We start from the raw sequence: 57,671 nt of genomic DNA, 5'->3' as shown, positions 1-57,671 counted from the left end.
CCGGCCTTCTTCAGACAATGGGATTTTTCGACCGCGAAGAAAAGCTTGAAATTTACGGCCCCGCCGGTCTTTTTGAAGTGATGGAAGCGTTTGAAAAACTCGGAACGCACAGACTTCAGTACCCGATAATCCCGAAAATCCTGTCTCCGGGAGATGTTGTTCAGCGTGACGGCTACACAGTCAAAGCCGTCCGCGCCGACCACGACCGCCCCGCGCTCGGCTTCGTTTTGGAAGAAGAAATCCGGCCCGGCCGTTTCAACCGCGAAAAAGCAGTCGAACTCGGCGTCGAGCCCGGCCCGAATTTTGCCAAACTCCACCGCGGCGAAAACATCACGCTCCCGACCGGAACAATCGTTTATTCCAAAGACGTTGTCGGCCCCGACCGCCCCGGCCGCAAGATTTCGTACAGCGGCGACACCCGCGAAACCGACGTTTTCTTCTACGAATCCGAAGGCGCCGATCTCGTCATCCACGAAGCGACATTTACGTCCGACATGGCCGACCGCGCAAACGAATACGGTCATTCCACCGCCAAAGGCGCCGCCGGAATGGCCAAAAAATACAACATCCGAAAATTGGTGCTGACGCACATCAGCCCGCGGCTGACGGACGAAGAGGAAAGCATTTACGAAGACGCGGCAGCGGAGTTTGAAAACGTTGTTGTGGCCGAAGATTTAATGGAAATTGAGGTTCCGCTTCGGGACGAATAATTTTTCTTTTTTTGTTTTGTTTGTTTGTTTTGTTTGTTTTTATAAACGAAACACATCTTTCAGCGCTCAAAAAACAAGCCAAGATTTTTGAATACGATTTTAAAAACCGGACCGTTCGCGCGCGGCAGCGCCTGCCGAAGCAGGCCGGCAAGTCGGCAACTGTATTAACGGAATCGGTAAGGTAGCCGTGCAAACGGAATCGGTAAGGTAGCCGTACAAACGGAATCGGTAAGGTAATCTGTGCCCACGCTCGCGTAGCGAGCGGATGTGATAAAAATGAGATGATACATATGGAAACGCTGTCTGCCTTGCACTTGGTCTGCCTTGCACTTGGCCTGCCTTACGTTTGATCGGCATTGTTTTCAAATCAAAGGGTCGTATCTAAAAATAATTTAAAACCGTTTTTTGATTTAATTGAAGTCTATTGGATTTATCTTCAATCTTCCTAATGCTTGCTTCGCTCACAAAATTCAGATTGGAGGGGCGGTTCTTGGGTTTTTCAATTATTTGTATTCCAAACCGAAACATCGTTTTCTTCAAAAGTTAAAGAAAAACGAACCCCGTTTTCTATTTCTTTATTTCATGGAAGAGGGGGTTCGGGTTTGAAAAGTTATCAAAAATGATGTTTCATTTTTTGTTTTTTTCTCTGTTTTCTTTTGTTTTTTTGTTTTGTTTTTTTGTTTTTCCCCCTTTTGCCTTCATTTGTTTTTTATACTTCCTTTCCGTTTTAAAATACGATTTTTATGACAACACCCGCTGACCGACCCTATATTTTCATTAATTCCGCAATGTCTGCCGACGGCAAGCTTTCAACGTTTGAACGAAAACAAGTCAAAATTTCGGGAAAAGCGGATTTCGAGCGCGTGGACGAACTGCGCGCCGGAACGGACGCCATCATGGTCGGCATCGGAACGGTTTTGGCTGACGATCCGAGCCTGACCGTCAAATCCGAACAGCGCCGACAGGCGCGCATTGCCGCCGGAAAAGAAGAGAATCCGGTCAGAATTATTGTCGACAGCAATGCAAGAACACCGCTTGACGCGGATATTTTCAAAAAGGGAAAAGGAAAAAAAATAATTGTCGTTTCAAAATCGGCGCCTTCAGACAAAATTTCGGCGCTTTCGGAAATGCCGGAGACAAAAATTATTGTCGCCGACTCGGCCAATTCGGGACATGTAAATCTTGAAGAAATGGCCGTACAGCTCAAAAACGAAGGAATTTCCCGCCTGATGGTCGAAGGCGGCGCAACGCTCAATTACGGGCTGATTTCGGCAGGAATTGCAGATGAAATTAGAATCTTTGTCGGAAACCTGATTATCGGCGGAAAAACCGCCCCGACTTTTGCCGACGGCGACGGTTTTTCAGAAGAAAATCTCAAAAAGCTGACGCTTGAGTCCGCCGAACAGATTGAAGACGGCATTCTGCTGACATGGAAAGTCGGCAATGAGTGAAAAACAAAACAAGATAAAAAAAGTAATAAAAACGAAAAAAAAGAAAATAAAACGGCAAATAAAAAGCAAACAAACAAAAGCAAAATAAAAAAACAAAACAGAAGAAAGAAAATAAAAAACAAAACAGAAGAGAGAAAATAAAAAAGAGAAAAACCTGTTTAACGGCTTTCTTCGTAAATTTTCATTAATTCAACCAAGCATGCTGCTGCCGCTTCAACGCCGCCTTTTGTCTGAGACATTGTGATGAGCGGGAGTTCAACCGGAATGTCAGCCAAATATTCTTTGGATGACATCTGTGTGTTAATGCCTGCCGGGAATCCGAGAACGAGATAAGGCAGACTGCCGCGTTCGGCCATCCGGCAAACGCTGAGAAGCGCAGAATCATCTTTTCCGATAATCACAATTGATTTTTGAATATCCTCTTTCAAAATCATGAAACCGGCCATAGATTTGGAAACATTGTATTTTTTGGCGAATTCTTCCGCTTTCGGATGTTCGGCGGCGCAGATAATCTCAGGCACTCTTATAATGGTTTTTTTCACCGGTTTATCCGAATCAAACCCGCCGCGGGGTTTGTCAATCAAAGCCTTTTCATTTTCATCCAGAATCCTCGAAAGAATCGCGGCGCGCATCAGCGGCGTGTCCGTATAAATCACGGAATCATTTTTGAAAGCTTTCAATGCTGCGGCAACCGGATGTGTTTTAAAAATCAAAAACCGTTTGTAGTCAATATCGCCGGAAACTTCCGTGCAGCTTTTCCGGATTCGGTTTTCATTAAAATCATCATGAATTTCTTCAAATTCCTCCGGCTCTTTCTCCTTTTTCGAAGCCGATGCCGGAACATATTGAAGCTGATCATAAATTTCACTGATGCTGATTTCTATTGAATTCGGATCTTCGCCGGACATTGAATTGATACCTCTGATTCGTTTTATATGATGTTATGGTACGATGATTCTGTAATTGATTCTGTAATTGATTCTGTAATTGATTGTGTGGTGATACGATGATTGTATGATGACTTCTGAATTCATGTATGAAAACTATGAATTCATGTATGAGAGCTATGAATTCATGTATGAAAAATTATGAATTCATTCTATTTTTCATTTATTTCATAATTCGCGGTTTTATCTGACGCTTATTTTCAGCTTTGAGACAATCGAAAAGTTATGAATTTCACCTTATTAAAAGTATCTTAAGAACACTTTATTGAACAGAAAACAAATATAAATAACCGTATGATGAGGCATAATCTGAAAAAATAAAATTAAAAACGGAAAACTCAAAAATTTGAAAACCCGGATGCCGATTTTTGTTAACTTATTTTTTGAGTTTATTATTTTTTGAATTTATTGTTTTTTGATTTTGTTGTTTTTAGATTTTGTTGTTTTTGAATTATAATTGATGAAAACTGACTTTGAAAACGATAACGAATAATAGAGTTAAATGAGTCGGATTTTTTCCAAAAAAACAAAAAAACGCCGATTGTTTTTGTTTTAAGAGAGCAGAGAGGATATTTGAAAAACTTGGATTTTATATATAGAATATTGTCAGAATATAGAATATGGAGAGAAAATATAAATAGTGCCGACAGGTAGTCGAATTTGTACACAATCAAAAAAATAATCCGCAAAAAATAATTTCAAAATTCAAAATTATTCCGCCCAATGATCCGGGATAATATTTTTTGCAAAACTCTAACGGAGTTCAATATTAAATGAAAACATTCAAAATTAAAAATAAAAACCACGCAAAGATTTCAACAACTCAAATAACCGCATTATTGGCGATTCTGCTGCTTACATTTTTTGGAGCAGGATGTCTCGGGCAAAATACCGATGACGGAACTATCGCCGTCAGCGGATCCACATCTGTTTTACCGTTGGCACAAACCCTTTCTGAAAACTATATGAGAGAAAACACAGACGTCATTATCAGTGTCAAAGGCGGCGGTTCCGGAACGGGAATTGCCGAATTAATCGACGGCAGCAACAATATCGCAATGTCTTCCAGAGAAATCAAAGACAGCGAAATTTCAAACGCCGGCGCAAAAGGAATCAATCCCGTTGAACATGAAATCGCAAAAGACGGAATCGCCGTCATAATTCACCCGTCAAACCCTGTTCCGGCTCTTACTTTAGACCAGCTCCAAAAAATTTACAGCGGAGAAATCAAAAACTGGAAAGAGGTCGGCGGCGAAGACGCTGAAATTGCAGCGATTGCCAGAGATTCTTCCTCGGGAACACAGGAATTCTTTAAAGAAGCAGTCATGGGCGAAATATCTTTCAGAAACGATTTAATCACACAATCCGCAACCGGCGCTGTGACGCAGGAAGTTTCCCAAAACCCGAAAGCCGTCGGATTTATCGGCGCCGCTTATCAAAACAATGCCGTCAAAACCGTCGGAATAGAATCCGGCGGAACAACCGTAACGCCGACGGAAGAAAACATCCTGAACGGAAAATATCCCCTGTCCCGCTCACTTTATCTTTACACCGACAAAAATACAAAAACTGCCGCATCCGAATTCATAGAATACATTCTGAGCGCGGACGGTCAAAAAGTTGTCAGTGAAATGGGATACGCGCCCCTTAAAAAAGCATGAATCATCTCGATATGAATTTCAAAATGTGAACTTCATCGAATTCAATTGGATTCTAATATGAATTTCAGCAGAGTCAATATGAACATCGGCAGATCCAATATGAACTTTGGCAGATGAATTTCAACAGAATTTCAAAAAAATTAACGGGAAAAATATGATTCAGCACAGCTTTCGAGATTTCAGAGAGAAATCTATGAAATCTCTTTTTTTAATCGGCGGAATCGGAACACTTCTGGTTCTGCTTTTGATTTGTTTATTTTTGTTTTCGGAAAGCTTTGTTTTTTTCAAAACATACGGCTTTTTTGACTTCATCACCGGAACCGAATGGAAGCCGGGCGCAAACCCGGAAATTTTCGGACTTTTGCCTCTTTTGGCCGGAACGCTCATTGTCACGGCCGGAGCAATTATTCTGGCCGTTCCGATCGGCATCCTCAGCGCGATTTACATTGCCGAGCTGGCCGGGCCGAAAACGGCTGACATTTTAAAATCCGCCGTTGAACTGCTGGCCGGAATTCCGTCTGTCGTTTTGGGTTTTTGCGGCATGGTTCTGCTGGTTCCCCGCATCCAAGAATTTTTTGATTTGACAACCGGTCAAACCGCTTTGGCGGGATCAGTCATTTTAGCAGTCATGGCCCTTCCGACAATTATTTCCGTCTCTGAAGATGCAATTTCTGCGGTTCCCGCCGCCTTGAAACAGGGGTCGCTGGCACTCGGTTCAAACCATTGGCAGACCATCCGCAAAGTAACCGTTCCCGCCGCATTTTCCGGGATTACGGCGGCGGTCATCCTCGGAATTGGAAGAGCTGTCGGCGAAACAATGGCCGTGATGATGGTCACCGGAAATATGGCAATTATCCCCGGCTCAGATCTTTTCTTGTCTTCGGTTCGAACAATTACCGCAACAATCGCACTCGAAATGGGCGAAGTGGCCAAAGGAACGGAACATTATTATGCGCTGTTTACAATCGGCGCCGTTCTTTTTCTCATAACAGTCGGAATCAATCGAATTGCAGAAGCCGTTAAAAAGAAACATAATCAGGGGATTTGAAATGAAAAATAGTAACGCAAAAATAGATGCCGGGATGAAAAACAAAGAAAAAACAGCTTTCAGAAAAAGACAGGATTTTCTTCAAAAAATTGCATTCCTTCTGATGAGATTATCAGTTGCTGCCGTTCTTTTGATTTTGTTTGTCGTTGCCGGAGACATTTTCATAAACGGATATTCGGCAATTTCTGCGGATTTTCTGACGCAGATGCCGACCAATCAGATGACGGAAGGCGGAATTCTGCCCTGCATTGTCGGAACAATCGAACTGGTTGTTTTATCGCTTCTTGTTGCGGTTCCTTTCGGCGTCATTGCGGCAATTTATTTAACAGAATACGCATCCGACGGAAAAATAAAACAAGCTGTCGAACAGGCGGTTAATAACTTGGCCGGAACGCCGTCCATCATTTTCGGTTTGTTCGGAATGGCTTTGTTCGTCAAATACATCGGCCTCCCGATGTCTCTCTTAACGGCATCTCTGACGATGGGACTGCTGATTATGCCGGTCATTATCCGGACAACTCAGGAAGCATTAACGGCGGTCCCGAAAGAATACAGGGAAGCATCATACGCTTTGGGCGCTGCAAAATGGGAAACCATTCGTTCCGTTGTTCTTCCGTCGGCATATTCGGGAATGATGACCGGAATTATTATCAGTATCGGAAGAGCAGCAGGAGAGACGGCGCCGATTCTTTTTACAGGTGCCGTTTACTACTATCCGAGACCGCCTGATTCTGTTTTCTCCCCGTTCATGGCACTTTCCTACCACTTGTATGTTATGGCAACGGAAAGCATGAATATTGAACTGACACGGTCGCTTCAATACGGAACAGCATTGATTTTGCTGATAATTGTTTTTTCAATGAATTTAATTGCCGTCGGCATTCGGAAACATTACAAAAAGAAATCTGCCAAACCGAATTAAAATCAAAATAAAAATCAAACAAAATCAAACAAAATCAAACAAAATCAACTAAAAATCAAAATAAAAACCAACTTAAAACCAATTTAAAAACCAATCTAAAAACCAATCTAAAAACCAATTTAAAAACCAATCTAAAAACCAATCTAAAAACCAATTTAAAAATCAAATTAAAAAAAGTTAATAACCGCAGGAAAAAAGAAAATGAATGCAGCAGAATCAAAAAACAGGTTTTCTTTTGAAGACACACTGAAATTTGAAAACGCAGTCGGATTCGAAAACAAATATTCATACGAACAGGATGTTGTTTTTGAGGCAAATTCTTCCGGAAAAAAAGCAATTGAAGTCGAAAATTTGAATTTATGGTACGGCAGCAATCAGGCTTTAAAAAAGATATCGTTGGACATTCCGAAAAATAAAATATTCTCATTTATCGGTCCGTCGGGGTGCGGAAAATCAACATTTTTGAGGACATTGAACCGAATGAATGATATGATCCCGACCTGCAGAATTGAAGGAAAAGTGCACATTGACAGCGAAAATATTTACGGCAAAGAAATTGACGTTACAGATTTGAGAAAACGTGTCGGCATGGTTTTTCAAAAAGCAAATCCGTTCCCGATGTCAATTTACGAAAATGTTGCTTACGGCCCGAAAATTCACGGTGTTTCAAAAAAAGAAATTCCGAAAATCGTGGAAGAATCGCTTCAAAGCGCCGCCTTATGGGATGAAGTCAAAGACCGTCTGAAAGATCCGGCATTTTCTTTAAGCGGCGGCCAGCAGCAGCGTCTCTGTATCGCAAGAACACTGGCGGTGAAGCCTGAGATCATTCTCTTTGACGAACCCTGCAGCGCACTGGATCCGATTTCAACCGGAAAAATTGAAGAACTGATGACGGAATTGAAAAAAGAATATACAATTATTATTGTCACGCACAATATGCAGCAGGCAGCCCGCATTTCAGATTGTACGGCCTTTTTCCTTTCCGGAGAGTTAATTGAATCCGGAGAAACGGTTCAGATATTTGAAAATCCGAGAGATAAAAAAACAGAAGGATACATTACAGGGCGGTTCGGCTGATGCTTCAATTAAGATTCAGAGCTTAAAGAAATAAAAAAGAAATAAATAAAGAAATAAAAATGAAATAAATAAAGAAATAAAAATGAAATAAATAAAGAAATAAAAACGAAATAAATAAAAAACAAAATAAAAAAGAAAATACAGAAAACGAAATTATTCGTTTTCGACATTTTCGCTTCTGACCACCAAAACGGGCTGCTTGGCGTTGCGGATGACTTTTTCGGAAACACTTCCGAGAATCAGTCTTTCAAATGCTTTTTTGCCGGTGGCGCCGACGACAATCAAATCGGCATTGACCTGATTGGCGTATTGAACGAGTTCCTGGGCGGCCGCGCCCGAGAGGCTGGCGGTTTCAAAATTGACATTTTCGGCGGCAGCTCTTTCACGAACGAATTCAAATGCCGCTTCCGATTCCAATTTGATGTTTTCGGCAACCATTTCCCATTCGACGCTGGTCGGCGTAATATTGGAAACATCGGATACATAAACTGCGTGCAATTTGGCGTCGGTCAGTTTGGCCAAGCCGACGGCCATGTTAATGGCTTTTTTCGCATATTCCGTTCCGTCTGTTCCGACAATAATTGTATTGTAAAGATTTCCTGTCATACATCGGCACCTCATTTTAAATTTTTATGTATCCAATTTTAAAAGAATTGTCATATCCGTCATCAGAACAAAGGATCGCGGACAATAATAAAACGAACGCATTTAATATAAAACTGATTCTAAAAAATAGATTAAACCGGAACTCAAACAATTCCCAAAATATCGGCTGTGTCAGCACGTCTGATAAATCCGGCCAGCGGGTCTTTCACATGTTTCAGATTCAGAGATTTTGAATTCAAAACCATCATGTCCGCCTTTTTGCCGACCTCAATTGACCCCGTGAACCGGCATCCCAAAGCATTTGCGCCGTTAACCGTTGCCATTTTAAAAAGCGCCGAATCCGTAATGCCGTAGATTTTAGACAAAAAATGAAGTTCTTCAAACACGTCCGGGGAATTGAGCATGATATTATCCGTTCCGATGCTGACGGAAATGCCGGCATCCAGCATATCTAAAACCGGCGGCAGCCCGACGCCCGTGACCAAATTCGACCGGAGACAAACCGTAATCGGAATGTTTGCATCCGCTGCCTTTTTCAAATCATTTTTTTCGGCGTGCGTCATGTGAATCAGCAGATCCGGATCCAAAGAAAGCGCCGAGTCGATGTCGCTTCGGTCCTTTTCGCCGGCGTGAATCGCCAGCTTCTTTCGTTTGGACTGCGTCTTGGAAGCGATTTTTGCCAAAACATATTCGTCCATATCATTTGCGCCGCTGACGCCGATGCCGTCGGCAAGCTCCAAAAGATCTCTCAGCTCATCCAAAAACATATGAGACGACATGATATCGGAAGAATTCGGAATTCTCGGCGCCGACAATAAAGGACGCCCGAAAATAATCGGATGAATATCCCGAGCAGCGTTTTTGGACGCTTCAATCAAAGCCGAAACACCCGCAACGCCGCCTTCGCGGAAGTCGGCAAAAACAGAAATGCCATTCTGATACATGTTCCAAATGGCCGATTCCATGGAATCGACAGACTCTTCTGTGCTGAGGTCGGACAAAAACCGGTGTTTCAGCCCGTTCGGCGGGCGGACCAAAGAATCCAAATCCCGCCGATACGCGTAGGGCGAAATTTCCGACCCGAGCGGCGGATCTTTGAGCAGCGTGTCTCCGATATGCGTGTGCGCATTGACGAAGCGCGGCACAATCCAATTGTGAGATTTCATTTGAGAGCCGCGAAGCTCTTCGATTTCACAGATAATTCCGTTTTGGATGTAAACATTGCCGTAAATTAAATCAGGCCCGTCGCATGCGAAAATAAGTCCCGAAACAACGCGGTCGTAGTCGCCGGCGTAATCGCCGTAGCCGTCAGCATCAGTTGATTTCGGAAAAGCTGTTCCGCTCCGCCTTTCCTTTTCGGTCTGCTCGACAATTTCAAGAAGCCTGATAAAATCGGAATCATCAAAACCGGACATGTGTCACCTGCGAGTCGTATAAAATTTTAAAATGTCAATGCATCCCGTTAAAAAACAGATTTGTTCAAAAAATCAAATGAATTCATCATTCAGCCAAATAATCGTAATAATCATAGAAATTAATCGTAATAATTGTAATAATCATAGAAATTAATCGTAATAATCATAGTAATCATAGAAATGAATCATAATAATCACAGAAACAAAATCAAAACGTCAAACAAATTATTTATCCTTTGCCCGTCTTTTTGAGCTGTCGCATTGTATAGGTCCCGGCATGAGAATCCGGATAACTCGGTCTGTGATTGTTCGGACAACCCCAATGCGGTACAAAAACCCGTGCAGAAATGCCCTTTGCGAGGGAAACCGAAGATGATTGAGGATTACCGGAAGAGATGATTCTTGGGTGTTAGTAAAGGGCGACAGCACATTGCTTTTTTAGGAAAATTCAGAAATTTGACTTTTTCATGATTTTGTTTGTGATACCTGCCGCTTTTATTTGACTTTTCATGATTTTGTTTGCGGTACTTGTCACTATTTTATGGTTTCTTGGGTCTGTTTTTATTGCCGCTTCGGCTTGCGGGAAGAGATGTGTGCTCCCTGCGGCAAGGAATGCGTTTCCATTTGCATCTGCTTCTTTTTAGAACAGCCGTTCGCTGCCGCGAACGGGGGCACAGATTACCTTACCGTTTCTGTTTGGCACAGATTACCTTACCGTTTCTGTTTGGCACAGATTACCTTACCGTTTCTGTTTGGCACAGATTACCTTACCGTTTCCGTTTGCACAGATTACCGGATCGATTCCGTCAATACAGTTGCCGCCTGCAGACCTGTTTCTGCTGCCGGCCGCCGCGCGCGCAGCAGCATCAATTTCCGAAAATCAATCAAAAAACGAACCCGAATTTTTGAAAAATGAAAAATGGATGACGAGAGACTTGGAAAAATAACCCGAATAAATACTTTTGTTTTTTGAAAAAATCAAATCATTTATGTTTTTAAAAATTCTTCCGAAATAATGAGGTGAAATTTTGAGAAGAAAAAACCGGAAACAAGACAGAAAACAAGACAGAGAACAAAACATGAAGCAAAATATGAAGCAAAACATGAAGCAAAATATGAAACAAAACAAACAAAATCGAAAACAAAATCGACATAAAAGCAGAATCTACACGCCGATTCTGATTTTGATTTCAGCAATCTTTATTTTAGGAATGCTGAGCCCGGCCTGCGCCGGCTCGGATCAGAAAACAAGTTTGGTAATCAGCGATTCTGTTTCGCCGATGAGGCTGGAAGTAGATGCCGGCAGCACCGCGGCGGAAACAGAAACAAAAACGGTGACGCTGACAAATACGGGTGAAACCGAAAACACATACATTTTTTACATCGAAAGCGGCGGCTCGGATAAGTCAAATGCGGAATTTGAATTATCCGAAACGAAAGCAACGGTTTTGCCGGGAGAAACATACAGTCTGGAAATTTCAATACCCGTTTCAAAAATCAAAAATTCGGCGGATGAAAGCAAATTAAAAATCATCCGGAATCCCGATACGCAAACGCCTGTCGGATATATCATTCCGATCGAAATAAGCGGAACAGAAAACAAAAATGAGAATGAAACGGGAAGTAAAACGGAAAATAAAACGGGAAGCAAAACAGGAAGCAAATCCGGCAGTTTAATCTCCGGAGAAACAGAAACCGGAAAAACAGACACGGAAGAGAACAAAAACAGCAATTTAAACCAAACGGGCTCAAAAAATACCGTGCCTGAAACAGAAAATCATCCGGAGAATGAAACTGTTTTGGAAAAATCCGAAGAAAAGAAAATGACGGAAAAAATTATTTTTATTTCGTTAATCGCTCTTTTATTGCTGTTTACAGCAGCAGGAATTCAAATTCAGAAAAGAAAAAAGAAAGAAACCTGAAAAAGAGAAACTCAAAAAGAAAACAGTAGAACAGTAAAGAGAAAACAGTAGAAACAGTAAAGAGAAAACAGTAGAAACAATAAAAAGCAAAGAGAAAAGGAAATCAAAAAAGAAAGAAACTTAAAGAAGTCAAAAGAAACTTAAAGAAGTCAAAAGAAACTTAAAAAATCAAAAAGGAAACAGTTAAAAAAATACAAAAGGAAACAGTTAAAAAAATACAAAAATAAAAAGAATAAGGAAAGGATGAATCCTTTCACTTTTTCTTTGTTTTATCTTTCATTTTCGCCAGGAAGTTTTTGGCATCGGATTTGGCATCCGCCACCATATCGTTTTGGCGCCGGAACTGCGACATATCCGGACGCGGCGGTGCCGAGCCGGGCGACTCTTTTTCATGCTTGTCATATTCTTCGTGAAGACGCTTTAATTCTTTAATTTCCGTGACGCGGCGATAAATCACTTCGCCCAGGAAAATCAGAAGCGCAATCAGCAGCAAATAAACATTGAAACTGACGGCTTCGCGCGTTTTGTAAGTTGCGGTGTCGCCGTTGTTTTGAATGTAAAGCGCTTTGGCCTGACTGACCGTGTAAACGTTGCCGCCGGTTGATTCAACCAGCCGGCGCAAATCCGGATAAGCACCGATGTCGCGGTATTCGACCGGATAATTCACGGTAACCGGATAGCCGGAAATATTGTAAGTGCCGGTTTTGTTAAAGACAAGTTCCGTGACATAAACCCCTTCGGACTCCATTGTCAGAAGCAGCTTTTTGCCGTCCAGCATCAGCACGGGAACGCCCTCGTCATACATATTCACACGAAGCGTCACCGGAAGACCGACATACGTGTCCGGACAATCAATCACCAAACCGCTTTCCTTATTCGGATCGGCCATGACCCAATTCGTCGTTGCCGAAATCACCTTAGATCCCGGCGACGCGTACAGTTCGGGCGCCCAATAATTGCCGCGGCCGAGACCGTTGTCCGTCGTCAGAGAAGCCACGCGGCCGAGACCGTAGCGCCAAACCGTTAAGATCGGCGATCCGTCGCCCGCAATAATCAGCTTATCCGACCCGGCTTTCGGCGTGACGCCGTTGTAGCCGCTGATATTTGTTTCCGAAAGATTCAATCCCTGAACAATAAAGTGCTTCGGATTGGAAATGTAAAGATTCGATTCCGTCACATTTTCATTGGGATTTTCCACTTCGCCGAACATCTGGGAGAAATTCGGATAAATCGGAAGACCCTTGTTGGATTCGACATAAACGCCGTCGCCTTTATAATTTCTCATCAGGGATTTCGCATAAATGTTGCCGCGCGAATCATTAAACTGGCTCGGGCGTCTTGACCCGTTCGTGTAAAGATTCATGAAAAGCATGGATGCGCCGTATTTATCCGCCTGGTTGGCGGCGCGGAGCAGTTCATTGTAAGTTCTCTGGTTCAGCAGATTGCCGTCGGAAATAATGATGATCAGCGGCTGTCCTGAACGGTTTTCCATGATCGGAATGGCCCGATCGAACGTGTGAACCAAATCTGTTTGACCGTCACCGGTTTTCAGATCCTCTATCTCTTTTTTAAGAGCTTCCGATTCCCGCGGATTGCCGACAAAATAAAAATCGCCGGTATCATTACGGGATTGGTCGCCGATTGTGAAATAAGTAATATTCGCCTCTTTGAAATAATCGCTTTCAATGATATTTACGGCGGATTTTTTGATATTGGAAAGAATGGTTTCATTGTTGGAACCCCAGGAACTGGCGCTGTCCGAAACGTCTAAGAACAGATAAACATCCTGAATGCCTTCCCAATCGGACGGAACAGAAACGACCGGCAGCAATTTTTCAAACGACGAATTCACGTAAGAATGACCGGCCGGATAATCGTAAGCCATTTTGCCGCCGACAACCATCAGACCGCCGCCTTCGGAAACATATTCTTTCAAATAAGCCACATCTTCTTCGGTCATATTGCCGATATACATGTTGTCGATCACAACTGTTTTTGTGACAGCCAAAGCGCCCCCGAGATTGTTTCCGAAATCCGACAGGCTTTCAACAACCGTGACATTGTAAAGCGTTCCGACAACCTGCGCCAAAGAAGCATCCTTTTCGGAAGTCACGATGATGACGTTCGGCTTTTCAATCGCGTAAATGGATTTCGTATAAACATTGTTAATCGGATCCGTGTCGGCCGATGAATTCAAAGTCACCTGCAGCTCATGCGCGCCGAGAGACATGAAACGCGTCTGGAAGTAAGTGGTTTTCTCCTGTTCGCCTTCTTCCATTGTCACGGTTTCTCTGAAAACGGTGTTGTTGTTCTGCGTCACCACATACGAATACGTGACAGAGCCGGTTCCCGCCTGGCGGACCGTGACGCCGAATTCCTGCGTGTTGCTGTAAATCACGGATTTGTCACCCGTCAGCTCAACGCTCAAATCATTCTTTTCCATTGTCGGAACGACGGCCGAGACGGTGGTGCCGGTCTGAACGGCAATGTCAATGCCTTCTTCCAGCGTTTTGCCGTAGTTGCTGTTGCCGTCGGTTACCAAAATGATCTGATTGCGCCCGTCGGCGTATTGAATGATTTTTTCGCCGAGCGCCGTGTAATTGCCGGCCAGCGTATCATATTTGATCTGGAACTTGTCCGAGAAATAATCATAAAGTTCCTGAGCGCCGCCGGAGGAGAAATAACTCATACTGGCCGTGTTGTCGGCCACCAAAACCATATCCGGATTCGTGTCGGTCCGCGTGACCGTCATAAACGAAATCGGATTGGCCAGCGCAATGATTAAAAGAACGGAAATCACGGCGCGTGAGCTGATAAGAAGTTTTTGTTTTCTCCCGACCGCTTTTTTAAAGAAATAAAATGCAATCAAAACGGCGGGAATCAATAAAATCAATACCAAAGGCATGTCAAAATGAACCATTAAATATCCCCCCGTTTTCTGAGCAAATAAAGCTCGAGAATGATGAATATCGCCGCCAGTATCACAAAGATATAGAACAGGTTGTTCTTGATTTCATACAGCTCGGGCAGATCGCCGCCGCCGCCGGCATTTTCAAGACCGCTGATCTGCGGCGTCAGCGTGTTCGATTCTTTGTCATTGTACATGTTAACGGCAATCTTTTTTGAACCGACCGTGTAAACGCCGACCGTGTCAAACAAAATGCGGTTGGTCGTCACTGTCCCGTCGGGCGTGCTGATTTCCGTATTCGATGAAAGCGACAGAATTGTGCCGGCTTTCACATTGTATTCCGAAATGTCGCCGATGCCTGCAAAGTAATCGGCAATGCGGATCCAGAAGACCGGGAATGCGGGGAAACTGGCAAAGTTGTTCCACGCATCTTCGCCGGAATGATCGTCCAAACCGAAGTAGAAAACCGTTCCGTTTCCGTACGGTCCGTACGCGATAATCGGGACGCCTTCCATCGTCATCACCGGATAAGCCGTCGCCGTCAAATTACGCGTTTCCGCATTCAGATACGTGCGCATGTAAACGCTGTTTAATTCAAGACCGCTTGTAAAGTCGCTGCCGACCGCGTAAATCGGTGTTCCCGCCTGTGTTGAAACGGTTTCGCTGATTCGGACCGGAAGCATTTTTGACAGATTAACGGTCTGATTGGCGGACTCCAAATAGGTTCCGGCAACAAAAACCAAATTGCCGCCGCTTGAAACATAGCTGTTCAGCGCGTCGACTTCAGTGCCCGTCAGCACATGATCACCCATATTCACGACAACAAAACTGTAATTCGACGAGATGTTTTCGGGAACATCGCCGACGCTTGTAACGGAAAGTTCGGGAATGAGCGAAAGCGCAATCTGAGACGGCAGTGTTTTTGAAGTGCCGACATCCGAGATGTAAAGAACGCTTGCGGACTGCGTTCCCGGAATGGAAATATAAGCGTAATTGTCCGAATCCAGGGCGTCGTTTGTTGCCAGGCGGATTTCGGTTGTTCCGCGGCTGACGTTTTTGAACACAAAGGTTTCAACGTCGTCTCCGGGAACGGTGACGGTCAGCGGGCTGTAAACGAGCCTGGAGCCGTTCGGAAGCGTTGTCGTCACGTTTGCGTAAACGGATTTGACGCCCGTGTCATAATTGCGGACCATGAAATGATAATTGTAAGTGCCGTTGGCTTTTTCCAAATAGCCGTTGATGATTGCCAAATTGTTGCTCGTCGGCGTGCCGTACGGAACAAAATGAACGTTTAAACCGCTGCCGAGAAGGTTCTTGGCTTCCAGCGGGTTCAGGCCGTCCCACGAAGTAAAGTCGGAAAGAACGTAAACGGAACCGCCTTTGGCGGAAAGAATGTAGCCGGCCGATGACATGGCGGACCCGATGTCGGCGGTCACGCCTTTGGGCGACAGGCCCTGAATGGCCCGCTCGGCTTCGGACGCGCTGACATTTTCGGCAACAATAATCGGAATGGATTCTGCCAGGATGACGGTGTTGACTCGGCTGAGGTAGCGGACAGCGTCGCGCTGCGCCGTTTCGAAGCGGTCTCCGACTTCCATACTGGCGGAACCGTCAATGATGATGACGGTGCTTTCGTCGCTGTGCGTATCATAGGTCAGAATGTACGGACCGGCCGCGGCAAGCGTCAGCAGAATCAAAACGAAAAGCTGAACGATGAAAAGCGGATCTTTAACGATTTTCGTAATGGACGAATAAATTTTTTCGCGGGACTCTTCCACTTTCACAAGGAACATGACAGACGGCATGCTCACTTTGAAAGGTTTTGGAAGAAGCATATACAGAATAATCAGCGGGATAATCGATAAAAGACCGAGAAGCGCCAGCGGAAAGATAAAGGGAAGCGAGGCGAGTGAATCAGCGATTGCCATTTTTATGCACCTCTGTCAATAATCTGCAAGAATGAATCAAACACAGGCGCGTCTGTCGAGAAAGAATAAAATTTCGCGCCGTTCTTTTTGCAAACTTTGTCGATTGCCGCGTTATGATTGTCCAGCTCTTTGAAATAATTGTCTCTGAATGAGTCGCTCAAATAGGTTTTCATCTCGTCGCCGGTTTCCATGTCAAAGAATCTGGAATCGCCTTTAATCGGCAGATTTTTTTCAAACGGATCTAAGATTTGAATCAGAATGAGATCGTTGCCCGACAGGCGGTGAACGGAGGCTTCGATATGTTTGATGTCTTCCATGAAGTCGGAAATAATTACGACGAGAGAACGGGATTTGATCAGCTTTTCATATTTGTGCGTGCAAAGATCCAAATCGGTCGTTCCTTCCAGCTCGCGGTCGGCCAGGCGGTCCGTCAGTTCCAGCAGGTACCTCATGCCGCGTTTCGGGGCGTTGATATCGATATTGTCGTTAAAAGTTGAAATGGCGAACTTGTCGTTCTTGCGGGAAACGGTATAAGCGATTCCGAGCGCCATCATTGCAGCGTATTCGTATTTTGTCGTGTTTTGGTCGGGGAAATCCATACTTTTACTGGCGTCGACCAGGATGTGCGCTGTCAGTGTTTTCTCTTCTTCAAACTGTCTGACATAAAGTTTTTCGGTTCTGGAATAGGCTTTCCAGTCAATATCTTTCATTTCGTCGCCGGGATAGTATTCGCGGTATCCGACCGTATCAATGCCTTTTCCGATACGTGTTGACGGACGGTTTCCGGCGTAAACGGTGGAGACGCGTTTTCGAATCGCCATGTTGTAGCGGTCCAGCTGTCTGAGAAACTCAATATTGAGATTATGTTTTGTTTCAGCCATGTTTCTTCAGCGTAGATTAAATTGTTACCTCATCCATACATTGACATGCAGCATAAGCTGCGGCCGGATTATTTTTTGCCGAACGGAAGTTTGGCGCGGAGTCCGGATGATTCGCTTGTCTGAGGTCGGGCCTGCAAGAAGCCGGCTTCAATCAGCAAGTCTTCGATAGCGTCGTCGGGCATGACGCCGGAGCGTTCGGCTTCAAAGCTGAGAATAATTCTGTGTCTTAAAACGGGGTAAGACATGGCGATAACGTCTTCTTCGGAGACGTAATTGCGGCCGTGGACCAAGGCGCGGGCTTTGGATGCCAGGATGACGGCAATGGAGGCACGCGGAGAAGCGCCGTATTCGATGGCGCCGCCGTCACGGGTGCGCATAATCAGTTTGATTGTTCTTTGTTTCAGTTCTTCTGAAATCGGAATGTCGCGGGTCAATTTCTGAAGGCTCACCAGGGTTTCTTTGGAGATGCCGCGTGATGTTTCGGGTGTTGTCTGCGCTGTGTAGCGGTTGACGATTTCAAGCTCTTCGTTGTAATCGGGATACGGAACCAGAATTTTTAAGAGGAAACGGTCGAGCTGTGCTTCGGGAAGCGGATATGTCCCTTCCTGCTCAATCGGGTTTTGTGTTGCCAAAACGAAGAAGGGTTTGTCAAGCGGATAGGTGTGTCCGGCAACGGTCACCTGTTTTTCCTGCATGGCTTCTAAAAGCGCGGATTGTGTTTTCGGAGAAGCACGGTTGATTTCATCGGCCAAAACGATGTTTGCGAAAACGGGACCTTGTTCGAATCTGAAAGTTTTGTTGCCGCCGTGTTCTTCCACGATTGTGGTACCGGTGATGTCGGCGGGCATTAAGTCAGGCGTACACTGAATACGGTTAAAGGAAAGGTCGACGACTTTTGAAATGGTGGAGATGGTTAATGTTTTGCCGAGACCCGGATTACTTTCCAGAAGGGCGTGGCCGTTGCACAAAAGCGCGATCATGACTTGTTCGACGACTTCTTCCTGTCCGACGATTACTTTTCCGATTTCTTCAAAAAGCGTTGAAAAGATTTTGTGCGCGTTCTCATAGGTTTTTAAAAGAGCGGGATCAACGGAAGGCTCGGGTTCTCTGTAAATGGTCGTCTCGGGCGCGGTTGTCTCGGGCGCGGGTGCCTGGGAGGCAGACGAAGCAGACGAAGCAGAAGCAGCATCGTATGATTCTGATTCGGCTGCAAATTCCGGCTCTTCTGTTTGAACAGAGGCGTCATCAAAACTGTCGTTTGAATAGCTGTCGGTTGTTTCAGTGTATTCGGGTTCCATTTTATTTTTCTCCGGTATTTGTCATCGGGTTAATTTGATTGAAATGATTGTTGTAAGTCGGATTAAATGATTGAATGAATTTGATTGAAATGATTGTTGTAAATTGAATTAAATAATTGGATTCGTTTGATTGGGTTGTAATTTGATTGTTTTTAAACTTGAAACTGATATATGAAATAAATAAAAGGAAGTCAGCTGTTTTCAGCGACTTTCTCAAAATAATCTTTTATAATGTCCTGATAGCCTGCCGGCAGATTATCGTAAAAGTGCTGCGAACTCAGGCTTTCGGGGGGATATGGTTTTGAAGGAGTGAAATTGTTTTCGGAGCCTTCCAGCATATCGCCGGGACCCATGCCGGCACCGGGCGGAAGCGTGATATCGATGTCAACGCCGGGGGCGTTTGCAATCGGCGGGGCTTCTGTCGGGATGCTGGAGGAGTTGTTTGAAGAGGTGTTTTCTTCGATAATCGGGGGCTGTGTCAGTGATCCGTTCGGGAATTTGTCTAAAATGTCACCGGGCGAAACGGGTGCGGTGAAGCCGGTAAAGAAAATCAGGCCTAAGAAGAGGCAGGCGGCAACGATTGCGCCCAAGCTGTACGCCAGTCTTTTTTTGTCCAGCAAGTCCGTTGAAGAAACGCCTTCCACATCGCTTGAAACAGACCGCGTCAGCTCAACGGCGATGAAATTATCGGAATCGCGGTTGTCATATGCGGTTTTCAAACGGTCTTTGAGTTCGGGATAAGTTTCTTCGACAACATCCTGTGTGTTTCGGCGCTGAGGAGCTGTTTTTTTAACGGCTTTGTAGATTCTTTTTCTGTTTCTGTCAACCAGTTCCAAAATCAGCAGTGAAATCAGACAGACGATAAAGAACAGAAAAATCGTTTCATAATTCACGGTGAAGAAAGGAATGTCCGGCGATAAACCGACATAGGGTTCCGTCAGCGGAATGAGTTTAAAGATTTCATCTAAGTTGAAAAAGACGGCAATCAGAAGAATAATCAGTGAGATTGCCAAAAATTCCAGGAGGTCATAAATCGTTCGATAACGACGTATAACCGAATTCATTTTACGCGTAAATATTTCAAGATCCAAGACGATCACATCTTTTGAATTCGTTTTGCACAGTTTCGTTTTTTATAAAGGATATATTGATAAAATCGGCATGTTGATAATTAATTGATATATGAATAACAACCGATATACGGATAAATCAATATACGGACAAAATCGATATATTGATAAGATAATATTCTACAATTAACAAATATATCCGAATTAAATATTTAAAACTTTATGTAAACGAACTCTGATTTTGATAATATATAATATATTGAGAGAATGAAGCAACAATCATTTAAATGTTATGTGGTGTATTTTGACGATATCTGCCGATTTTGACAAAAAAATGAAAATTTAAGCATAAAATAAAAACACGTTCTAAATGAAAACAAACAAATGTTATCATAAATGAAAAGAAAACGGCGGCAAAATTGCAATATTTAAATAATAAAAATTTCAGCGGTCAGAAATGAAAAAAGAAATCGTTGTTTTAAGGCTCGGCCACCGGCCGGAAAGAGATAAACGCATTACGACGCACGTCGGCTTAACGGCCCGCGCGCTCGGAGCTTCCGGAATGCTTTTGGCATCGGACGACCAAAAGATTACCGACAATATTGAGGAGATGACCGGCCGCTGGGGCGGCGACTTTTTTGTAAAAAATAATGTCAGTATGTTTCAGGAAATCAAAAAATGGCAGGAAAACGGCGGCAAGGTCTGCCATTTATCCATGTACGGCATCAACCTGCCGGATGCCGTTCCCGAATTAAAGAAAACGGACAAACTTATGATTATCGTCGGCGCCGAAAAAGTCCCCGGCGAAATTTACGAACTTTCCGACTGGAATGTTGCCGTCGGCAACCAGCCGCACTCGGAAGTTGCAGCGCTTGCGGTTACGATGGACAGAATTGCAGAATCAGACCCGCTGGAAGCGATTTTTGAAAACGCGGAACTGACAGTGATTCCGACGGCGAAAGGAAAAAACGTGATTCATGACAATGAACTGAAAGAAAAAAACAGAAACGACTGATTTCTTTTTTTTAATTATTTAAAAATTAACAACAAAACGAAACATCTTTTTTTATAACCTTTCAAACCCGAACCCCCTCTCCCTGTCAATTAAAAAGATAAAAACGGGGTTCGTTTTTCTTTAACTTTTGAATAAAACGATGTTTCGATTTGGAAAATATTCGTTTAATCCTATGAACCGCCCCTCCAATCTGAATTTTGTGAGCGAAGCGAGCAAAATGAAGATTGGAGATGGACCAAATGATTTCAATTAAAATGGAAAAACGATTTTTTTAAATACGCTGCTGCCTGCATCTATGTGTACTGCTGTTACTGCCTGCACTGGGGATGCGTTTCCATGTGTATCATCTCATTTTTAGCACATCCGCTCGCTACGCGAGCGTGGGCACAGCTACCTTGCCGATTCCGTTTGCGCTCTTGCCGATTCCGTTTGCGCTGCTACCTTGCCGATTCCGTTTGCGCTGCTACTTTGTCGATTTTGTAAATACAGTTGCAGACTTGCCGGCCTGTTTGCTGCTGCCCGCCGCTGCCGCCTGCCATCCGCCGCACGCGAGCTGCACCATTTTTTAAAAAAATCAAAAACGACCCTGTTTTTTTGAATAATTAAACAATCCATTCATTTGATTCGTTTTCGTGTTTGAGCCATGTATTTTTCTTTTTCGCCGGGCGTTAATTTCTCAATCGAATAGCGGAGCATTGTTCTCGGCATTTCTTCGGCGTGTGTGTCCAGGAATTGAATAAGGATGGATTTGTCTTTTTTGCCGGCTTCGCGAAGCATCCAGCCGGTGCATTTGTGAATCAGATCGTGTGCTGCGGGAAGGAAGTGTTCGCACAGATCTAAAGTCGGCTGATAAATGCCGCTTCGGATGAAAGCGTGTGTTATCATTACCGAAATGCGCTGTTCCCAAAGGTTTTCGGATTCGGCCAGTTTCCGAATTGTTTTTGCGCCGAGCGTGTCGGGTTCGGTTTCTAAAAACCATTCCCCGAGAATGTAAGAAGCGGAGCTGTCCGTTAGGTCCCAATTATTGATAAATTTGAGGTGATCCAAATAAAAGGCGACGATTTCTTTTTTCTCGCGCATGGATTCTTTTAAATTTGTGTTTGATTCGATATTCGGTTTCAGTGCGTTGTGTTTTGCCGGTGATTTTCGGCAGGCTGCGTTATACTTTTCAACCAAAATGAAAAGAGCGGTTTGGCGATGTTCGTGAATCGGGGATTTTAACAAAACGGACGTTTCCGAAAGAGAAACGTCAGGATATGATTTTTTGGCAGCCGCCCGCATCTCGGGAACGGAAATTCCGATGAAAATGTCGCCTTCACCGTATTCGCCGGGACCGGTTTTAAAATACCTTTGCAGGTGCCGGGCTTTTTCGGGATTGGCGATTATTTCCAAGTCCGCTTGAATTTCCTCGGCGGCCAGAACTGTCAACCGTAACCGTTTTGGCATAATCATTTTTCCTTGAAATTTTTGTTTTCCAAAACCAGCAGCTTATGTTTGACATCCGTTCCGCCGGCATAGCCGACAAGTTTTCCGCTGCTGCCGATGACGCGGTGACAGGGAATAAAAACGGCAATCGGATTTTTGTTGTTCGCCATCCCGACGGCGCGGCAGGCTTTGGGATTTCCGGCCGTTTCGGCGATTTCTTTGTACGTTGCCGTCTCGCCGTAAGGAATTTCGCAAAGCGCGGCCCACACTTTTTGCATAAACGGCGTTCCCGCCGGCGCCAGCGGAAGCGTAAATTCTTTTCGGGTGCCGTCAAAGTATTCCTCCAATTGTTTGAAAGCTTCGGCAACAACCGGCGGGACATCGGAACTTGCCGTAAAATCACGGCAATTTTCTCCGATTTTCGACAAATCATTTTCAAAAACGGTTTTTGTAATTGATCCGTCCTTTCCTTCAATTCCAAATTTACCGATGACTGTTTCCTTAAAATAAATCATAAATCCCGCCTCTTTCGCTTTTATTTCCCGTTTCTGTTATGTTTTTGTTATGTCTGCTATGGTTTCATGTTATGTTTTCATGTTATGTTTCCATTTTAGGATTGTTATGGCTTCATTTTAGTTTTTATTTAACTTTAAAATCATTGTTTGATTAAAGGAGATTTTAAAATATAAGTGTTAGACAAGGCCGGTGAAAGTAATAATACACATTCACAGGAATGCGAAAATAAGATGAAAGATAAAGACAAACAAAAATAAAACGAAATAGAAACAAACCGAAAACGAATCAGAAGCAAATCAAAAAGAAAATAGAAGCAAATCAAGAAACGAAACAGAAACAAATCAAAAAAGAAATAAGCAAACCAAAAATGAAATAAAAGCAAATCAAAAACAAAATACAAACAGAAAATGAAATAAAAGCAAATCAAAAACAAAATACAAACAGAAAATGAAACAGAGGCAAACCAAAAACGAAAATAGAAACAAATTAAAAATGAAAATAAATAAAACAAAAATCAAAAAGAAAATAACGCCGTGAAAAAACTTCAATGCTTAATACGAAGCCGAAGCCGCGTCGTAAGCCGTTTGAATCAGTCTCAGCCATGTGTTCAAAGCCGAGCGCAAGGAGATAATATCGCTGCTTTGAATGTCCAAGACAAGCCCCTCTTTTTCCAAGGAAAGCGAAACAACGGAACGGTCTGAAATGGATTCGTCGGTTTCGGGGAGGAGGCTTTGATAAATATCAGAAATCAGTTCCTGGGTTTCCGATGTCAGCGAAAAGCGGGCTTGAGCTTTCATGAAAAACCCTCAGTGGTTGGCCAAATCTGATTTGATGCCTTTGACATACAATCTTAAAAATAAGCGGTCGTTGGAATAAAAGTCCAGGCGGTCGTCCTGCATGTAAAGACGGCGGATGTACGCTTCATTGGCCTTGGGTTTCGGACTGCCCTTCATAACCCACGGGACAGCGCGAACCTCATTTTCCGGCAAACCTTCCTTTTTGGTGTGTTTAAACAAATCCGCCAGCGATTCGGGCGGAACGACCAAACCCTTGCCTTCCGTCATAAACATATTCAAAAATGAGAAAAGCACTGATGAAGGCGATCCGTAGAAAATTCTTTCACCGTATCGAAGTTCAGCCTGCGGAACGGATTCAAAAGATGTTTCCGAAAAACGCAGAGATAAAAATAATCGGCCGGAAGGATCATAAAAAGTTAAACTTCCGGGATTGCCATGATACTCCCCGACGACGACTAACACAGAGCCGCTTCCCCGCTCCAAAACCTCGGTCATGGACATTTTGCCGCGCGTCATATACGCCGCGTCACAAAAAAGAGCCAGCTTTTTACAAAGAATCTTGGTTTTAAAAGAAGGCTTACGGGAAGATGTCAGAAGCATCATTATTACTCGGCCTTGATTCTTTTAATGGTTGCCGGGCGTTTTTTAACAAGAATTCTGTGACCACAATAGAGACAGCGGACACCTGCATTTTCATAGTCGATGTCAATTTCTCTTTTGCAATGGGAACAATAATAAGACAAATAAAGTCACCTTTTTAATTCGTTCAAAAGTTGAATTATAATTTAATAATTAATTTAATAATTAATTTAATAATGAATTCAATAATTGATTTAATTAATGATTTAATAATTCAACATATAAAATTAATGTCAATAAGTCAAAACAGCAAAGCCGGACACAAAGTCAGACTCTGCCGATAAAAAGAAGGAAGAAACAGATATGGCTTCTCACAGCCGCTGTTTCCTTATTCTTCGTCTTCTTCTTCGTCCAGGAAATCGTAGTGGTATTTCATGGAGCTGTCAGAAAGCGCATTCTTCATTGTGTTCTGGAATGTCTTGCCGACTGCTGTCTGGGGAATAAATGTGCCGCCTGCAAACTTAAAGCCGCATTTTTTGCATTCCCAGATGCCTGTTCCGATTCTTCTGACAGACGGGAGGTCACATTTTGCACAGGTGTGCGGTCCTCTTGTACGTCCTTCAAGATCGGCGACGAGCTTTCTGTCTCTTCTGCCGTATCTGACACCAAATCTGCCTGCAGATCTGGAAACTTTACCTTTGCGTGAGTTTTTTCTAACCATAATGTTTCACCTAAATTAAAAGCGCTGCACAGCGCAATCATTTTGAAAATTTAAACTTTGACCCGAAAAGCGGACAGAGCCGCGCATTTCAGATCAGCGGGTTAAATGTGTTAAAACAAGATTCAACCTCTTATAGAAAGATGAGATAAATATCTTTCCCTTAATTCGGCTCCCTTCTCCCTGGCGAGATTCACCATTTCCATGACTGTCTCGGGAAGCAAAGGTTCTGCGCCGCTTTTCTGCATACCGGAAAGCGCGCCTTCGTTTTCCGTAATGATTGTGAGTTTTGTGTCACAAACGATTTCTTCATCCAATGTCGGATCTAAAATCAGCGTGTTGTCAATACTGAGAACGGTCACGCCGACCGGAATGTTCTGCATCGGCATCGGAATGGATTCAAAACCGTTTTCCTCGTCGGCCGGAATAGTCGTCGTCATCAAAGCCGCGATTGCCGCCAAAGATGATGCATCGATAATGTTTCCGGCATCGTTAATCACACTGATGTCAACAAAAACCATCCAAACGAGTTCTTTTTCCCGAATGCAGAGCTTTTCCAAATCAATGGAATGGGATTCGCGGATTCCGCGGTCAACGATTCTGGACATTTCAATGGAATCTTCTTTCGGCGGGCCGGCTTCAAAGTCGGGAGATGCCAGCGGATTCATTTCCATGCCGGTCATAATAATGCCCAAGTTGGGCGAATCCGGGAAAGGCGTTCCCTTCTGAAGTTTAATGCCGACCAAAACTTTGGTTTCGCCGTATTTGACATAAGCGGAACCTTCGGCTTTGTCAATGACATGCGTTTGGACGGAAATGTCGCGCATCTCCTGAAAACCGCGGCCGTCAGAACGTTTGCCTTCGACAATTAAATTGTGAATATAATCCCTTTTCAAAGCGGAAATCACTTCACTGACCATAATTATTCCTCCTCCTCGTCATCATCATATTCATCAATTTCGCCCTCGGAATCGTTTTCAGAATCCGTTTCGCCTTCAGAATCGTCATCTTCCGAATCATCATCAGACTCGTTTTCTTCCGAATCATCTTCAGAGTCGTCGTCATCGATTCCGTCTTCATCAATTTCATCGTCAGAATCATCATCAGATTCTTCGTCAAAATCATCCGCTTCAATGACAAAAACTTCGGTTTCAGCGTCGTCGAAATCGTCTTCATCATCATCAAAGTCAGCGACGAAATCTTCAATTTCTTTCAAATCGTCGGCGTCCAGCATTTCATCGTCTTCAATGACAACAATATCCAAATCATCATCAAAAAGATCTCCGTCGTCCAAATCAGCATCCGTGCTGCAGGATTCGGTTTCATAATTGCGGATTAACGCGGACACGTCTTTGGCGAGGCGTTCGGAAACTTCGGCAACGAAAGCATTGATTTCATCTTCGCTGAGTTCTTCGTCTTCGAACTCGACGGCGTCGTTTTCATCTTCCGAACCGTTTTCGTCACCATTTTCATTACCGTTTTCGTCGCCGGATTCATCGTCACCGGATTCGTCGATTTCTTCCTCGATTTCGGCAATGTCGTCTTCGTCATCGTTCATCACGGACGCGAATTTCTCTAAGAGCGCCGCCTTCTGAATTTCAAGGACTTGGCGGCAGCCGTTTTGAACAAGCGCCATCGCTTCTTCGAATTCGGACGGCGTTAAATGTCCGTCCATCTGAATCAATGTGATTCTGCCGTCTTCGGTCATGGCAATCGGCAAATCGGCTTCGCCGTAATTGTCTTCGGGTTTGTTGAGGTCCAAAACAATTTTGCCGCCGACTTTTCCGGCAGCGCAGGCGGAAACAAGTCCGCGCATCGGGATACCCGCATCGACAAGCGCCAAAGAAGCGGCGTTGATTGCGGCCGTTCGTGTTCCGGCATCGGCCTGAAGCACTTCGACAAAGATGTCAATGGCGGCTTTGGGATAATCTTCTGCAAAAAGAACGGGTTCGAACGCTTCGCGGCTGACTTTTGAAATTTCACTGCTGCGGCGGTTCGGTCCCGGACGGGCACGATCTTCCACGGAGAAAGACTGCATATTATATCTGTAGCGAATCACGGCTTTGTTGGGCAGCTGCATGCGGCGCGGGTGCGCTTCGCGGGGCCCGTAAACGGCGGCCAGCACTTTGTTTGCGCCCCATTCCAAGTAACAGGAACCGTTGGCGCGTGACAAGACCCCGATTTTTATACTCATCGGGCGGATTTCGTCGGGTTTTCTTTGGTCTGTTCGAAGACCGTTTTCATCGAAAAAAACCACATCGGTTTGGTTTGAGCTCATTTGAATTTCTCCAAAAAAATAAATTTGATATTAGAATGTTGATAGAATGTTGAGTGATTTATATTGGAATTTCACATCAGCGGTCGGATTTGTCGCCGCCGTAAACGGGCGGATGCGTAAAGAAGACGCTTTTGTAGCAGGAACAGTTTTCCTGTCTGTATGCTTCGGGCTGTGTTAAGCGCGGCCGTCTCGCGGGCACCGTTTTGCCGGACCCTGCAGGCGCAGTCTGTTTGCTTTGAATAAAGTCAGGACCGACCGTATCGTCTTCGGCGGAATCGCCGACAGCGACAAGCTTTCCGGAAGCCGGAACCAATTCGGACCGGGATTCGGTTTCATTTTCTTCCGAGTCGGTTTTTTTGCTGCTTCTCGATTTTTTCGGAAGTTTTTCCTGCATTGCTTCGGCAGATTCGATGACTTCGGATCCGTCGCCTTCAATTGCAGCTTCGCCTTTCTTCTTTCGAAGAACGGTTTTGGCCGTTGATTTTGATTTGGGGACGGTTTTGGAAGCTGTTTTAGATTCTGCTTTAGATTCTGTTTTAGATTCTGTTTTAGATTCTGTTTTCGAATCGGTTTTTGCTTCTGAACCTGTTTCTGCATCTGCTTCGGAGTCTGCCTTTGCTTTCGAATCGGTCTTCGATCCGGCTCTTGACCTCTGTTTTGAACCGTTTGCTTCAGCTTCTTTCTCGCCGGAATCCTCATCCGCTTCTTTGATTTTTGAAGCGTCTTTGGGTTTCAACCCGGCCGCCTTATACTGCGCGTCAATAAATGCGGCAGTCAGGTCGGTCAGTCCCGGGAGACGCGCGTCTTTTTCGATTTTTTCCAAAGCGCGCATCAAGATATCCATGTCTGTCGAATCGCCGTTCATCCAGATTCTGCCGTTTCCGCCGACAAAAATGTCGCAGCCGGTTTTGGCTTTGAGCATGGAAATCATGGCGCCGGAACGGCCGATGATGCGCGAAACTTTCGAGAAAGGCACTTCAAAAAGGCGTCCTTTCGTCAGTTTCCGGCAAATCGGGTCTTTGTAGGTCAATTCGATTTTCATTTCCGGATTGACATCCGTCACTTTCAGCAAAACCGTATCGCCGATACCGAAGTGCTGCGTCATTTCTTCCGAAGGAACACGCACCGGATATTCCGTAACGTGCAAAAGCCCTTCATACGGGCAATTAATGTCAAAAATCCAATTGGATGATGTAACGACTGTCACATATCCGATAATCAGATCATTTTTTTTCGGCATATAAGGGCCGGAAAGCGGATGCACGGAAAGTTTTCCTTTCTGCGCCAAAAGTCCGCACACGGAAGCGTAAACTTTTCCGCCGGAAATATATGTTCCCGTACCGGAAAGCGCCGGGTCGTCGGCCAGCAGTTCTCCGGGTATTACAATTCTTTTTTGATCCATTCTATCCTCTGTTCGTCCTGTTTGAGTTTTATACCGTACGTTTTAATCATTTTTATAGTCTTTCACGAAAAGAAGAAAAAGACGGCGAAAATAAAAATCCGCCCGATAAAATCGAATATTAAAAAGTCAAAAATGAGATTAAAATAATTTAAAATTTTCAAAAAACACGGGTGGATTTTGATTGATTCATTTAAATTGGTGCGGCTCGCGCGGGCGGGAGCGGCAGAAGCAGCAGGTGCAGCGGAAACAGCAGGTGCAGCGGAAGCAACAGGTACAGTGGAAGCAGCAGGTGCAGCGGAAGCAGTGAAAGCAGTGGAAGCAGCAGAGGAAGCAAGTCTGCCAATCGGCAACTGTATTGACGGAATTTGCAGCAGCTGCGGCAAGCGGAATCGGTAAGGTAATCTATGCTCCCGTTCGCGAGAGCGTTCGGATGTGATAAGAAAGAGCATATGCATATGGAAATGCACTCCACTTACTGTCAGAAACGCAAACTAATGGCACTAACTGATTGATGACACTAGCTGATGGCACTAACTGATATTGATACATCCCGCAATAAACGGACAGACATCACTCACAGAAATCGAAAAACTGACAAAAACGGACACTGGAAATCTGAAAAATTAAAAAAACAAAAAAAGAAGTAAAAGAAATAAAAATGAAAAATGAAAAATGAAAATGAAAATGAAAAATTAATCTTTTGACGGCGATTCGTCTTTGATTAATTTTGTTTCCGCTTCGCCTTTTGTGATATGATTTAAAAGAGCGTAGAAATCGGTTTGCATACCGGCAGGGATTCGAATCACTGCAATCCACGAACCGTCGGACTGCCATTCGTTTTTGAGCATTTTCCCGAACGCTGAAACATCGCCGAAAGCTTTGGGCGCGTAAAGCGGGGGAATTCTGACGGCCACGCTGACTTCTTCAAAGCGGATCGGAATGAGCGGGCGAATCGCTTTCATCGTGATTTGAACAAGCTCGTCAACACTTTTCATCGGATCAATATTGACTTTCGCCTCTTCCATCGCAATTTCAATGCGCTGCGGCGGGTGCGGCGCCATTGTCTGCGGATTGACGGCGTTTTGAGAAATAAACGTGACAACCTGTTTCCTTTTTTCTTCAAGGAAGCGTTTGCGCTGTTCTTTTGTCAGCTGAATTTCGCCGTCCTTTAAAATAACGGCGGCGATTTGAAGAACATCGTCGGTCTGAAACGTTGAAACCAAATCGGAATCCGCGATCTTATCACCGCGGCTCGCGTTTTCAAAAACAGATTCGACTGCCAGAATGTCGGCAATATTGATTTCGTCCCCGCGCTTGTAAGCGAGCGCAAGCTCCGGGTCAACGAGAATTTCGAATTCTTTGCTGCCTTTTTTAATATGAGCCGTGACGGCATCGTCCAGTGAAACCATAAAAATCAGTCCTGAAGTTTTTTTGAATTTGAATGAATTATAAATTGAATTTGAATAAACTGCAAATTTGAATTTGATTTAAATTTGATTTGAATAAATTTTGAATTTTTATAATATTTAGGTTTGACTTCGTTTAAAGCGTTTCGGTATTTCAAAGCGTTTTTCAATATTTCAGCGATGAAAAATTGAAAGACAAATGAAACATCGTTTTTTCAAATTTCAAACAAAAACGAACCCTGTTTTTTGTTCAATTTTTTTAAAAATTCTTCCCGGATTTTTTTTCGGGGTTTATTGAGGGTTCGGGTTTGATTCATTTTTCAAAACCGATGTTTCGGTTTGAAACAAATACAGCAAACCCCACTCCAAATTCCGAATTTTGGACGGCGCGAAGCGACGGACAAAATCGGAATTTGGAGAGGTTTTCAAAAAATGAAAATTTAAAAGAAAAACATACGAATTTTAAAAAGATTAATGATAATATTTGATTTGTGTTTTCGTTGAATTCGTGGGACGAATCTCCAACTCCTCCTAACGCTTGCTGCGCTCACGAAACTCGTCGTTGGAGGTGATTGTTTGGGGTTTTCGATAATTTTTCAAAAGAAGAAACATCGTTTTTTTTCAATTTTCAAAAAACGAACTCCGATTTTTGCTTGAGCTGCATTTAGGGCATTGTTTTTCCGGTTTTATCGGGAGTTCGGATTTGTTTGATTTTCAAAAATCAATGTTTGTTTTTGAAGAAGAAATGAAAATAGAATAAAAATAAAGAAAAATAAAGAAAAATAAAGAAAAAAAAGAAATGAAAAAATGAAAATAGAAAAAAATGAAAAAGAAAATTGAAAAAATGAATAATAGGAAGATGAAAATGAAAAATAAAAAAGTCAATGAAAAATGAATTTGAAAGAAAAATTAGAAAAAAATGAAAATAAAAAAATGAAAATAGAAAAAATGAAAAAGAAAATCCCGATTAAATATCGAGATCTGTCTCTTTTGCGCCGTCTTCGGCAGCGCTGTCTTCTTCTGTTTTCGGATATTTCTCATAAATCTTGTCAGCGAAAACTTTGACGTCGTCGGTTGTCAATTTCTTGAAATCTTTTTCGGCAACGGTGATGATTCCGACCTCAAGCGTTTCGGGTTTGAATTTGCCGTCTGCGGCTTTGTAAAGCGCTTCGACGCCGAGCAAAATCGCATCGTCCAAAGACATATCTTCTTTGTAATCGGATTCGAAAACTTCAATGACGGGCGCTCTGCCGGATCCGATGGCCGTTGCTTTGTATTCCAAAAGCGCGCCGCTCGGGTCTGTTTCAAAAAGTCTGGGCGTGTTGTCTTCAACGCCGGCAATCAAAAGAGATGTTCCGTACGGGCGTGTGCCGCCGTATTGCGTAAACGTCTGCTTGTGGTCGCAGATTTTCTTGGAAATCACTTCAACACCAATCGGTTCGTCATAAGAAACGCGGTTGATCTGCGCTTCCACGCGGGCGCGGTCGATGAGTGCGCGCGCGTCGGCGACAAGGCCGGAAGTGGCAGCGCCGATGTGATCGTCAATCTGGAAGATTTTCTCAATAGAATTGGCTTCAATCAAGCGGCTGGAAACACGCTTGTCCACCAATAAAACGACGCCTTCGTTGACTTTAATGCCGACTGCCGTTGTTCCTCTTTTGACAGCTTCTCTGGCGTATTCCACCTGATAGAGGCGGCCGTCCGGACTGAAAACTGTACTTGCGCGGTCGTACATTTGAGGGGCCATATCTTTCATAATTTTAAGTCTCCTGTTTTTAATTTATTCTTGTTTTTAGTTTTTAATTTGTTTTTAATTTTTAAAATGATTTAATTTTAAATTGATTTAATTTAAATTTAAAATATATTAAGTAGGATTAATAAGTTGAATTTAAGTTTATTGATTCAGTTTTGATTCGGTCTGCCGATGATTGATTAATTTCCTTTCTGCAGAAACTTTGTCTGCGCGCCTTTTACGGTTCCGGAAACACCGGCCGTTCGAACAATCACTTTTTGTCCGTCAATCATTGTCATGAACGCCAAAACGCCAATCGCCTGTGAAACGGAAGTGTGCCGGCATCTGACGATTCCGACATTATTCTCAAAACCGAGAACAGAAATGCCGCAAACCGCAAATCCGACATCGCCCAGAACAGCGCAGCCCGCCTGAGAAACGGCGGAAATAAAAGCGTTTCTTTGAACAGGAAAATCACTGATGATTTCAACAGCAATGTATCTTTTTCGTTTTCGAAGTGACGGTAAGAGCGGTTCCAAATGAATACACCTGATTTAGAAATAATACAGATAAAAGGAACATAAGGGGATTTAATCGTTTTGTTCAAAATCGAAACAAACTGCTGAAAACAGCCGAATTTTGTTTTTCATAATAATCATAACAATATAAGTTATAGAATGAGATAGAATTTGAAGCTTATAAATATATCGATATACGACCGACATACGACCGATATACGACTGATATACAACGGACATACATTCGAAAGAATTAAGCATCAATATCCGCGTCTTCAACAATTTCAACGCCCGTCATTAAAAGCTTCCCGGATTTTTGTTTTTGCCGGCGCTCAATGATTTCCGCAAAATATTCCGAAACGGCAGAAACGGTTTCATCCCGTGACAGACCGAGCAGCGCTCCGAAAGCTTCGGACTCATACGGCCCGCGGAAGTCATAAAACGAACCGGCGCCGCTGAACAATAAAACCGGAACGCGGTATTTTCGAAGAATCGGAATCATTTCCATGCAGTCCGAAAACAATTTGCTTCGGCGGTAGCCTTTCGTCTGCAAAAACGGATATAAATCAAATGCAAAAACGGTTTTTTTGTCTTTCGCAATTTTTGCAACAATATGATTGATCGGGCCGGCGCTGACATGCAGACCGGATGCGTTAGATCCGTTTCCGTTTTGGGATCGTCCCGCCGAATGCGAATACGATACGGGAATGATTAAATCCGCTTCAAGAGATTCCGCTGCGGCGCGAATCACTTTTTCATCGGAAGAGCGGACGGCAATAATGTCAGCGTTCGGCCTTTCTTTTCGGATTAAAGAATAAAGCGTATTTTCATTGTCGGCTTCAATTTCAGCGCCGCGGTAATAACGGATGCCGCTGTTTCCGGTATTGTTCAAAAGCATTTCACAGACATCATTAAAACCGGATTCTGTTCTTTCTGTTTTATCCGTTCGTCCTGTTTTATCCGTTCTTTCCGTTTTATCTGTTCGTTCCGTTTTGCCTGTTTTGCCGATTTTTTTGAAAATAATAATATCTGTTAAACCGAACCTTTTGAAAAATGAATTGATTTCTTCCGTAAATGAAAAAAAATCTTCGGAATCAAGCCCTTCGGCCGCCCGTGAACAAAGATCTTCGATAAAACCGGCGGAAACAAAATCAAACCGGCGTTTTGCCTGAGATTCTGACTTTCCGGAATCAAAAATGTCCGCCGTATTTTCATTATTGGTTGCCGCATCTGCTGCATTTTTGTTATTTGCTGCCAAACAATTCCTCCACGATGGGGCCTGCTTTTTCCCATGATTTCGGATAGGTTTCAATTTTGACGCGGACAAAAATCGCGTCGGATGATTCGGTCAGTTTAAGTTTGCCTGCGGCTGCCGCCTGTTTTGAAAAACGCATGTAAAAGTTCAGGTCGTCGTCCAAGCGTTCGGGCATTTGTTCGCGAAGTGTTTCCAAGTCTTCGTCGCTGATGTTTTCTTTGAAAAACTGAACGAATTTAGAACAAACGCTTTTCTTCTTGAGAACGGCGGTTTGAATGGTAATCGGATTATTGAAGTGCCCTTCGGTCTCGATTGTTTCTTTCAGATCACAAAGCTGATCTTTCGGAGACAGGCAGGGTGCCAAAAAAAAGTCCAGAGTTGAATCAACTCCGGACAAATCTTCTGTCGCGTGCGCAATGACGCGAAAATTGATATGATGAATCAATCACTTTCCTCTGTTCATGTGTGCGCGAAGGCTCGGTCTGTTCTTTTCAGAACCGTTTCCGCGGACCATCAAACCTCTGCCTTTCTTGCCGGCGCTGGTCAGACCGCGCTGGGCTCTTCCGCGGTTTGCGGGTTTGCAGATCCAGTTCAGGCGTTTGTCGCTCTGAATAACGGGGTGGTTGGGGTCGACGAGAATAACTTCGTACCACTTGAATTTACCGTCCTGAGCAACCCAGTAAGAGTTGAGGACTTCCATGTTCGGATATTTGCGTCCGGCACGTTCTTCACAGATTCTCTGGATGCTTTTGCCGGCAGTAATTTTATTCATACCCATGTTGTGTGTACGTCTTCCGCGGATGTATCTGGACTTTCTGAGACCGCCGCGTCTGACTTTGACACGTGCGACAACGATGCCTTGCTTGGCTTTGTAGCCGAGTGATCTGGCACGGTCGATTCTTGTCGGTCTTTCGATTCTTGTAACAGAACCTTCTTTTCTCCAAGTCTGGAGACGTTCCCATCTGAGTTCGTCCACGTAGGTTTCGTCCGGCTTTTTCCAGGCGTCCCTGACGTATCCATAGTAAGATTTTACCATTTGTGTTTCACCAAAATTTTATAGTTTCACGGTTCAGCCGCACTTTTCCTGCGGCCACATTCCAACGGGACGGATCCCGAAATGAAACATGCGACATATCCGTTCATTGCATTTAAAGGTTTTTAAAAGAAAGAAGCGAAAAAAGAAAAAAGAAAAAAGAAAAAATAATCGGAATCATAATCGGAATCATAATCGAAATTTAAGAATTCGATAACGAATACAAGAATTGAATTTTGATTTATTGGATTTAGATTATTGAATTCTGATTTTAGAAATTTCCCGAATCAAACGATTGAATTGAGGCGGTTTGACATCAAATTGGATTTTGTTTTTTCCGCTTAAAATCGCTTTTAAAAGCATTCCGGCCATGATCGGAATTGAAAGAATAAATGAAACCAACGACCATTTACCTTTGAACGAGCGATAAAAGTCTATGCCGCCGAGCGCCGACAATATGAAGATGCTGAGAGCCTGAACAAACAGATCGGGATTTGCAATATCAAACAAAGCAACAGCGATAAACGCGATTGTTCCCGAAATAATGAAACAGATATAAAAAACGGAAACAAAATAAATCAAAACCATAAAAAAACTCTTTAGAAGAATTTTAAATAAATGATTTTTATTCGGCAAAGGATTCGTTTTCGACAAGAAATCCGTTTCCAAAGGATAATTTTGTTCAAAATCAATTCTGCTTTTCATGATTTTCCCACCGATTAATGTAATGAACAATTGTCCGTGTGTTGTATACAATATCTTTATACATAAGATTAATCCCGCTGAGCTGAAACAGGAAATATAATGCCAGCGAACAGATTGATGAAATATTATCCAGCAGAATAAACCAAATATTATTTTCCTGCCCGAACAGATAAGCAATCTGAAGCAACCCGAAAGAAGATGCCATGATAACGGAAGCACCGATAAATCCGACGAAAACAGATGTTAAAACGATAAACAAATAGCTGAACCCGCTGATTGCTGCGTGGAAACAAAGCTGTTTATACATCTGAAATGTCATAAAAACAAGAATAAACAGATCAAATATAACTCTGCTGAAATTTTTAAAAAACGATTTTTTAAATACAGGCAGGTGATTAATATTGATTTTATGACTGAAAATAAAATAAACGAAAATAACGAAATAAACAAAACAGACAGAATAAATGTCGAACTCGATCAAAACGGCATCAAAACAAACAAAGAGATCGACATCTCAAAACTCAAAACCGCCGGCGATATTCTCAAAGAATTGAAAATCAACGAAGAAACAGCGCTTCTGTTCTTTAAAGGAAATCCGATTCCGTTTGATGAAAAGTTTGAGAAAATGATTGAAGAAATCGGAATCGAAAACATTCATGACGGCGATTTCCGGGTTTTAAAAGTTATTTTTGATGAATGATTTGTTAACGAATATTATGAATTTTTAATGTTTTTATGAATTCTTGATGAAACGATGAATGAATCAAAAAGGTTAAACGGTGGGAAAGCCATACATAGAAAATCAATTCAGATTATCAATGTTATTATAAAGGTATGATTAAAAAATGACAGAACCTCCGGAAAAATCGGAGAAGCTTGTTTTTATATTTGACATAGACAGCCTCCCCGAAAATAAAATTTCCCTGTTTTTTAAAAGAAGTTTAACGCCTTCAAAAATCGAATGTCCGCTGTATCGGCTCACACATGATGCAAAAGGATTAAAGAAAGAAGTTGCCGACTACATGGAAAAGTTCGGCCTTCCGTATGAAATCCTTTATCGGGACGAGTTTATTAAAAAGTACGAAGGGTTTGAAATATTCGGCCAATTCAGAATGGCCGACGCGACTTATCCGTCCGTTTACATTATTGTCGGAACTGAAAAGGAAGAGCGCCAAGTCTATGAATTAATCGCCGCGCGGTATTTCAACAGATGCGATTCGCTTTCCTGTTTCGGCCGCGTCCTGGAACGCAAATACGAACAGTTCAAAGAACTCGGGCCCGACGAATTTAAAAATCGGAACCGACCCGATTACAGACCGGACAATTCCGATGAAGTCGACGAAAAAGAAGAGAAAAAACAAAAAATCGAAAACGCTCATCAGAAAATCGTGGATATGGAAAATGAAATGAAGAAAAAACAAAATGAATGATTTGCTGATGATATGAAGTATCATTAAAACGAATTTATTAAAAACGGATTTATTAAAAACGGAATAAAAACAAAGTTCAAATAAAAAGCGGAATTCAAACAGAATCCGCTAAAAGTGAAAATGCTAAAAGTGAAAATGCTAAAAGTGAAAAACGCTAAAACGAAATTTGTTAAAAGCAGATTCAATTGAACAGATTAAAAAACGGAAAAACAAACAAACTATTTTTGATTCATTATGACAAAATCGAAAAGATTAACCCTTGATTTTTACGCCCGCGACGTTTTGGAAGTGGCCCCTGATTTGATCGGAAAAATCCTTGTGCGCCGCCTGCCGACGGGTGAAATACTGCGGCTTCGGATTACCGAAACGGAAGCTTACCGCGGCGAAGAAGACACAGGCTGTCACGCGAAAGCCGGCAAAACGAACCGAACGGTCGTTCTTTACGGACCGCCCGGACGCACTTATGTCTATCTTTGTTACGGCGTCCACCATTTGATTAACGCGGTCACGGGAAAAGACGGGCAGCCGCAGGCAGCGCTTCTGCGCGGTCTTGAAGGGAATTACGGACCCGGCCGGCTGACAAAAGCGATGCAGATCACAAAAGAACTGAATGATGATGATTTGACGACATCCGAAGAAATCTGGATAGAAGACGATGGAACGAAACCCGAATACGTCACCGGAAAAAGAATCGGTATTGATTACGCCGATGATCATTACAGAAATATCGAGTGGCGGTTTACGGCGCCGAGCGAAATTAAACCGAAGAAAACGGTGAAAATTAATTCGAAACAGACAGCGGCAAAAAAACAGCAGCAAAGAGCTCAAAAAGGAAAGAACGAAAAGAAATAAAGAAGGCGAATGGTGAATGAAAGAAATAATTCAAGAAGAAGCAGAAAAGTTTATCGAAAATTACTGCCGCCGGAACGGTATTTCAAATATTTGGCAAACACCGATGATTCGATATGCCGACGCATTTCATCCCGAAATCCGAAACCTCAAAACAATTGTTATGGAAAATCATTACATGCCGGAGGACTTTTTGGAGAAGCCGACGGTTATTCTTACATATTACCTGCCTTTCATCCCCGAAGTTGCCGCAAGCAATCTTGGAGACGGATTCGCTTCCGAATGCTGGGCAAAAGCCTATCAGGAAACATATAAGTTATCCAATGAACTCAACGATCATCTTGTCCGAATCATCAGCGACACAGGTTACAGGGCGGCGGTTCCGGCAAATGCGAGTTCGTTCAGTGATGATGTTTTAAAAAGCCGATGGTCCCATCGCCATATCGCTAAAGCTGCCGGACACGGCACATTCGGTATCAACCAAATGCTGATTACAGAAAACGGCTGCTGCGGAAGATATTACAGCATCATAACAGATTTGCCGATAGAAGCAGACAGCCAACCCGAAGAAGAATACTGCCTTTACAAAAGAAAAGGAAGCTGCGGTATTTGTGTCAAACATTGTTTTTCAGGAGCATTGACTGCGGAAAAATTTGACAGATATAAATGTCACGAAACAACATTGAAAAATGCCGCAATCTATAATGGTTCGACAATTTGCGGGAAATATGTTGTCGGGCTCCCCTGTTCTTTCAAAAAACCATAAATGCGGCAAAATTGCGGAAATGGAGGATGCCGAAAATCAGTGATGCGTCCGCTCAACAATTTCAAGTCCGGCAGCCGAAATCCTTTTTTTGATTAAATCGATGTGCGGGCACAAATATTCGCCGTCTTTTCCTTTGCACATGCAGGAAGCGAGGTGAACGGCAGTCGCCCCGTGTTTTTTGACGGATTCGCATAAACGGGTCACGCGTCTTCCGCTGCAGCCGCCGCAGGTAAATACGGCAATCAGGGTGTCGGTTTCATCGTAATCTTTGAAATAAGCGGTTTTGTTGTTAAAAGAATTCATACAGGCAAACCCGGGACAGGTTTCGGAAACAATGTTGCAGCGGATAATTGCAATTTTTTGAGAAGGCATTTTTTCACCGTAAATTAACGAATTCAAAAGATTCGGAATTGATACAGAACGATACAAAGAATGATACATACAGAGAATGATACAGAGAATGATACAGAGAATGATACAGAGAATCAATAGAATAATGAAGAATATGAAAAAGATGGAAAATATAAGAAATAAACGGATGCCGCATTATTTGGGCACCCGTTTGTTACATGGTTGTGTCTTTCGTTTTTAATATTTTATTTCATACAAGACTCGTTTTTGAAGTTCCTGTTTTTCCGTTTTTGATTTTAGTTCGTTTTTGGATTCATTGATTCGTTTTTGAGGATATGATGAATCAAATCCGAAATCAGAGACGATCAATCAGAGACGATCAATCAGAGTGTAATTAATCTCTTCATGTCGGATTCGACATCAGTGTTTTTGCTGACATTAAATGTCTTGACCAAAACATCCAGAACATCGGGGGAGATGCAGGCCGGAAGTGTCGGGCCGATCACGATGTTTTGAACGCCGAGCGAGAGAAGCGATAAGAAGACAAGCGTTGCTTTCTGCTCGTACCAGGCGATGTTGAAGACAAGCGGCAAATCGTTGACGGTTTCAACGCCGAACGCTTTGGCGAGCTCAAGAGCAATCACGACAAGCGAGTAGCAGTCGTTGCACTGTCCGGCATCCAAAACGCGCGGAATGCCGCCGATGTCGCCTAAGTCCAATTTGTTGTATCTGTACTTCGCGCATCCGGCCGTCAAAATAACCGTGTCGTGCGGAAGCGCTTCGGCAAATTCGGTGTAGTATTCGCGCTCTTTTCGGCGTCCGTCGCAGCCGGCCATCACAACAAACTTTTTGATATCGCCGGCTTTCACCGCTTCAACCACTTTGTCGGCAACGGAAAGCACTGCAGCGTGCGCAAAGCCGGTCATCACCGTTCCGTTTTCAAGCTCTTCGGGCGGCGGGCATTTCTTGGCCAGCTCAATAATTTCAGAGAAATCCTTGCTGCCTTCGGCATTGGCGGGAATGTGTTTTAATTGTGCTTTGTCATCTGCGTAGCCGACCATATTTGTCGTGAACAGTCTGCCGGCATAGGTTTCTTTCGGGGGCACAAGACAATTTGTCGTCATTAAAATCGGGCCGTTGAATTTTTCAAATTCCGATTTCTGGTGCCACCAGGAATTGCCGTAATTGCCGACGAAGTTGTCATATTTTTGGAAAGACGGATATCCGTGCGCCGGAAGCATTTCACCGTGCGTGTAAACGTCAACGCCGGATCTTTTTGTTTGTTCCAAAAGCATTTCCAAGTCTTTCAAATCGTGTCCGCTGATCAAAATGCCGGGATTTTTACCGACACCGGTTGACACTTGAGTCGGGACAGGGCTGCCGTAAGCGCCGGTGTTGGCCGCATCCAGCATGGACATAATTTTAACGCCGATGCTTCCACATTCCATTAAAAGCGCAATCATGCCGTCTTTGTCGGGATTTCCGAGCGGGGACGCGTCAATCGTTGAGACAAGCGCTTTTTCAATGAACTGATAGACATCTTCACTTTCGGAGCCGAGAATGTGCGCGTGCATTCCGTAAGCGGAAATGCCTTTCAAACCGTAGATTAAAGTTTCCCGAAGCGAGCGTGTGTCAATGTCGCCGATTGACAAAACACCGATTTCATCCGCTGTTTTTGCCATTAATTCGTCATAAGTAATGGTCGCGACATTCGGCGCTTGCGGGCCGGGCGGCGCGCCGTCGTGAACCGCATTTCGGACAACATCGCGGCGGTCAAGCGTTTCCTGAATTTTGGTTTCAAAATACGCGCCGTCGAAATTGACATTGGTCAGTGTTGAAAATAAAGCTTCCATGACAAACGGGCCGAAATCGGGATCATTACACCCTTTTTGGCGGCCGCGGCTGTTGCAGAAGGCATATCCTTTCAGCGCATAAATTAATCTGTCCTGAAGGACAGCGACTTCACCTTTTTTACCGCACATGCCGTTCATTGTACAGCCTGTGCCGTTCATTGTTTCTTCACATTGATAGCAGAACATTGAAAATTCCTCCGGAATTGATGTTTTCGTTTTAATTCCGTTTTCCGTTTTTATATTAATATCTGCATATTAATAAGTTCGCACGAATAAGTCCGCACAAATATATTTTGTATTTTACATTTCAAAGATTCTCAAGAATTGTTTCAAGAATTATCTCAAGAATTGTCTCAAGAATGATCTCAAGAATTGTCTCAAGAATTGTCTCAAGAATTGTCTCAAGAATTGTTTCAAGAATGATCTCAAGAATTGTTTCAAGAATTGTCTCAAGAATTGTTTCAAGAATTGTCTCAAGGATTTGTCCGCAATTGAATGGATGGACGGTATCCTTTCGATACCAGATATTATGAAGATATTCATTTAAATAGTAAGAAGTTTCATATCGGATACTATGAAGGATTGTACAATTTATAAAATAACGGATCTCGTCGGCAAAAAATGGACGCTTTGCATTCTTCATGAGCTTTACAAAGGAAATGTCTGCGGCAAAAGGTTCAACGAATTGAAAGGACAGCTCAACGACATCACGCCCAAAACATTGTCAACGCGCCTGAAAGAAATGGAACAGGAAGGCTTGATTCAAAAAACGGTTGACTCATCGGTTTTCCCCGTCAAATGCGAATATTCGCTCACGGAAAGCGGAAAAGAACTTGTCGAAATTGTCCAGGCACTCAAAGACTGGGGCAACAAATGGATCGTTGACAACGAAACCTGCCGCCGGACACTTTGCATTGAATGCGGCAATTGATATTCTATCGGTTTGCTTGTTTGCCTGTTTGTTTGCCTGCTGCCTTTTTGTTTGCGCGGCTCACCCGCGCGCGTACAGCATAAGTTTTTGAAATTGAAAAAAATCCGATCGCGGTTTTATTGAATAGCGGAAACGGAGCGAAAAACCGAAAGCAGGATAAGAGATAAAGAAAAACAGATTATAAAAACAGATTAGAATAGATTATAAAAATAGAATAGAAAGAAAATCGGAAGAAATCGCTGCGGCAGCAAGAGGTGGTCGCTGATTTGCAGGCAATTCCTTCCGAATTAAAGTTGCTCGGCTATGTTTCAGGTCCTCGGATTGGCGACGTCGGAACCTCAAAGCCGGCAATCGTGTTGTTTTAACAAGCCGAACGGGTGGCATGTGAAGGCCTGTTAAAACAATCGTTTAGATTATCGTTTTCATTTCTGTTTTTCATTCCCGTTTAATTTTTATTCCCAATTGTTTTCTTATTTCTGTTTAACGTTTCATTTTTGTTTAACGTTTCATTTTTTCTTAATTTCCACTGTTTTGAGCTCGTCTTTGGGGTGCTCCGTTCCGCCGCAGCAGCTGCCGCTTGATTTAGAACAGCCGCCGCCGGAAGAACAGCCGGTGCACCCGGTTTCGCCGCGCAGAAGCTTTCGAATTTGGCGGAATAAAAGATACGCCGCAAAGAGAAGTAAAGCATAAACCAATAACTGCGGAAGCAAAGATGCAATTTCTGCCATTTTCATGCCCCCGATTCGCTTTCAAAAAGCGTGACAATTTCATTTAAATGAATACCGCCGACATGAATACCTTCAAAGCGCATATCCGTTAAATGAATGCCAAACCCGGCGCTGCTGAAATGAATGCCTGTCATTTTGAATCTCCTGAATTTATTTGAATGTTTATCGAATGCCGGCGGAACCGGAAAGCTTCCCGCTTATTTGGAGGAAGCTTTCCCGGAAACCCGGCTGAGTTTTTTGTTTCGATTTTATTTTTGATTTTTTTTGATATTTTTGTTTTTGATTTTGAATGGCTTGAACTTTGGAATTGTTTGAGCCTTTGAATGATTATTTTTTAATTCATCTTTCATCCGTCACATCAAATACTGAACAACCAGCAGACCGACACGGTAGACGACAAATGCTGCGACATAGGCAATCGCTGTCTGATAAACGGCTGCGAGGATGGCCAATTTCCAGCTGTTGAGTTCACGCTTAATCGTTGCGAATGCTGCCAAACAGGGCAGGTAAAGCAATGTGAACACCATGAAAGCCAGCGCAATAACCGGCGTAAAGAGCATTTCAAAGTCTTCGGGCGTGTATAAGATTTCAATCGTCGAGACGACCGCTTCTTTGGCAATGAAACCTGTAAAGAGAGACATTGCAGCGCGCCAGTCACCGAATCCGAGCGGCTCAAAGATCGGCGCAATGACCGTTCCGACAACACCCAAGATACTGTCTGCCGAATCTTCAACAGCGCTGAACGAAAAGTCATAGCCCTGCAGGAACCAAATCAAAACGGATGCCAGGAAGATGATTGTACCGGCCCGGATGATAAATCCGCGTGTCTTTTCCCAAATGTGTTTGAGATAGGTGTACAAATCGGGAAGACGGTACGGCGGCAATTCCATAATGAACGGAGAGGACGGACCTTTGAAGATCGTTTTCTTCAGGAGCCAGGCAGAGCCGATGGCAACGAGAATGCCGAGCAGATACAGGAACAGCATGGTGAGCCCGTAATGGTTGGAAAAGAACACACCGACAAACAAAGCATAAATCGGCAGGCGTGCGCCGCATGACATGAACGGTGTGATGAAAATGGTTGTTTTGCGGTCCATTTCATTATCCAGCGTTCGGGCCGCCATAACGGCGGGAACGGAGCAGCCGAATCCGAGAATCAGCGGAATGAAGCTTTTTCCGGAAAGGCCGATGTATTTAAAGATGCGGTCAAGCAGGAAAGCGACACGGGACATATAACCGGTGTCTTCCATAAGCGTGAGGAACATGAAGAGAATGAAAATCTGCGGAACGAATGTCAAAACACCGCCGACACCGGCAATGATACCGTTGACCACGAGGTCGATCATCCAGTCGGCTGTTCCGGCTTCGGTAAACCACTCTTCGACAAATTCGGCCAGCGTTTCATTGAAGAAAACATCAATCCAATCGGTAAAAATACCGCCGACTGTAAATGAAAGTTGAAATACGATAAACATCAGGACTAAGAAAATCGGGATGCCAAGCCATTTGTTTGTCAAAATGCCGTCGATTTTCGAAGTTCGATCCTGCTGAACTTGCTTTTCTCCTTCGCGAACCGTTGCCGATACGATTTTTTCGATTTCACCGTAAATCTCGGCGGAATGTTCGTCATAATCAATATTGTCGGCATTTTTCAGAAGCGCGGGATCGAATTTTTTCTTTTCGAACGACTCTTCGGAAAGGACTTCTTTGTTTTCGGAAGCGGGAATTTCCTGCGGGTTGTCTCCGAAATATTTGTAGCTGTGATCCAAAATATCGTTGGCTTTTGCGATTAAACGTTCTACGCCGCCTTCGGCGACTTTGGATGATTTGTATCCCATTAATTTCGCGACTTTGGAGGAGAAGCTTTTTCCTTCAATCGCGGAAATCGGAATGATCGGAACACCGAGCAGTTCGGACATTTTTTCAAAATCAATGACTGTGCCGTTCTGTTCAACTTCGTCCATCATGTTCAGCGCGACAATCATCGGGCAGCCCAGTTTTTTGAGCTGGAATGTCAGATAGAGATTGCGCTCCAGGTTGGTGGCATCAACGATGTTGATGACCAAATCGGGGTTTTCATCCACGATATAATTGCGGGCGATAATTTCTTCCGCGGAATAAGGGGTTAAAGAATAGATGCCGGGCAAGTCAACGACATTGACGGTTTCTTTGACGGTTTCTTTGTCGCCGTCGTTTTTACCGCTTGTACCGGGTTTTATTTTTGTGTAAGAACCGACTTTTTTCTCAATCGTGACGCCGGGCCAGTTGCCGACTTTTTGATTGGAGCCTGTCAGGCGGTTGAAAAGCGTTGTTTTGCCGCAGTTAGGGTTGCCGGCAAGCGCAATGGTGTATTTTGCAAGATCCGCCATTTCAGAAAGCACCTCGAGAGGATTTTTTGGCATTGCCGTTCTTGTTTTTTCCGTCCGCGTCTTTCATTTCCCGAACATCTTCTACAAAGATGCCGGCCGCTTCTTTTTTGCGGATTGAAAGCGTATAGTTTCTAATTTTCAATTCGACCGGATCACCGAGCGGTGCGATTTTAACGACATCGATTTCAGTCCCCGGTGTGACGCCCATGCATAAAAGGCGATTTTTCAAAATATTGTTGCCGCCGATGTTCACAACCTTACAGGAACATCCCGGCTTCACATTGTTTAATGTTTCTGCCATGCCAATCACTAATGTTTATTGCTGTATTATTCTGTCATTTATGCCAATCGTTTTGCGCAATCCGTTCTGTTCTGACTGCGGTTTCATAAAAAACAAAGATTTACTTTAAATCCGAATGCCAATTCATTGCACTTCATGAAACTTGCTGTGATTCGTTGAAGTTCACTGCATTTTGATGAAGTTCACTGCATTTTGATGAAGTTCACTGCATTTTGATGAAGTTCACTGCATTACCCATTGAAATTCACCGCAATTCATCGAACTGCTGCTCAGTTGAGAATCAATGAAATAATAATGAAATGAATGAAAATGAAAACATTGTATTGAAGAAAAGAAACCGGCCTGTCAAACAAGCCGGTTTTCTTTTTTTCGGAGTTATCTGCTTTCAAGTTTTTGGGGTGGATTATACGTTTTTGTTTTTGAAATGATTGAATGAGACACGTGGTGTCATTCGTTTTCTCACATACTTTTTTTGGAAAAAATCACAGTTTCCTGCAATCTCTGCCAAGGGTTGAAATAAGCCAAATAAACAAAAAACGAAACGGATCAAGAAATAAGGTAAAAATTAATGACATGAAGAGAGGGTTTTCAGAGAGGCAATAATTTTTGAACTGATCTTATCATTTTTCGTTTATTCAAAATATTTCGGTTAGACGAAAACAAATCTTAATCAAACATTAAAGTATATAAATCTGTTGAATGAAAAAACGAATTTATTTCGGCACTTCTAAATTCATTTCACACTTAAAAAACAGCATATTGAATCCGTTTATAAGAATATTCACACAACCAAAATGTATTCGAAAACAACCGGATTTGACAGAAATGACTCCGTTTTCTTTAAGGCAGGAATTTAATATTAAAACCGCCTTCTGAAATAATTATGGATTTAGAAGGATACGCAATGCGGCTGCTGTCGGAAAATGAGCCGGCGGCGCAGCAAAAAGGCAAGGAAAAAGTCAAGGAAAAATTAACGGAAAAATTAACGGAATTAAAAGATATTTCCGAACCGGAAGCCGACGCTTTTGCCGCGGCGGTGATTCGGGAAGCACAGGCCGCCCTTTCTGCGGCCGGCGATGTTTTTGAATATCAAAAAAGCGGCGCCTCAATGGGCGCGTTCGGCGTCGGTTCGCGCGGCGCCGGGGATTTTTATGTTCACAAAAAGATCGGCCAGGTGATCGGAAAGACGTCGGCGGTTTTGGATTCTTCAAATTCGGATGATTCGGGCGTTGTCGAAATTTCCGGAAAATCTGATTACCTGGTCGTCACGGTTGACGGCATGCATTCCCGTCTCAGCGCGTTTCCGTTTTTGGCCGGCTTTCATGTTGCAAAAGCCGCGCTTCGGGACATTTACGTGATGGGCGCAAAACCGTCCGCCATGCTTTCGGACATTCATGTCGCCGACGACGGTGACGCGGCAATGATTTTTGATCATCTGGCGGGCATTTCCGCCGTTTCCGACCTCTCGGGAATTCCGCTCGTGACCGGAAGCACGCTTCGAATCGGCGGCGACATGGTCATCGGCGAGCGGATGACGGGCTGCGTCGGCGCTGTCGGAACGGTTGAGGCCGAAGGCTTGACCGCTCGGAATCGGGCCGTTCCCGGCGATCTTATCTTAATGACGGAAGGAACCGGCGGCGGCACGGTGACGACGGCCGCCGTTTATTCCGGCTACGAAAAAGCCGCCGAAGTCGTTGACAAAACATTAAACATTGATTTTTTAATCGCGGCGCAGGCGCTTTTGGATTCAAAAGACAAGCTTCACACAAAAATCCATGTCATGACCGACGTGACAAACGGCGGCGTCCGCGGCGACGCGTATGAAATTTCGAAAGAAGCAAACGTTCGCCTTGTTTTTGAGGACAGCGCGCTGATTCGCTGCGTTGAGCCGACCGTCCTGGAAATGTTTGAAAAACTCGGAATTGATTTCCGCGGCGTCTCAATTGATTCCCTGCTTGTGATTTGCCCCCCAAAGACCGCGGAAAAAGTCATTCAAGAAGTCGAAAAAACAGGCGTAAAAATGTACATTGTCGGCCGCATTGAAGAAAAGCAGAACGGCAAATTCGACACCGCGCTGATTTCAGACAACGGCGAAAAAGAATTCAAGCCGCTGTTCCGGGAAGCCGCCTATACGCCGCTGAAAAAAGTCATCGGCGAAAAGACGCCCCCCGATTTTGAAGAAATGAAAAAAGGAATCGACACGGCGGCCGATGCGGCGATTAAAAAGAAAGAGCGGATTGTAAAAAGAATCAAAAGCCGAAAATGACCGTTTTTTGAATTTGATTCAAAATCGAGGGACGGTTTTGAATAGGATTCGAAATCGTGAGATAGGATGATTTTGAATACGATTCGAAATCGCGGGATAGGATAGTTTTGAATTTGTTTTAAAAATTGTGCCGTTCGCGCGCGGCAAAGCGGCGGCGGCAGCTGACAGGCCGGCAAATCGGCAACTGTATTGACGGAATCGGCAAGGTAATCTGTGCAAACGCAAACAATAAGGTAGCGGCAGCAAACGGAAACAGTAAGGTAGCTGTGCAAACGGAAACAGTAAGGTAATCTGTGCCCACGCTCGCGTAGCGAGCGGATGTGATAAGAATGAGATGATGCACATGGAAACGCATCTCTCTGTGCAGACAGCAGCGGCAGTACACATAGATAAAGCAGCAGCACACACAAATAAAACAGCGGCAGCATACACAGATGAAGCAGTGCGCTGCAAAAAAGACGGTTTTTTGTTTTAATTGAAATCATTTGGTCCATCTCCAATCTTCCTAATGCTTGCTGCGCTCACAAAATTCAGATTGGAGGGGCGGTTCACGGGTTTTCATTTCATTTAATTACAAACCGAAACATCGTTTTCTTCAAAAATTAAAGAAAAACGAACCCCGTTTTCTATTTCTTTATTTCATGGAAGAGGGGGTTCGGGTTTGAAAAGTTATCAAAAACGATGTTTCGTTTTTAATAAACAAAACAAGAAAAGCAAAAAAGGAAAAACAAACAAAGAAGAAAAACAAACAAGAAAAACAAACAAGAAAAACAAACAAGAAAAACAAACAAGAAAAACAAACAAGAAAAACAAACAAGAAAAACAAACAAGAAAAACAAACAAGAAAAACAAACAAGAAAAACAAACAAGAAAAACGAACAAGAAAAAAAGAAAAATGAAATAAAAATTAAAAAAGCGATGAATAATTGAGAAAATTATTCTTCTGAAACCGCGTCCTTTTTGGCCGTCTTTTCTTTCTTGCCGGCATCCCGCTCAGCCTTATCAATTTCCCTGAGGCCGCCGATAACTGCGTCATACTTTTCGCAGACGCGCTTGATTAAATTGCCGGACTGATTTTTATGCGTCGGGAAGACGACTTCGCCTTTTTTGACCTTCTTGCCGCCGCTTGACTTGCCGTAATCGGGAGACACAACAATACCGTCAACAGAAAGACCGATGCCGAGTTCACCCAAAAGTTTGGCAGACATTTCCGTTGCCGGACTTGCTTTTGATTTGACCATCAGCGCTTTGTTTCTGTAAATTTCCTGAAGCTCTTTCAAATCCGTGAGATTTTCTTCCTTCTTGGATTGCTTCCCGAAACGCGTGAAGTTTTCGCCGAGTTCTTTTTCAATCAAATGAATGTCCTCGATCAAATCCCCGAACGTCGTCGAAGACATCTCCAAAACCGTGCCGCCGTAAGGCGGATTTAAATCGCCGAGCTTTTCGGCGTAACCTTTGGCCATCACCAAAATGTCCGTCTCTTCCAGAATCTGCAAATCACTTTCGCCCGGCTGATACGGATTGACAACCTTATAATTCGTAATGCCGCACATACGCATCACCGATTCATACATTTCAGTGACCGCCAGCCTTTTCCTCGAAGAAAAACTCGAAATGTCGCTTTGACCGCCCTGCGCGCGGTAAATTTCAACCATTTTATTCCGGACATCCGCCGAATCATTCGAAGCGATTCCGAAATATTCCGCAAACAGCTTCGTCGTCGTTATCATCTTCGTTCGCCCGTGCGGTTTCAGTTCAATAAAACCGCGCTCGTGAAGCTCGTTGATGTGTTCGTAAGCATTGCCGCCGCGCATGTCAGCGACTTCCGCCTTTGTAATCGGCTGATGATAAGCAATAATTGAAAGCGTCTTTAACTGCGGCGTCGTCAGCTCCTTAGGCGCCACATCCTTGACCTTTTCCGCATATTCCGGCTTAATCTGCATCACAAAACGCCCCGACAAATCCGCAATTTCAATACCCGACCCGCGCGACTTATAACCCTCCTGAAGTTCGGCGACCAACAGCGTAATTTCCTTTTTGGAAAGACCCGAAATTTTCATTAAAGTCTCGGCCGTCACCGTGCTGCCGGCAGCAAATAAAGCGGCTTCGATAATTTGTTTTGCAGTATTTTCCTCTGTCATAATACCATCAGATTAAACTCAATTCTTTTGAATGTCGGATGCCGATTCAATTCCGGAAGCCGTTTCAATTTCAGCAGCCGTTTCAATTTCAGCAGCCGTTTCGGCTTTTGCGGCGTTTTCAGAATTAGCGACTATTCCGGTTCCGGCAGCCTTTCCGATTTCAGCAGCTGTTTCGTATTTGGCAACGGCTTTTGTTTCAGCTTCGGCTTCGACCGCCGTTTCGCTGCCTTCAAAAACAGCATCAAACGGATACACATAAAGCGTTCCGTAAATTTCCTTTTGGTACAGCATGATTTCCTTCATGACCGCCAAGAACAAAAGCGTAATGTAATCCATAATTCTGTCGGCGCCGTCAAACGTGAAAATCTCGTCCAGCGTGACAAATTCCTGTTTTTTAAAGAACTGACGGAGCAAATCCATAAGCGTTCCCGTTCTCTTTAAAATCGCCTCGTCGTGCGCGATGTTCATCACATCTTCCGTCGTCAGCTCGACATCAATGTAGCGGCGGTTGCTTTCCGTTCTCAGGTGTTCCCGTCTTTTGACAACATCCTTTTCCGCTTTCTTCAGCTCGTCAATCAATTCCTTCAGCGTCACCGGACGGCGGGCAGATCTTCGGACCGGCAGAAGCGGCATATTGAATTCGTTGATGTCGAATTCTTCCTCATAATCACCCTCGTCTTCAAAGAATTCCTCTTCAAACGCCTCTTCCTCGCGGAACAGACCCGTTGATTTCATACGCAGAAGAACGCAGGAATAAAGAAGCGTCCGTCCCGAAATGCGGAGATCCATCTGCTGAAGCTCTTCGATTTTATTGAGGAAAGTATCGGTCACCTGAACAATATCAATGTTCCACGGATCTATTTTATCATTTTTGGCCAGCTCGACCAAAATCTCAATCGGTTCGTTGCCGATGAAAGACGAAAAGTCAAGACTGTCGACGTTGATACCGCTTTCGGCCAAACTGTCGCCCAAAGAATCAATAAAATAAGATTTCGCGTTTTCGTTTTTCATGATATCGTCCGATTTATGATCGGATAAGTCTAATCTGTCTTCATTTATAAGAATTGAGTCGATTTCAGTACTCATGCCGACTTCACCCCCGTGATACTGGTGGTTCCTTCAAGCTGCGTCACGCCGATGATCCTGTCGGATTGTTCAAGCATCGGCTTGCGCAAAGAAATAACGATAAACTGCGCGACTCTCGCGGACTTTTCAACACGCTCGGCGACACGCTCAACGTTCCAGCCGTCCAAATTCTGGTCGACTTCGTCAAAAACATAAAACGGCGCCGGCCTGTAACCCTGAATCGCAATAATAAACGCAAGAGCGGTCAAACTTTTCTCACCGCCCGACATCGCTTCCAAACGCAGAATATTCTTGCCCTTAGGCTGCGCGTGAAGCGTCATGCCGCCGGCAAACGGATCATTCGGATTTTCCAGAATCAGCTCGCCGTGGCCGTCGGCAAGTTCAAAAAACACCTGCGTAAAATTCTCGTTGATGCCGTTGTAAGCTTCCATAAACGTGTCCCGCTTCAGCTTCTCATACTGGTCGATGCGGGTGAGAAGCTCTTCCCGCTCATTAAACAGCGTGTCGCGGCGCCCGGAAAGCTCTTCCTTGCGGTCATTGACGGCATCATACTCGTCAATCGCGCGCATATTGACAGGCTCAAGCGCTTCCATCTCCTTTTCAAGAGATTCAATCGTAATGTAAACAGTCTGGTAAGACGGAATTTCCTCATCGTCGGCGATTTCATCCAAACCGCGCTCCTTGACTTCATTGGACAAATCGACAAATTGCTTTTCAAGCGTTTGCTTCGTGAGGAAACACGCATCTTTGTGGCGCCTGACTTCCTCATAAGAAAAGCGAATCTTTTCCGACTTCTTGCGCGCGTCATCCGCCTTCTGTTCCAGCGCTTCACGCCTGTCGCGGAGTTCCTTTAATTCATTCGTAATTTCAAGTTCGCGCTCTTCATTTTGGCGCTGCCGTCCTTCATGTCCGGCAATTTCAGCCATAAGCGCGGCAATATTGTCTTTTCCGGTCCGTTTCTTCTCTTCCAGCTCTTCCAGTTCCGTTTTCGTTTCCTCAATGATGCTTTCGGCATGCTGCTTGGCAAGCTCGACCGCGTTCATATCCGATTTAATATCGCTGAGACGCTCTTTCAACCGCTGAATTTCATCGTCAATGCGCTGCGCTTTTCTGCGGAATTCTTCCAGCTCGGGATTGTTGAGTTCGGCTTCAATTTCCTGAATTTCCGCTTCCAGCGCTTTTTGGACTTCCTCTTTGGCTAAACGCTGTTCAATGACCTCATTCATTTCCTTTTTAAGCTGCTCGCGCTCTTCGCCGAGGGTGTCCAAACTGCTTTGCTTGGCGCCGAGAATCTCAGAAAGACGGTTTTCGCGGTCTTTGATTTCTTCAATCCGCATTTCCATCTTGGAAATCTCATTTGAAATCGCCGCAATTCTTTTGCTGCCGGCATTGATTTTGGATTCCAGGTCAGTCGTTTTCGTAATCATTTCCTCACGCTTGACATAAATCTGACGGATTTCGCTGCCGAGCGTATCCAAACGATCGCGTTCGGTCGCCGCGAATGAAACACGCGATTTCTGAGAAACAGAACCGCCGATCATGGCGCCGCTCTTCTCAAGCGTATCGCCGTCAAGCGTCACCATTCTGTACCGCCCGAGTGACCGGCGCGCATTTTCAAGCGTGTCGACAATCACGGTGTCGCGGAAAACATACCAGAAAGCCGGCTCATATTCATAATCGTAATCAATCAAATCAACCGCGTAGCCGACAAATCCGGGAACTCTGTCCGACAAATCCTGCAGTTCGCGGCGGTTTTCCATTTTGTTGAGCGGAAGGAATGTCGCACGCCCGAGATTTTTGCGTTTGAGATAGTTAATCGCATGTTCGGCGTCGGCATCCGTTTCAACAATGATTGCCTGCATCTTTGCGCCGGCGGCAATTTCAAGCGCCTTGGCGTAAGTCTGATCGGCGCGTCCCAAATTCGCAACGGCGCCGATGATGCCGTAAAGATCTTCGCGTTTGGACGCCTTGATAATTTCTTCAACGGCATGAGAATAAGTGCTGCCGACTTCGGTTGCGCGGACGCGCGCTTCAATAATTTCGAATTCTTTTTCTTTTTCCAAAATTTGGTTTTCGAATTTCTTTTTTTCGTCCGAAAAGCGTTTGTGCGCGGACTCCAGATCGTCCGTGTCTTTTTTGAGCTTGTCGGTTTCTTCTTCCAATTTTGAAATTTCGTATTCCGCCACTTTGGTGTCGCTGCCGGCATTTTTGGCATTTTCTTCGGCATCCGTGATTTGGTCTTCAATGTCCTTGATTTCCGATGCTTTGCGGCGCAGCGCATCTGTCAGGCGGTCTTCGTCCCGAATGAGCTGGTTCTTTTCATTCTTAAGCTGCTCCAATTCCTCCCGCTTCCGGTTGGAAACGGAGGTTTGTTCGGCGAATTTCTTGTCAATTTCGGCAATCTTGGACGCCAAAATGACTTTTTCGGTGTTCCTGTCCGACTGTTCCTTTAAAACAGCGTCTTCCTTCCTTTTTTCGTCCGCGAGCGTTTTTTCATGCTCTTCGATTTCTTTCTTCCGGGAATCGATTTTCACAAAAAGGTCGCGGCGCTTGGATTCAAAACCGCTTTCTTCACGCTCTAAAACGCCGATGCTTTCTCTGGCGCGCGAAATCTGTCCTTTGATTTCTTCGATTTCTTTTTTAATCCGAATCTGTTCGTCTTCGCCTTTTTGACGGATTTCCGTGTTCAGCGCGTTCAATTCGGATTCCGCTTCCGCCTGTTCGGCTTCGCGCTCCTTAATCTTCTCTTCACTTTCCGCTTCCAGCGCCTCATACTTCAGAATCTCGTTTTCAACATTGACGAGTTCTGTTTTCGCATCTTTTAATTTGGATAAAATCAAATAACCTTCATACTTCTGCTTCTGCTCGCGAAGCGTTCTGTATTTCAGCGCGTGTTCTCTTTCTGAAGACAGGCGCTCTAACTGCGCGGTGACTTCTTCGATAATGATGTCGATTTTCTCAATCTGCTCTTTGACAATGTCCAGTTCTGCAAGCGATTTCTGTTTCTTCTCGTCAAACTCGGAAACGCCCGCGATTTCATCAATGATTTTTCGGCGTTCAATCGGACTCATTTTCGCCGTAATCTGGGAAATGTCGCCCTGCATCACCACATTATAGCCTTCAGGCGTCACGCCCGCCTTGCCGAGCAATTCATGAACTTCGGTTAAGCTGACCGCTTTTCCGTTAAAATAGTAATAGCTGTAATAATTGTCCTTCGTCTGTTTGATTTTTCTGGAAATCTCAAACTCGTCGGCTTCGACCGGCGCTTTTCGGTCGGTGTTGTCAAAAGTAATCGTCACCTGCGCAAAATCGGGCTGTTTGGACTTGGCGTCGTTAAAAATTAAATCCGTCAATTTGTCGGCGCGCATTGTTTTGGAGCCGGAAAGGCCGAGCGCAAAGAGAATCCCGTCGATAATGTTGGATTTTCCGCTGCCGTTCGGTCCCGAAATCGCCGTAAAGCCTTCATAGAAAGGAATCTTTACCTTCTTTCCGAAGGATTTAAAGTTGACAAATTCAATTTCTTTAATAAACACTTATTTTATCTCCCGCGGGTGATGTTTTAAAGCAGCCTCTCTTTCGTTCAATAGGATGATAGAATTTTTTTTCATTCATTTTTTCATTCATTTTTCCATTTATTTATTCCATTCATTTTTTCCATTTATTTCGTTTTCATTTATTTCGTTTTCTTCATAACTTCATTCGTAACTTCATTCGTAAGTAATGATTTCGGTGTCGTCCTCGTCGCTGGAAACAACTCTTTCTTTTAATTCCGACGTCGGCTTGCTGCCGCGGCGGTTTCCGAATTTTCGGCTCCCGATATCTTTTTCTGCGATAATGTATTCGCAGTTGGCATTGTTGTCCTCTTCCGGGGCGGCACGGCCCTGTTTTTGGTTGCTGCCGATGATGTATTCGCTTCTGTCCGGAATTTCCTGCTCTTCGGGCTTGATTTTTTGAATGGTCAGCGGAATGTTTTCAAACGGAGACGCGTATTCCTGTTTCGGCTCCGGTTCCCGAAGCGGAGAAACATCCAAAATTTCTTCTTCGGAATCCGCAAAGTAAAAAGGATCATTTCGGGCCGGAATGGTTTTGGCGGGAACGAATTTCTCGGGCTCGGCATTGTTCTTTTTGGCCGGCACATATTCCTGGTACTCCCAGCCGTCTGCTCTTCCGGAATTAAAAGCTGCGGGCGCAATCGGCGATGCCGGTCCCGACGGTCCGCCGAATCCCGGCGGCTGCGCGGCGCGGCGCGTTTCCTGCGCGGGCGCTGTCTGCGAATAAGCATTGTAAGAAGAAAGAGAGGGGTCTGCCAAAGCCGAACGCTCGGGCGGAAGCGGCTGTTCTGCCGCCAGCGTGTCATACAGACTCTGAACACTTTGGTCGGCAGCCGGGACGGCGGCCGCTTTCACCGTTTCGTCTCGAAACGGTTCGCGTCTGACGGGTTCGCCGCGTCTCATGCTTTCAAGTTCGGCGGCAAGCGCGTTCAAAGTTGTTTTGATGTCAACGATTTCACGGACGATACCGTCCTGCGTTGTTGAAATTTCATGGATGCGCTGTTCGATTAAACGTAAGCGGTCGTACGGGACGGTTTCGGGCTGAAGTTCTTCGCGGATTTCTTCGATGACAGAGCGGCGGGTTTCTTCTGAAATCGCGTTTAAGCGCTCTTCAATCTTTTCATCCAATTCGTCGTAGATTTTCTTTTCGATTTTTTCAGTTCCGCTGTATCTGATTTTTCCTGTCAACTAATCCCTCGATCTCTTTGAATTGTCTTATTGTGGCGTTAATGTGTGATAAAATAGGTGTTTGTATGTAAACTGTTATGTTTATATTATATATATAGCTTACATCCGATTCTGTAGCCTGCATTTTCTTTTTGACGTGTCCTCTTGCACTTTTATGAAGCCTTCCGAGTCCATTATTTTACTGTATTCCATGGCCTCAGTTTCATGTTCTCAGAACCAACTTGATGTGATGTCATATCCCATGTTGCAGAGCACCAAAACGAGAACAAAGCGGATGAATTTTCCGATAATTGTTAAAATGCTGAATTTTTTAAAATCGTAGCGAACCGCACCGGCAACAAAAACAAAAGCATCCCCGATGACAGGAACGGATGTGAACAATAATATCCAGGCGCCGTATTTTTCAAACAGCTTGAGCCCTTTTTCGAATTTATCAGGGTTGATGATTTCAAATTTATCCGAGACTTTTTGAACGCCCCAGTATCCGAAAGCGTAAGTCGTGACGGATCCGAGATAACTGCCGACTGTTGCAACAAGAATGATGCTCCAAAAATTATGTGTCTGGCACATCATGGCAATCAGCAGCTCAGGGCTGAGCGGAATCAGGGAAGCGGCTAAAAGCGCACTGAGGAATAAACTGAGATAGCCGTAATTAAACAAAAAGTCCTGAATAATCGGCCAAATGGTTTCAAACATTTTTTTCTCCTTTTCGAAAAAACCCCACCCTCAAAACGCAAAATGAACAATTGAATAAAATAAATTGCAGCAACCTGTAAACAAACCGTGAACAAATTGCAGATAAATCGTAACATCATGAAATTGGAAACATATTGCAAACAAATCGTAAATTGTGAACATTATTGCAAACAAATCGTAAATTGTGAACATCATTGCAAACAAATCATAAATTGTGAACATTATTGCAAACAAATCATAAATTGTGAACATTATTGCAAACAAATCGTAAATTGTGAACATTATTGCAAACAAATCGTAAATTGTGAACATTATTGCAAACAAATCATAAATTGTGAACATTATTGCAAACAAATCATAAATTGTGAACATCATTGCAAACAAATCATGAAATCGTGAACAAATTGTGAACAATTTACATTAAACAATTAAGCGGATAACAAATTATATAAATGTATATCCGATTTTTGAATTCAATACATATCAGAAGTGACAATTCAATGACAAATAAAAAACTATCTGTCCCTTACGGCAGCGGTCAGCTTTCATTTGAGCTTCCCGAGTCAGCTTTTCTAAGCATCGTTCTTCCGGCAAGCGAGTCGAAATCGGCTGCGGACGCGGATGAAACGGTCAGGGCCGCGCTTCAGGAACCGGTCGGAACGCCCCGCCTGAGCGCGCTGGCAAATCCCGATCAAAAAATTGCCGTCATTATTAACGACATCACAAGGCCGACACCATCGGCTTATTTAATTCCGTTTGTTTTGGAAGAGCTGGCGGCTGCCGGCGTTCCCGACGGAAACGTTACTTTTTATTTCGCGCTCGGCCTGCACCGTAAGCACACGGACGACGAGATTCAAAAACTGCTCGGCCCCGACATTTACAAACGCTTTCAATTTGTTCAGCACGAAGTCGGCTCTTATCCGACGACTTCTTTCGGCGAAACGTCCCGCAAAACGCCGGTTGAAATTTACAGCGACATCCCGAAAAATGATTTAATCATCGGAATCGGGGAAGTCGGTTTCCATTATTATGCCGGCTACAGCGGCGGCGCCAAATCACTTCTGCCCGGCGTCAGCTCCAAAGAATCCGTCATTGCCAATCACAAAATGATGATTGAGAAAAACGCCGTTTCCGGCCGCGTTGACAGCCCTGTCCGCAAAGACCTGGAAGAGGCGGCTGAAATGATCGGTTTGGATTTTATTTTAAATGTTGTTCTGGACAGCCATAAAAATGTTGCTGCGGCGTTTTCCGGCAATTTTATTGAAGCGCACCGCAAAGCGGTTCAAGTGGTGGACGAGATGTACAAAGTCGAAGTCAAACCCGCCGACGCCGTGATTGTTTCCTGCGGCGGCTATCCCAAAGACATTAATTTGTACCAGGCCAACAAAGCGCTTGACAATGCAACGCAGGCCGTCAAGGAAGGCGGGTCAATCATCGTTGTCTCGGAATGCCGCGACGGCATCGGAAACACGGTTTATGACAGATGGAACAAAGAATGCCGAACTGCTGAAGACGCTGTTGCCCGATTCAAAAAGGAATTTGAATTCGGCGGCCACAAAGCCGCGACAACCGCAGCCGCATCACTCCGTTTTAATCTTTATTTGGTCTCGTCCCTTTCCGACGAAGCCGCCGAGGAAGCTTACTTCACCCCGTGCAAAACCGTTGAAGAGGCCGTTTCCGAAGTTTTGGCAAAAAATCCGGATGCCAAATTCCATGTGATTCCGTACGGCGGACAAACACTTCCGGTGATGAAGCCTTAATTTTTTGAACGGCCGGCTTCTGATTTCTTTTTTTCAGTTTTATTTTTATTTTATTTTATGGGTCACGAGTAGAACAGAGGATTTTTCCTTACAATCTTTAAGATTTTTTGATATAAATCTTCATTCCTATAGTTATACCTAAATTCACATTCCTTTAGATGAAGATAAAAATATTTTTTATT

Annotated in this window: 58 protein-coding genes and 1 pseudogene (1 of these 59 running past the window's edge); 20 read left to right on the top strand and 39 right to left on the bottom strand. The window is 44.0% G+C overall.

Annotation, left to right across the window (positions count from 1 at the left end):
• Positions 1-710: the 3' portion of a ribonuclease Z gene (rnz, locus tag MmiAt1_RS00295; protein WP_318784918.1), read on the top strand. It extends 211 nt beyond the left edge of the window; 710 of the gene's 921 nt are visible here — the last part of the coding sequence; its start codon lies off the left edge, out of view; the stop codon is at positions 708-710.
• Between the two features lie 99 nt (positions 711-809).
• Here rnz and MmiAt1_RS00290 read toward each other — a convergent pair whose 3' ends face one another.
• Positions 810-1,067, bottom strand: a complete 258-nt coding sequence (locus MmiAt1_RS00290) for a hypothetical protein (protein ID WP_318784917.1) — start codon at positions 1,065-1,067, stop codon at positions 810-812.
• Between the two features lie 386 nt (positions 1,068-1,453).
• Here MmiAt1_RS00290 and MmiAt1_RS00285 point away from each other — a divergent pair, with 386 nt between their 5' ends.
• A complete protein-coding gene (locus MmiAt1_RS00285) occupies positions 1,454-2,161 on the top strand; it encodes a 2,5-diamino-6-(ribosylamino)-4(3H)-pyrimidinone 5'-phosphate reductase (RefSeq protein ID WP_318784916.1) in 708 nt (235 codons plus the stop codon).
• A 158-nt stretch (positions 2,162-2,319) separates the two neighbouring features.
• Here the strand turns inward: MmiAt1_RS00285 and MmiAt1_RS00280 are convergent, their stop codons facing one another.
• Positions 2,320-3,069 carry a precorrin-8X methylmutase gene (locus tag MmiAt1_RS00280; RefSeq protein WP_318784915.1) on the bottom strand — a complete coding sequence of 250 codons (750 nt, stop codon included), beginning with the start codon at positions 3,067-3,069 and terminating at the stop codon, positions 2,320-2,322.
• A gap of 812 nt (positions 3,070-3,881) precedes the next feature.
• Between MmiAt1_RS00280 and MmiAt1_RS00275 the strand changes: the two genes are divergently transcribed.
• From MmiAt1_RS00275 to pstB, 4 genes are all read left to right on the top strand, one after another.
• Positions 3,882-4,769 carry a PstS family phosphate ABC transporter substrate-binding protein gene (locus MmiAt1_RS00275; protein WP_318784914.1) on the top strand — a complete coding sequence of 296 codons (888 nt, stop codon included), beginning with the start codon at positions 3,882-3,884 and terminating at the stop codon, positions 4,767-4,769.
• Positions 4,770-4,962: 193 nt separating this feature from the next.
• Positions 4,963-5,817 (top strand): phosphate ABC transporter permease subunit PstC, encoded by an 855-nt coding sequence (gene pstC / locus MmiAt1_RS00270; RefSeq protein ID WP_318784913.1) that lies wholly within the window; start codon positions 4,963-4,965, stop codon positions 5,815-5,817.
• A gap of 1 nt (position 5,818) precedes the next feature.
• A complete protein-coding gene (pstA, locus tag MmiAt1_RS00265) occupies positions 5,819-6,739 on the top strand; it encodes a phosphate ABC transporter permease PstA (protein ID WP_318784912.1) in 921 nt (306 codons plus the stop codon).
• Between the two features lie 201 nt (positions 6,740-6,940).
• Positions 6,941-7,816, top strand: coding sequence for a phosphate ABC transporter ATP-binding protein PstB (pstB, locus tag MmiAt1_RS00260; RefSeq protein ID WP_318784911.1), 876 nt, complete (start codon positions 6,941-6,943; stop codon positions 7,814-7,816).
• A gap of 153 nt (positions 7,817-7,969) precedes the next feature.
• On the opposite strand, the gene MmiAt1_RS00255 is transcribed toward pstB, so the two are convergent.
• The gene (locus tag MmiAt1_RS00255) at positions 7,970-8,422 is read right to left on the bottom strand and encodes a universal stress protein (protein WP_318784910.1); all 453 of its coding nucleotides are present in this window, start codon (positions 8,420-8,422) and stop codon (positions 7,970-7,972) included.
• Between the two features lie 143 nt (positions 8,423-8,565).
• Complete coding sequence (locus MmiAt1_RS00250) at positions 8,566-9,837, bottom strand: amidohydrolase family protein (RefSeq protein WP_318784909.1); 1,272 nt, start codon at positions 9,835-9,837, stop codon at positions 8,566-8,568.
• Between the two features lie 541 nt (positions 9,838-10,378).
• Between MmiAt1_RS00250 and MmiAt1_RS00245 the strand changes: the two genes are divergently transcribed.
• On the top strand, positions 10,379-10,753 hold the full coding sequence (locus MmiAt1_RS00245) for a hypothetical protein (protein WP_318784908.1): 375 nt from the start codon (positions 10,379-10,381) through the stop codon (positions 10,751-10,753).
• 268 nt (positions 10,754-11,021) lie between these two features.
• Positions 11,022-11,759, top strand: coding sequence for a fimbrial biogenesis chaperone (locus MmiAt1_RS00240; RefSeq protein ID WP_318784907.1), 738 nt, complete (start codon positions 11,022-11,024; stop codon positions 11,757-11,759).
• 253 nt (positions 11,760-12,012) lie between these two features.
• On the opposite strand, the gene MmiAt1_RS00235 is transcribed toward MmiAt1_RS00240, so the two are convergent.
• The 5 genes from MmiAt1_RS00235 to MmiAt1_RS00215 form a co-directional block, all read right to left on the bottom strand.
• Complete coding sequence (locus tag MmiAt1_RS00235; protein WP_318784906.1) at positions 12,013-14,679, bottom strand: hypothetical protein; 2,667 nt, start codon at positions 14,677-14,679, stop codon at positions 12,013-12,015.
• The gene (locus MmiAt1_RS00230) at positions 14,679-16,595 is read right to left on the bottom strand and encodes a BatA and WFA domain-containing protein (protein WP_318784905.1); all 1,917 of its coding nucleotides are present in this window, start codon (positions 16,593-16,595) and stop codon (positions 14,679-14,681) included. Before MmiAt1_RS00230 ends, MmiAt1_RS00235 begins: the two co-directional genes overlap by 1 nt.
• Before the next feature lie 2 nt (positions 16,596-16,597).
• On the bottom strand, positions 16,598-17,476 hold the full coding sequence (locus tag MmiAt1_RS00225; RefSeq protein WP_318784904.1) for a DUF58 domain-containing protein: 879 nt from the start codon (positions 17,474-17,476) through the stop codon (positions 16,598-16,600).
• Positions 17,477-17,544: 68 nt separating this feature from the next.
• Entirely contained in the window at positions 17,545-18,774 is a 1,230-nt protein-coding gene (locus tag MmiAt1_RS00220; RefSeq protein WP_318784903.1) for an AAA family ATPase, read from the bottom strand.
• A gap of 191 nt (positions 18,775-18,965) precedes the next feature.
• Complete coding sequence (locus MmiAt1_RS00215; protein ID WP_318784902.1) at positions 18,966-19,787, bottom strand: DUF7502 family protein; 822 nt, start codon at positions 19,785-19,787, stop codon at positions 18,966-18,968.
• A 514-nt stretch (positions 19,788-20,301) separates the two neighbouring features.
• Here MmiAt1_RS00215 and MmiAt1_RS00210 point away from each other — a divergent pair.
• Positions 20,302-20,859 (top strand): tRNA (cytidine(56)-2'-O)-methyltransferase, encoded by a 558-nt coding sequence (locus tag MmiAt1_RS00210; RefSeq protein WP_318784901.1) that lies wholly within the window; start codon positions 20,302-20,304, stop codon positions 20,857-20,859.
• A 338-nt stretch (positions 20,860-21,197) separates the two neighbouring features.
• Positions 21,198-21,428 (top strand): hypothetical protein, encoded by a 231-nt coding sequence (locus MmiAt1_RS00205; protein WP_318784900.1) that lies wholly within the window; start codon positions 21,198-21,200, stop codon positions 21,426-21,428.
• 46 nt (positions 21,429-21,474) lie between these two features.
• Here MmiAt1_RS00205 and MmiAt1_RS00200 read toward each other — a convergent pair whose 3' ends face one another.
• From MmiAt1_RS00200 to rrp4, 9 genes are all read right to left on the bottom strand, one after another.
• Complete coding sequence (locus MmiAt1_RS00200; RefSeq protein ID WP_318784899.1) at positions 21,475-22,305, bottom strand: DNA alkylation repair protein; 831 nt, start codon at positions 22,303-22,305, stop codon at positions 21,475-21,477.
• A gap of 2 nt (positions 22,306-22,307) precedes the next feature.
• Positions 22,308-22,799: a methylated-DNA--[protein]-cysteine S-methyltransferase gene (locus MmiAt1_RS00195; RefSeq protein WP_318784898.1), complete on the bottom strand. Its 492-nt coding sequence runs from the start codon at positions 22,797-22,799 to the stop codon at positions 22,308-22,310.
• A 552-nt stretch (positions 22,800-23,351) separates the two neighbouring features.
• Entirely contained in the window at positions 23,352-23,597 is a 246-nt protein-coding gene (locus MmiAt1_RS00190; protein WP_318784897.1) for a KEOPS complex subunit Pcc1, read from the bottom strand.
• Between the two features lie 9 nt (positions 23,598-23,606).
• Complete coding sequence (locus tag MmiAt1_RS00185) at positions 23,607-24,200, bottom strand: Brix domain-containing protein (protein WP_318784896.1); 594 nt, start codon at positions 24,198-24,200, stop codon at positions 23,607-23,609.
• Positions 24,201-24,202: 2 nt separating this feature from the next.
• Positions 24,203-24,340, bottom strand: coding sequence for a DNA-directed RNA polymerase subunit P (locus MmiAt1_RS00180; protein WP_133516650.1), 138 nt, complete (start codon positions 24,338-24,340; stop codon positions 24,203-24,205).
• Positions 24,341-24,564: 224 nt separating this feature from the next.
• Positions 24,565-24,897: a 50S ribosomal protein L37ae gene (locus tag MmiAt1_RS00175; protein WP_318784895.1), complete on the bottom strand. Its 333-nt coding sequence runs from the start codon at positions 24,895-24,897 to the stop codon at positions 24,565-24,567.
• A 122-nt stretch (positions 24,898-25,019) separates the two neighbouring features.
• Positions 25,020-25,820: an exosome complex protein Rrp42 gene (gene rrp42 / locus MmiAt1_RS00170; RefSeq protein WP_318784949.1), complete on the bottom strand. Its 801-nt coding sequence runs from the start codon at positions 25,818-25,820 to the stop codon at positions 25,020-25,022.
• Complete coding sequence (rrp41, locus tag MmiAt1_RS00165) at positions 25,817-27,172, bottom strand: exosome complex exonuclease Rrp41 (protein ID WP_318784894.1); 1,356 nt, start codon at positions 27,170-27,172, stop codon at positions 25,817-25,819. Before rrp41 ends, rrp42 begins: the two co-directional genes overlap by 4 nt.
• A gap of 76 nt (positions 27,173-27,248) precedes the next feature.
• On the bottom strand, positions 27,249-28,574 hold the full coding sequence (gene rrp4 / locus MmiAt1_RS00160) for an exosome complex RNA-binding protein Rrp4 (protein ID WP_318784893.1): 1,326 nt from the start codon (positions 28,572-28,574) through the stop codon (positions 27,249-27,251).
• Between the two features lie 177 nt (positions 28,575-28,751).
• Here rrp4 and MmiAt1_RS00155 point away from each other — a divergent pair, with 177 nt between their 5' ends.
• Positions 28,752-28,970, top strand: a complete 219-nt coding sequence (locus MmiAt1_RS00155; RefSeq protein ID WP_318784892.1) for a hypothetical protein — start codon at positions 28,752-28,754, stop codon at positions 28,968-28,970.
• 296 nt (positions 28,971-29,266) lie between these two features.
• Here MmiAt1_RS00155 and MmiAt1_RS00150 read toward each other — a convergent pair whose 3' ends face one another.
• The 8 genes from MmiAt1_RS00150 to MmiAt1_RS00115 form a co-directional block, all read right to left on the bottom strand.
• A complete protein-coding gene (locus MmiAt1_RS00150; protein WP_318784891.1) occupies positions 29,267-29,983 on the bottom strand; it encodes a ribosome assembly factor SBDS in 717 nt (238 codons plus the stop codon).
• A 964-nt stretch (positions 29,984-30,947) separates the two neighbouring features.
• On the bottom strand, positions 30,948-31,736 hold the full coding sequence (psmA, locus tag MmiAt1_RS00145) for an archaeal proteasome endopeptidase complex subunit alpha (protein ID WP_420891254.1): 789 nt from the start codon (positions 31,734-31,736) through the stop codon (positions 30,948-30,950).
• Between the two features lie 176 nt (positions 31,737-31,912).
• Complete coding sequence (locus MmiAt1_RS00140) at positions 31,913-32,251, bottom strand: Rpp14/Pop5 family protein (protein ID WP_318784890.1); 339 nt, start codon at positions 32,249-32,251, stop codon at positions 31,913-31,915.
• A 232-nt stretch (positions 32,252-32,483) separates the two neighbouring features.
• Complete coding sequence (locus MmiAt1_RS00135) at positions 32,484-33,488, bottom strand: RNase P subunit p30 family protein (RefSeq protein ID WP_318784889.1); 1,005 nt, start codon at positions 33,486-33,488, stop codon at positions 32,484-32,486.
• On the bottom strand, positions 33,475-33,930 hold the full coding sequence (locus tag MmiAt1_RS00130; RefSeq protein WP_318784888.1) for an RNA-binding domain-containing protein: 456 nt from the start codon (positions 33,928-33,930) through the stop codon (positions 33,475-33,477). Before MmiAt1_RS00130 ends, MmiAt1_RS00135 begins: the two co-directional genes overlap by 14 nt.
• The gene (locus tag MmiAt1_RS00125; RefSeq protein WP_318784887.1) at positions 33,931-34,521 is read right to left on the bottom strand and encodes a 50S ribosomal protein L15e; all 591 of its coding nucleotides are present in this window, start codon (positions 34,519-34,521) and stop codon (positions 33,931-33,933) included.
• A gap of 252 nt (positions 34,522-34,773) precedes the next feature.
• A complete protein-coding gene (locus MmiAt1_RS00120; RefSeq protein WP_318784886.1) occupies positions 34,774-35,106 on the bottom strand; it encodes a hypothetical protein in 333 nt (110 codons plus the stop codon).
• Positions 35,107-35,206: 100 nt separating this feature from the next.
• Positions 35,207-35,482: a hypothetical protein gene (locus MmiAt1_RS00115; protein ID WP_318784885.1), complete on the bottom strand. Its 276-nt coding sequence runs from the start codon at positions 35,480-35,482 to the stop codon at positions 35,207-35,209.
• 150 nt (positions 35,483-35,632) lie between these two features.
• Between MmiAt1_RS00115 and MmiAt1_RS00110 the strand changes: the two genes are divergently transcribed.
• The 4 genes from MmiAt1_RS00110 (at position 35,633) to MmiAt1_RS00095 (ending at position 38,268) form a co-directional block, all read left to right on the top strand.
• Positions 35,633-35,923: a hypothetical protein gene (locus tag MmiAt1_RS00110; RefSeq protein ID WP_318784884.1), complete on the top strand. Its 291-nt coding sequence runs from the start codon at positions 35,633-35,635 to the stop codon at positions 35,921-35,923.
• Positions 35,924-36,068: 145 nt separating this feature from the next.
• Complete coding sequence (locus MmiAt1_RS00105; RefSeq protein WP_318784883.1) at positions 36,069-36,653, top strand: hypothetical protein; 585 nt, start codon at positions 36,069-36,071, stop codon at positions 36,651-36,653.
• Between the two features lie 234 nt (positions 36,654-36,887).
• Positions 36,888-37,505, top strand: coding sequence for a DNA-3-methyladenine glycosylase (locus MmiAt1_RS00100; RefSeq protein WP_318784882.1), 618 nt, complete (start codon positions 36,888-36,890; stop codon positions 37,503-37,505).
• 16 nt (positions 37,506-37,521) lie between these two features.
• A complete protein-coding gene (locus tag MmiAt1_RS00095) occupies positions 37,522-38,268 on the top strand; it encodes a hypothetical protein (protein WP_318784881.1) in 747 nt (248 codons plus the stop codon).
• Between the two features lie 36 nt (positions 38,269-38,304).
• On the opposite strand, the gene MmiAt1_RS00090 is transcribed toward MmiAt1_RS00095, so the two are convergent.
• Together MmiAt1_RS00090 and hcp are read right to left on the bottom strand one after the other, a co-directional pair.
• Positions 38,305-38,640 carry a CGGC domain-containing protein gene (locus MmiAt1_RS00090; RefSeq protein ID WP_318784880.1) on the bottom strand — a complete coding sequence of 112 codons (336 nt, stop codon included), beginning with the start codon at positions 38,638-38,640 and terminating at the stop codon, positions 38,305-38,307.
• Between the two features lie 362 nt (positions 38,641-39,002).
• On the bottom strand, positions 39,003-40,658 hold the full coding sequence (hcp, locus tag MmiAt1_RS00085; RefSeq protein ID WP_318784879.1) for a hydroxylamine reductase: 1,656 nt from the start codon (positions 40,656-40,658) through the stop codon (positions 39,003-39,005).
• Between the two features lie 388 nt (positions 40,659-41,046).
• On the opposite strand from hcp, the gene MmiAt1_RS00080 reads away from it, so the two are divergent.
• On the top strand, positions 41,047-41,403 hold the full coding sequence (locus MmiAt1_RS00080; RefSeq protein ID WP_318784878.1) for a winged helix-turn-helix transcriptional regulator: 357 nt from the start codon (positions 41,047-41,049) through the stop codon (positions 41,401-41,403).
• A 506-nt stretch (positions 41,404-41,909) separates the two neighbouring features.
• On the opposite strand, the gene MmiAt1_RS00075 is transcribed toward MmiAt1_RS00080, so the two are convergent.
• The 4 genes from MmiAt1_RS00075 to MmiAt1_RS00060 form a co-directional block, all read right to left on the bottom strand.
• Positions 41,910-42,131, bottom strand: a complete 222-nt coding sequence (locus MmiAt1_RS00075) for a hypothetical protein (RefSeq protein ID WP_318784877.1) — start codon at positions 42,129-42,131, stop codon at positions 41,910-41,912.
• Positions 42,132-42,133: 2 nt separating this feature from the next.
• Positions 42,134-42,265 (bottom strand): hypothetical protein, encoded by a 132-nt coding sequence (locus tag MmiAt1_RS00070; RefSeq protein WP_318784876.1) that lies wholly within the window; start codon positions 42,263-42,265, stop codon positions 42,134-42,136.
• A 219-nt stretch (positions 42,266-42,484) separates the two neighbouring features.
• Entirely contained in the window at positions 42,485-44,500 is a 2,016-nt protein-coding gene (feoB, locus tag MmiAt1_RS00065) for a ferrous iron transport protein B (protein ID WP_318784875.1), read from the bottom strand.
• 1 nt (position 44,501) lies between these two features.
• The gene (locus MmiAt1_RS00060) at positions 44,502-44,801 is read right to left on the bottom strand and encodes a FeoA family protein (RefSeq protein WP_318784874.1); all 300 of its coding nucleotides are present in this window, start codon (positions 44,799-44,801) and stop codon (positions 44,502-44,504) included.
• Between the two features lie 883 nt (positions 44,802-45,684).
• On the opposite strand from MmiAt1_RS00060, the gene MmiAt1_RS00055 reads away from it, so the two are divergent.
• Positions 45,685-47,067, top strand: a complete 1,383-nt coding sequence (locus MmiAt1_RS00055) for an AIR synthase-related protein (RefSeq protein ID WP_318784873.1) — start codon at positions 45,685-45,687, stop codon at positions 47,065-47,067.
• A gap of 118 nt (positions 47,068-47,185) precedes the next feature.
• Here the strand turns inward: MmiAt1_RS00055 and MmiAt1_RS00050 are convergent, their stop codons facing one another.
• Positions 47,186-47,410, bottom strand: coding sequence for a hypothetical protein (locus tag MmiAt1_RS00050; protein WP_318784872.1), 225 nt, complete (start codon positions 47,408-47,410; stop codon positions 47,186-47,188).
• On the opposite strand from MmiAt1_RS00050, the gene MmiAt1_RS00045 reads away from it, so the two are divergent.
• Both MmiAt1_RS00045 and MmiAt1_RS00040 read left to right on the top strand, forming a co-directional pair.
• Positions 47,411-47,542 carry a hypothetical protein gene (locus MmiAt1_RS00045; protein WP_318784871.1) on the top strand — a complete coding sequence of 44 codons (132 nt, stop codon included), beginning with the start codon at positions 47,411-47,413 and terminating at the stop codon, positions 47,540-47,542. It begins immediately after the preceding gene.
• A gap of 186 nt (positions 47,543-47,728) precedes the next feature.
• Complete coding sequence (locus tag MmiAt1_RS00040; RefSeq protein ID WP_318784870.1) at positions 47,729-47,971, top strand: hypothetical protein; 243 nt, start codon at positions 47,729-47,731, stop codon at positions 47,969-47,971.
• A 31-nt stretch (positions 47,972-48,002) separates the two neighbouring features.
• Here the strand turns inward: MmiAt1_RS00040 and scpB are convergent, their stop codons facing one another.
• The 5 genes from scpB to MmiAt1_RS00015 all read right to left on the bottom strand — a co-directional run bounded on the left by scpB (position 48,003) and on the right by MmiAt1_RS00015 (position 55,729).
• Complete coding sequence (gene scpB / locus MmiAt1_RS00035; protein ID WP_318784869.1) at positions 48,003-49,208, bottom strand: SMC-Scp complex subunit ScpB; 1,206 nt, start codon at positions 49,206-49,208, stop codon at positions 48,003-48,005.
• Between the two features lie 18 nt (positions 49,209-49,226).
• Positions 49,227-50,294, bottom strand: coding sequence for a ScpA family protein (locus MmiAt1_RS00030; protein WP_318784868.1), 1,068 nt, complete (start codon positions 50,292-50,294; stop codon positions 49,227-49,229).
• Complete coding sequence (gene smc / locus MmiAt1_RS00025; protein ID WP_318784867.1) at positions 50,291-53,827, bottom strand: chromosome segregation protein SMC; 3,537 nt, start codon at positions 53,825-53,827, stop codon at positions 50,291-50,293. The genes MmiAt1_RS00030 and smc overlap by 4 nt, the downstream gene beginning before the upstream one ends.
• 174 nt (positions 53,828-54,001) lie before the next feature.
• Positions 54,002-55,033 (bottom strand): hypothetical protein, encoded by a 1,032-nt coding sequence (locus tag MmiAt1_RS00020; protein WP_318784866.1) that lies wholly within the window; start codon positions 55,031-55,033, stop codon positions 54,002-54,004.
• A 210-nt stretch (positions 55,034-55,243) separates the two neighbouring features.
• Entirely contained in the window at positions 55,244-55,729 is a 486-nt protein-coding gene (locus MmiAt1_RS00015; protein ID WP_318784865.1) for a YqaA family protein, read from the bottom strand.
• 500 nt (positions 55,730-56,229) lie between these two features.
• Between MmiAt1_RS00015 and larAH6 the strand changes: the two genes are divergently transcribed.
• Positions 56,230-57,489 (top strand): nickel-dependent malate racemase, LarAH6 family, encoded by a 1,260-nt coding sequence (gene larAH6, locus MmiAt1_RS00010; RefSeq protein WP_318784864.1) that lies wholly within the window; start codon positions 56,230-56,232, stop codon positions 57,487-57,489.
• A 62-nt stretch (positions 57,490-57,551) separates the two neighbouring features.
• Here larAH6 and MmiAt1_RS00005 read toward each other — a convergent pair.
• Positions 57,552-57,671 (bottom strand): annotated as a pseudogene (locus MmiAt1_RS00005) (IS1595 family transposase); the annotation flags it as partial.

This window comes from Methanimicrococcus hacksteinii, from assembly GCF_032714515.1.
GTDB lineage: Archaea > Halobacteriota > Methanosarcinia > Methanosarcinales > Methanosarcinaceae > Methanimicrococcus > Methanimicrococcus hacksteinii.
Note: the sequence above shows the minus strand (reverse complement) of the source record. Positions and strands in the feature narration are given on the sequence as shown.

Bases quoted from the DNA above. Each gene is read 5' to 3' on its own strand.
- MmiAt1_RS00290 (WP_318784917.1), bottom strand. From the start codon at position 1,067: ATGCCGATCAAACGTAAGGCAGGCCAAGTGCAAGGCAGACCAAGTGCA.
- MmiAt1_RS00285 (WP_318784916.1), top strand. From the start codon at position 1,454: ATGACAACACCCGCTGACCGACCCTATATTTTCATTAATTCCGCAATG.
- MmiAt1_RS00280 (WP_318784915.1), bottom strand. From the start codon at position 3,069: ATGTCCGGCGAAGATCCGAATTCAATAGAAATCAGCATCAGTGAAATT.
- MmiAt1_RS00275 (WP_318784914.1), top strand. From the start codon at position 3,882: ATGAAAACATTCAAAATTAAAAATAAAAACCACGCAAAGATTTCAACA.
- pstC (WP_318784913.1), top strand. From the start codon at position 4,963: ATGAAATCTCTTTTTTTAATCGGCGGAATCGGAACACTTCTGGTTCTG.
- pstA (WP_318784912.1), top strand. From the start codon at position 5,819: ATGAAAAATAGTAACGCAAAAATAGATGCCGGGATGAAAAACAAAGAA.
- pstB (WP_318784911.1), top strand. From the start codon at position 6,941: ATGAATGCAGCAGAATCAAAAAACAGGTTTTCTTTTGAAGACACACTG.
- MmiAt1_RS00255 (WP_318784910.1), bottom strand. From the start codon at position 8,422: ATGACAGGAAATCTTTACAATACAATTATTGTCGGAACAGACGGAACG.
- MmiAt1_RS00250 (WP_318784909.1), bottom strand. From the start codon at position 9,837: ATGTCCGGTTTTGATGATTCCGATTTTATCAGGCTTCTTGAAATTGTC.
- MmiAt1_RS00245 (WP_318784908.1), top strand. From the start codon at position 10,379: ATGGTTTCTTGGGTCTGTTTTTATTGCCGCTTCGGCTTGCGGGAAGAG.
- MmiAt1_RS00235 (WP_318784906.1), bottom strand. From the start codon at position 14,679: ATGGTTCATTTTGACATGCCTTTGGTATTGATTTTATTGATTCCCGCC.
- MmiAt1_RS00230 (WP_318784905.1), bottom strand. From the start codon at position 16,595: ATGGCAATCGCTGATTCACTCGCCTCGCTTCCCTTTATCTTTCCGCTG.
- MmiAt1_RS00225 (WP_318784904.1), bottom strand. From the start codon at position 17,476: ATGGCTGAAACAAAACATAATCTCAATATTGAGTTTCTCAGACAGCTG.
- MmiAt1_RS00220 (WP_318784903.1), bottom strand. From the start codon at position 18,774: ATGGAACCCGAATACACTGAAACAACCGACAGCTATTCAAACGACAGT.
- MmiAt1_RS00210 (WP_318784901.1), top strand. From the start codon at position 20,302: ATGAAAAAAGAAATCGTTGTTTTAAGGCTCGGCCACCGGCCGGAAAGA.
- MmiAt1_RS00200 (WP_318784899.1), bottom strand. From the start codon at position 22,305: ATGCCAAAACGGTTACGGTTGACAGTTCTGGCCGCCGAGGAAATTCAA.
- MmiAt1_RS00195 (WP_318784898.1), bottom strand. From the start codon at position 22,799: ATGATTTATTTTAAGGAAACAGTCATCGGTAAATTTGGAATTGAAGGA.
- MmiAt1_RS00190 (WP_318784897.1), bottom strand. From the start codon at position 23,597: ATGAAAGCTCAAGCCCGCTTTTCGCTGACATCGGAAACCCAGGAACTG.
- MmiAt1_RS00185 (WP_318784896.1), bottom strand. From the start codon at position 24,200: ATGATGCTTCTGACATCTTCCCGTAAGCCTTCTTTTAAAACCAAGATT.
- MmiAt1_RS00175 (WP_318784895.1), bottom strand. From the start codon at position 24,897: ATGGTTAGAAAAAACTCACGCAAAGGTAAAGTTTCCAGATCTGCAGGC.
- rrp41 (WP_318784894.1), bottom strand. From the start codon at position 27,172: ATGAGCTCAAACCAAACCGATGTGGTTTTTTTCGATGAAAACGGTCTT.
- rrp4 (WP_318784893.1), bottom strand. From the start codon at position 28,574: ATGGATCAAAAAAGAATTGTAATACCCGGAGAACTGCTGGCCGACGAC.
- MmiAt1_RS00150 (WP_318784891.1), bottom strand. From the start codon at position 29,983: ATGGTTTCACTGGACGATGCCGTCACGGCTCATATTAAAAAAGGCAGC.
- psmA (WP_420891254.1), bottom strand. From the start codon at position 31,736: ATGAAAGATATGGCCCCTCAAATGTACGACCGCGCAAGTACAGTTTTC.
- MmiAt1_RS00125 (WP_318784887.1), bottom strand. From the start codon at position 34,521: ATGGTAAAATCTTACTATGGATACGTCAGGGACGCCTGGAAAAAGCCG.
- MmiAt1_RS00120 (WP_318784886.1), bottom strand. From the start codon at position 35,106: ATGGTTTTGATTTATTTTGTTTCCGTTTTTTATATCTGTTTCATTATT.
- MmiAt1_RS00110 (WP_318784884.1), top strand. From the start codon at position 35,633: ATGACTGAAAATAAAATAAACGAAAATAACGAAATAAACAAAACAGAC.
- MmiAt1_RS00105 (WP_318784883.1), top strand. From the start codon at position 36,069: ATGACAGAACCTCCGGAAAAATCGGAGAAGCTTGTTTTTATATTTGAC.
- MmiAt1_RS00100 (WP_318784882.1), top strand. From the start codon at position 36,888: ATGACAAAATCGAAAAGATTAACCCTTGATTTTTACGCCCGCGACGTT.
- MmiAt1_RS00095 (WP_318784881.1), top strand. From the start codon at position 37,522: ATGAAAGAAATAATTCAAGAAGAAGCAGAAAAGTTTATCGAAAATTAC.
- MmiAt1_RS00090 (WP_318784880.1), bottom strand. From the start codon at position 38,640: ATGCCTTCTCAAAAAATTGCAATTATCCGCTGCAACATTGTTTCCGAA.
- hcp (WP_318784879.1), bottom strand. From the start codon at position 40,658: ATGTTCTGCTATCAATGTGAAGAAACAATGAACGGCACAGGCTGTACA.
- MmiAt1_RS00080 (WP_318784878.1), top strand. From the start codon at position 41,047: ATGAAGGATTGTACAATTTATAAAATAACGGATCTCGTCGGCAAAAAA.
- MmiAt1_RS00075 (WP_318784877.1), bottom strand. From the start codon at position 42,131: ATGGCAGAAATTGCATCTTTGCTTCCGCAGTTATTGGTTTATGCTTTA.
- MmiAt1_RS00070 (WP_318784876.1), bottom strand. From the start codon at position 42,265: ATGACAGGCATTCATTTCAGCAGCGCCGGGTTTGGCATTCATTTAACG.
- feoB (WP_318784875.1), bottom strand. From the start codon at position 44,500: ATGGCGGATCTTGCAAAATACACCATTGCGCTTGCCGGCAACCCTAAC.
- MmiAt1_RS00060 (WP_318784874.1), bottom strand. From the start codon at position 44,801: ATGGCAGAAACATTAAACAATGTGAAGCCGGGATGTTCCTGTAAGGTT.
- MmiAt1_RS00055 (WP_318784873.1), top strand. From the start codon at position 45,685: ATGGATTTAGAAGGATACGCAATGCGGCTGCTGTCGGAAAATGAGCCG.
- MmiAt1_RS00045 (WP_318784871.1), top strand. From the start codon at position 47,411: ATGGAAACGCATCTCTCTGTGCAGACAGCAGCGGCAGTACACATAGAT.
- scpB (WP_318784869.1), bottom strand. From the start codon at position 49,208: ATGACAGAGGAAAATACTGCAAAACAAATTATCGAAGCCGCTTTATTT.
- MmiAt1_RS00030 (WP_318784868.1), bottom strand. From the start codon at position 50,294: ATGAGTACTGAAATCGACTCAATTCTTATAAATGAAGACAGATTAGAC.
- MmiAt1_RS00015 (WP_318784865.1), bottom strand. From the start codon at position 55,729: ATGTTTGAAACCATTTGGCCGATTATTCAGGACTTTTTGTTTAATTAC.
- larAH6 (WP_318784864.1), top strand. From the start codon at position 56,230: ATGACAAATAAAAAACTATCTGTCCCTTACGGCAGCGGTCAGCTTTCA.